Origin of the sequence: Tenggerimyces flavus, assembly GCF_016907715.1 — a bacterium.
Taxonomy (GTDB): Bacteria; Actinomycetota; Actinomycetes; order Propionibacteriales; family Actinopolymorphaceae; genus Tenggerimyces; species Tenggerimyces flavus.
This window is the reverse complement of record NZ_JAFBCM010000001.1, coordinates 1,358,781-1,414,674: the sequence shown is the minus strand read 5'-3', so window position 1 is coordinate 1,414,674 and position 55,894 is coordinate 1,358,781. Positions and strand designations below refer to the sequence as shown.

Here is a 55,894-nt window from a genome sequence, read left to right as displayed (position 1 = left end):
AGCTCCACACCCGCGGGCAGCCCAGCCGCATCCGGCCGCCGGACGAGGGCACGCACGGCAACCTGGCGCGACGAAAGCTCCGCGACCAACGGCCGCCCGACGTGCCCTGTCGCTCCGATCACCAACGTCGTAGACATAGCCCAAGACGCTAGGACCTCAACCGCCGTTGAGGTCAATCGAGCGGCGTGACGTACGCGCTCGAGATCCCGCCATCGACGAGGAACGTGCTCGCGGTGATGAACGACGAGTCGTCGCTCGCCAGGAACGCCACCGCCCCGGCGATCTCCGTGGCCTCGGCGAACCGCCCCATCGGGATGTGCACCAGCCGCCGCGCCGCCCGCTCCGGATCCTTCGCGAACAACTCCTGCAGCAAGGGCGTGTTGACAGGCCCCGGGCACAGCGCGTTCACGCGGATCCCCTCCCGCGCGAACTGCACGCCCAGCTCGCGCGACATCGCCAGCACCGCGCCCTTCGACGCCGTGTACGAGATCTGCGACGTCGCCGCCCCCAGCACCGCCACGAACGACGCCGTGTTGATGATCGACCCGCGCCCCTGCTTCTGCATGTACGGGATCACGGACTTGCAGCACAGATAGACCGAGGTGAGGTTGACCTCCTGCACCCGCCGCCACGCGTCGAGGTCGGTCGTCAGGATCGAGTCGTCGTCCGGCGGCGAGATGCCGGCGTTGTTGAACGCGATGTCGATCCGCCCGTACTCACGCGACGCCGTCTCGTACATCCCCTGAACGTCGTCGGCGCTCGTCACGTCCGCACGCACGAACAGCCCGCCGACCTCGTCGGCCGCGGCCTTGCCGGCGACCTCGTCGATGTCGACGCAGACGACCCGCGCGCCCTCCAACGCGAACCGGCGTACGGTCGCGAGCCCGATCCCGCTGCCCGCTCCCGTCACGATCGCGACCCGATCCCGCAGGCGTTCCACTGGCTCATTCCTCCGTTGCGATGAAGACGTTCTTGACCTCGGTGAACGCGTCCAGCGCGTCCGGACCGAGCTCGCGGCCGAGGCCGGAGCGCTTGAACCCGCCGAACGGTGTCCAGTACCGCACCGACGAGTGCGAGTTCACCGACAGGTTGCCGGACTCGATTCCCCTTGCCACCCGGAGCGCCCGGCCGACGTCGCGGGTCCAGATCGAGCCGGACAGCCCGAACTCGGTGTCGTTCGCCTTCGCGATCGCGTCGGCCTCGTCGGTGAACGGGAGGACGGAGACGACCGGGCCGAAGATCTCCTCGCGCCAACTCGGTTCCTGCCCGGTCTCGGCGAGCAGCACGGTCGGCGGATACCAGAACCCCTTACCTGTAGGGCAATTCCCGCGGAACGCGACGCGGTCCCCGTCGACGTAGCTCGCCACCCGGTCGCGCTGCTCGGCGGAGATCAACGGACCCATCTCGGCGCTCTCCAGCGCCGGGTCCTCGACCCGGACCGCCGCGACCGCATCCTGAAAGCTTTCGAGAAAGCTGTCCAGAATGCCTTCCTGTACGAGAATCCGCGACCGCGCGCAGCAGTCCTGACCGGCGTTGTCGAACACGCCGTACGGCGCCTGCGCGGCGGCGCGTTCCACGTCGGCGTCGGCGAAGATCACGTTCGCGCTCTTGCCGCCCAGCTCGAGCGTGATGCGTTTGACCTGGTCGGCCGCGCCCTTCATGATCCGCGTGCCCACCTCGGTCGAGCCGGTGAAGCAGATCTTGCGCACCTGCTCGTGGGCGACGAACCGTTCGCCGACCACACTGCCCTTGCCCGCAACCACCGTGAAGACACCCTCGGGTAGGCCGGCCTCGAGAGCGAGCTCGGCCAGCCGAAGAGCAGTCAGCGGCGTGAGCTCGGCCGGCTTGAGCACGACGGTGTTGCCGGCGGCGAGCGCCGGCGCGAATCCCCAACCAGCAATGGGCATTGGGAAGTTCCAGGGCACGATGACGGCGACGACGCCGAGCGGTTCCTTGAACGTGAGGTCCACGCCTCCGGCGACGGGAATCTGCTTGCCGTGCAACCGCTCCGGCGCCCCCGCGTAGAAGCGGAGGACGTCGCGCACGTTCCCGGCTTCCCAACGAGCGTTGGAGATCGTGTGCCCCGAGTTCGCGACCTCGAGCAGTGCGAGCTCCTCGAGGTGAGACTCGACCACGTTCGCGAACCGGTGCAGCAGCCGAGCCCGATCACCCGGCGCCACCGCGCGCCAGGAAGGGTACGCCGCAGCCGCACGAGAGATCGCCTCGTCGGCCTGCTCGGCCGTAGTCAGCTCGACGGTAGCAACGACTTCCTCGGTCGCGGGGTTGACGACGTCGTGCTTCATCGCGTCCGCGCCGCCTCGGCGACCAGGGCCTCGAACAACGTGCGGTCGTCCTGGTCCTGCTCGGGATGCCACTGCACACCGACGACGAACCGGCGATCGGTCAGCTCCGCGGCCTCCACAACGCCGTCGTCCGCCCACCCCACCGCACGCAGGCCAGGCCCGAGCTCGTCGATCGCCTGATGGTGGTGACAGGGCACGGTCACGCGGTCGCCCAGCAGTCGCTCGAGCCGGCAGCCCCTCTCCAGCTTCACCGTCATCGGCCCGAACGTGCCGGCCTGCCGCAGGTGGTCGGTGTGCCCGATCGCGTCCGGCAGGTGCTGGTGCAACGTGCCACCGGCCAACACGTTCAGCACCTGGATGCCGCGGCAGATCGCGAGAACGGGCAGGTCCCGTTCGATCGCGGCCGAAAGAACGGCGAACTCCCACGCGTCGCGGTCCGCCACGATCACCGTCTTCTCGTGCGGCTCCTGCCCGAACCGCGCCGGGTCGATGTCCGCGCCACCGGAAAGGATCAGCCCGTCGAGCCGTTCCACCACCTCGGCAGCGCCGAACTCGTTCGGCGGCAACAGCACCGGCACCCCGCCCGAGCGCGAGATCGCGTTGATGTAGGTCATCGTGAGCAGCGCGACCCTGCGGTCCCACACCCCCCACTTGACCTGGTCGACGAGCGTCGTCACCCCGATGATGGGCGCCATCATTCCCCTTTGTACGTTCACGAAAGTGTCTCAGAGCCGCTCGAACCCGCGGCGCCTCTCCCAGTCCGTCACCGCGGCGTCGTACGCCTCGACCTCGACCCGCGCGGCGTTGAGGTAGTGCGCCACGACCTCGTCGCCGAACGCCGCCTTCGCGACGCTGCTCTCCGCGAACAGCTCCGCGGCGGCACGCAACGTCGTCGGCACCGTGTCGCGGCCGGACGCGTAGGCGTTGCCGACGAACGCGTCCTCCAGCGGCAGCTCGTTCTCGATGCCGTACAGGCCGGCGGCGACCATCCCGGCCACTGCCAAGTACGGGTTGACATCGCCTCCAGGCACCCGGTTCTCCACCCGCAAAGACGATCCGTGCCCGACGACGCGCATCGCGCAGGTGCGGTTGTCCACGCCCCACGCGACGGCGGTCGGCGCGAACGAGCCTTTGACGAAGCGTTTGTAGGAGTTGATGTTCGGCGCGAAGAGAAGCGTCAGCTCGCGCAGGCAGGCGAGCTGGCCCGCGAGGTAGTGCTCCATCAACGGCGAGAAGCCGTGATTTCCCTTGCCCGCAAGGACGGGTTCACCGGACGGAGAGCGCAGGCTGAGGTGGATGTGGCAGGAGTTGCCCTCGCGTTCGTCGTACTTCGCCATGAACGTGAGGCTCGTGCCCTCCTGCGCGGCGATCTCCTTCGCACCGGTCTTGTAGATCGAGTGGTTGTCGCACGTCGTCAGCGCATGGTCGTACAGGAAGGCGATCTCGTGCTGGCCGAGGTTGCACTCGCCCTTGGCCGACTCGACGTACAGGCCCGCGCCGACCATCTCGTTGCGGATCCGCCGCAGCAGTGGCTCGATCCGCCCGGTGCCGACGAGGGAGTAGTCGACGTTGTACTGGTTCGCGGGCTCGAGGGTGGCATAGCCGTTCCGGAACGCCGCCTCATAGGAGTCGCGGAAGACCATGAACTCGAGCTCGGTGCCGGCGTACGCCTCGTACCCGTGCTCGGCGAGGCGGGCGAGCTGCTGGCGCAGGATCTGCCGCGGCGACGCGACGACCGGCTCGCCGCCCTCCCAGGACAGGTCGGCGAGAACGAGCGCGGTGCCCGGATGCCACGGCAGCCAGCGCAGCGTGCGCAGGTCCGGCGTGAGAACGAAGTCGCCGTACCCCGACTCCCAGGACGACATCGCGTACCCGTCGACGGTGTTCATGTCGACGTCGACCGCGAGCAGGTAGTTGCAGGCCTCGGCACCGTGCGCCAGGACCTGTTCGACGAAGTAGCGCCCCGAGCACCGCTTGCCCTGCAGGCGTCCCTGCATGTCGGTGAGCGCGATGACGACGGTGTCGACCTCGCCGCGCTCGACCGCGGCCCGCAGTTCGTCTTCTCCGATCACACCGATCCCAGCTCCCGTTCGATCGCCGCCAGCTCCTCGGCCGAGCCCTGCACCTTCGGGCCCTTGAACCAGTGCCGCGCGGACACCAGCCACCAGATGCCAGCAAAGCCGAGCACGACGAGGACCGCAACCGGTGTGTAGTTGAACGTCGCCGCGGAGATCGGGCTGACCTGCGGGAGCATGAACAGCACGGTGATGAACCCGACCCAGACGACCGCGATGATGCCGATCGGACGGCTCCAGCGGCCGAGGTGCCACGGGCCGCGGACGAACGCTTCGCCCTGCAGGAGCCTCAGCAGGGTGGGCAGCACGTACGCGATGTACAGGCCGATGACCGCGATCGAGGTGACGGCCGCGTACGCCGTCGCGTTCCACAGGTACGGCAGACCGAGCACGAACGCGCCACCCGCCGCCAGCCAGACGGCTCGCGTGGGGGTGCGGGTACGCGGGTTGATCCGGTGCCAGAAGGCCGACGCCGGGAGCGCGCCGTCGCGGGAGAAGGCGTAGATCATGCGCGAGTTCGCGGTGACGGAGGACATGCCGCAGAAGAACTGCGCGCCGATGACGATGAGCAGCAGCATCTTGCCGCCGGTCATGCCGACCGCGTCGATGAAGATCTGTGCTGGCGGGACGCCGGTCTCGCTCGTTCTCGCGCCTTCGTAGCTCTGGATCGCGAACGTGACGCCGATCAGCAGGATCCAGCCGGCGGCCAGCGAGACGACGATCGACATCACGATGCCGCGCGGTCCGGTGCGCGCGGCGTCGTTGGTCTCCTCAGTCATGTGGGCTGAGGCGTCGTACCCGGTGAACGTGTACTGCGCGAGCAGAAGTCCCAACAGGGCAACGTAGAACGCCGACGACCAGCCGGTGTTGTTGACGAACTCGCCGAACACGAAGCTGGCGGACTGGTGGTTGTCGGGGACGATCGCGAGCACTCCGACGATGATCAGCACGCCGGCGACGTGCCACCAGACGCTGACCCGGCAGAGCAGCGAGACCAGGTTGACGCCGTAGGTGTTGAGCAGGCCGTGAAGGATCAGCACGATGCCGAACAGCAGGATCGTGTTGCGCGGTGTGGTGTCGAAGCCGAACTGCAGGTTGAGGAACGCGTTCAGGAAGAATGCGAGCCCGAAGTCGATACCCGCGGTGACGGCGACCTGGCCGAGGAAGTTGAACCAGCCGGTGAACCACGACCACGCGGCTTGGTTGCGCTTGGCCAGCTTGGCGGACCAGTAGTAGAGCCCGCCGGCGGTCGGGAAGCTCGAGCAGACCTCGGCCATCGCGAGGCCGACGAACAGCGTCATGATGCCGACGATCGGCCAGCCCCAGATGATCATGACCGGCCCGCCGGTGTTCATGCCGAACAGGTAGAGCGTCAGGCAGCCCGACAGGATCGAGATGATCGTGAACGAGACGGCGAAGTTGGAGAAACCGGACATGACGCGGGCCAGCTCCTGGGCATAGCCCAGCTCGTGCAGCCTTCGCTCGTCATCGGTGAGATTGCGCTTCGTCGTGTCCCCGGCCACCGGCTCTTCGACAGTCACGGATGCCTCCGTCCGCGGGTCATGGGGCCCTCAGCCATTGGTACAGAACCAGGCCATTTGCAGCGTGGCGGCTGGCTGGGGGTCTGTCAAGGCACGCAACAGGACCGACATGCACCCCGCCGCCCGCGCCGCGGGGTGGCGATCGCGCGCAGCTCACCGCGCACTTGTTGGACAGATCTCGGCATCTAGGCCGAGATCTGTCCAACAACTCCCCCGGTTGGGGGCGTGGTGCTGGGTGGGCATGCCGCTCTTCCGTTGGTCATCTACCTGCGGGTAACGTGCCGGGCACGTCGACCGTGTCGCAGAGGAGTGACGCGCATGCGCGCTGTGATCGGCCTGCTTGCCATCGCCGCTGTCACCGCTACGGGGCTGGTCGGGCTTCAGCCGGCCGAGAAGGCCGCGGCGGCCGAGCCCGACGACTACTGCGTCGGCCAGTGCCACGACATCCTTCCGCCGGGCAACAACGGCAACGCGACGCTGACCGACATCCTCGCCCACCAGCTTCTCGGCACCCGCCCGCGGCACGCGGCCGATCAGCTGAAGCCGTACGACCAGCTCGCCACCGGCTACCAAGGCCTCACCAACGCCCAGCTCGGCACGTTCTTCAACAACGCCGACTTCGGCGTCCCCGCGAACCAGATCGAGAGCACCATCAAGCCCCGTGCGGACGTCACCATCGTGCGCGACAAGAAGATCGGCATGCCGCACATCACCGGCACCACCCGTTCGGGCACCGAGTTCGGCGCGGGGTACGCCGCGGCGCAGGATCGGCTCTGGTTGATGGACCTGTTCCGGCATCTCGGCCGCGGCCAGCTCAGCGGGTTCGCCGGCGGTGCGCCAGGCAACCGGCAGCTCGAGCAGGGCTTCTACACCCAGATCCCTTACACAGAAGAAGATCTGCAACGCCAGATCGACAACATCGCGCAGAGTGGACCGCGCGGCGTCCAAGCTCTCCAGGACGTACGCGACTACGTGGACGGCATCAACGCGTACCTCACCAGGTCGGTCAACACCCGCACGTTCCCCGGCGAGTACGTCCTCACCGGCCACGCCGACGCGATCACGAACTGGAACGACATCAAGCCGTTCCAGCCCACCGACATGGTCGCGATCGCCTCGGTCGTCGGCGGCCTGTTCGGCGCCGGTGGTGGCGGAGAAGTCCAATCAGCGTTGGTGAAACTCGCCGCCCAGAACCGCTACGGTCCCGCCGTCGGCGACCAGGTGTGGCAGTCGTTCCGCATGCAGAACGACCCCGAAGCCGTCACCACCGCGCACCAGCCGTTCCCTTACGGAGCCAGCCCCGCGCAGCCGCAGGGCGTCGCGATGCCCGACGAGGGCAGCGTGACGCCGGAGCGACTGGTGTACGACGAGGTGGGCGGCAAGGGCCTCGCGGCGACGCGGAACGTTCCCAAGAATCTCCAACCCCTCAAGGGAATCTTCGATGACGGCGTCCTGCCGAGGAACCTGCTGAGCAAGACGCACGGCATGTCCAACGCCCTCGCCGTCTCCGGCGAGCACACCGACACCGGCAACCCGGTCGCCGTCTGGGGACCGCAGACCGGCTACTTCGCCCCGCAGCTGTTGATGTTGCAGGAGCTCAACGGCCCCGGCCTGCGAGCACGCGGGGTCGCGTTCGCCGGCGTGAGCATGTACGTCCAGCTCGGCCGCGGCGTCGACTACTCGTGGAGCGCCACGTCCGCCGGGCAGGACATCACCGACACGTACGCCGTCGAGCTGTGCGAGCCCGGCGGGCAGCCCGCGACGAAGCAGTCGACCTCGTACCTGTTCCACGGCGAGTGCGTGCCGATGGAACGGCTCGAGCGCAAGAACGCCTGGAAGCCAACCGTCGCCGACGGCACCGCGACGGGCTCGTACACGCTGGTGATGTGGCGGACGAAGTACGGCCTCGTACAGAGTCGCGCGACGGTCGGCGGCAAGTTCGTCGCGTACACGGTGCTGCGGTCGACGTACCTGCACGAGGTGGACTCGATCCTCGGTTTCCAGGAGTTCAACGATCCTTCGGCGATCCGGTCCGGGGCGGACTTCCAGCGGGCGGCGGACAAGATCGGGTACGCGTTCAACTGGTTCTATGCCGACGCCGACGACATCGCGTACTTCAACTCTGGCGCCAACCCGCTCCGGCCGGCTGCCGTGGATCCGAACCTGCCGACGTGGGGCCGGGCAGCGTACGAATGGCAGGGCTGGAACGCGGACGGCAACACCGCGCCGTACCTGCCGTTCGCCCAACACCCGCAGGCGATCAACCAGGACTACCTGATCTCGTGGAACAACAAGCAGGCGCCCGGGTTCACGGCTGGCAGCTTCGGCTTCGGGGCGGTGCACCGCGGCGACCTGCTCGACGACCGCGTGCGGGCGCTCGTCCAGGCCGGCAACGTGTCGCGCGCCGCGCTCACCCGCGCGATGTCCGAGGCGGCGGTCGCCGATCTGCGCGCGTCACATGTCGTTCCGCAGCTGCTGCGGGTGATCGACACCGCGCCCGTCACCGAACCCGCGTTGGCCGCGACCGTGCAGGCCTTGCGGGCGTGGGTGCAGTCGGGGTCGCTGCGGAAGGAGACTTCGGCGGGGAGCAAGACGTACGCGCACGCCGCGGCGATCCGGATTCTCGATGCCTGGTGGCCGATTCTGGTGCGGGCTGAGTTCGAGGGCGCGCTCGGGACCGAGCTCTACACCGAGTTGACGCGGGCGATCCAGGTCGACGAGTCGCCGTCCGACCGGCATGGGGCCGCGCCGCACAAGGGGTCGTCGTTCCAGTACGGCTGGTGGAGCTACGTCGACAAGGACGTTCGCAAACTCCTCGGCGACCCCGTCCCCGGCGCCGCCCCCGTGTCCTTCTGCGGCGGAGGCGACCTCGCGCAGTGCCGTCAAGCCCTCCTTGACACCCTCCGGACCGCCGCGGCCACGCCGGCCACCCAGGTCTACCCCGGCGACGCCGATTGCGCCGCCGGCAACCAATGGTGCGCCGACACCATCGTCCACCGCGCGATGGGCGGCATCACGCAGGACAAGATGTCCTGGCAGAACCGCCCGACCTACCAACAGGTCGTCCAGTTCCCCACCCGCCGCCGCTAGAACCTGTTGCGTAGTCGGCGGTGCTGGCGGACGGGCACCGACGCCGCTTTACCTGGCGAGTGGGTGCTTCACGCGGGGCGCATCCCACGTAAAGCGGCAAATGATCATGTAAACATGAGCATTTGCCCCGCCGGATCGGTCCACGTCAACCTCCGAGGCGGCCGGCGGCGTGGAGGATGCGGAGGGCGTTGAGAGTGATCATCTCGCTGGGTTGCTTCGGCATGCCCCAGTCGACGACCTCGTGTTGGTGGGCGAACCGGCTCGTCGGCGGCTTCCACCACTGCTGGTCGGCGGCCCAGCGGCCGTCTGGCCGGCGCTTGCTCTCCAACAGGTCGAGGGCGGGGCGAGCTCGCGGGTCGGAGAGCTTGCCCATCCGGTACAGCAACCTGAGCGCCGCCAGGACGTCGTAGTGCCAGTACGACGGGTAGCCGAGCTTCGTCCAACGCTGGTTGATGATCTGACCGGCCGCGGGCTTCGTCGGCCGGTGCCGCGTCGGCTGCCCTGAACCCAGGCTGTAGAGCAGCCGGTGCGAGAGGAACAGCTCCGCGCACCGCGCAGCAGCCGCTGAGGCGGCCCGAGAGCCGGTCACCAGCGCGTACTCCCACAATCCCCACGCCGCCACCACGGATTCGTGGAAGTTCGACCTCCGACCGGTCGCGTTGCGATGGCAGTTCCAGCCACCATCAGGCCACTGCCACGCGAGCAACCCCTCGACCATCCGTTCCACCCGCGGATCGTCCGCCAGGTCCAGGTGCGTCGCGAACACCAGGACGGCGCCCTCGGCGGAGCTGCACATCCGAGGCAGCCCGTCGATCACGGGAGGGCCACGCCGGTAGTTCCGGTGGCTCAGGATGTGGTCGATCACGGCATTGGCAGCGAGCAGTGCGCGTGGCTCGGTGTCGGGGATGGCGAGGTCGGCCAGTGCGACCAACCGCCACTGCGCGGGGCCCAACCCCGTGTCGACGTACTTGACGCCGATGATCTCGTCCGGCGACCGGCTGTTGCCGCGATACCTGTGGATCGCGACCGTCTTGCCGAACCCACCGTCAGCGCGCTGGCCGGACAGCAGCGCCTCGACGTGAGGACTGTCGAGCAGGTCGTACGAGCCAGCAGAGACCGACTCACCCAGCACATCGCGACGCGTCATCATCCGCACCGCCGGCTCGCGAGAAGCCAGCAGCCACTCCACCGCGGCCTGGTCGCTCATGAGAGCACCCATTGTGCCATCCATCCAGCGGAATATTGATATTTCAACTACAGTTACCCCAGGACACGGCACCAACCGCCGCGTCGAGAGGTGACAAGCCATGCCAGCTGTGACCGCGCCGGACATTCTGGTCCTGCCCCGCGTCCCCAGGCCCGACCCGAGTGCCGCCGAGCGCAAGGTCCTGTCGGTGACCACCGCGCCCCAGGGGTACGAGGGCGAGGGCTTCCCGGTCAGGCGCGCCTTCCATGGCGTCGACCTCGCGCAGCTGGACCCGTTCATCCACATGGACCAGATGGGCGAGGTCGAGTACGCGCCGGGTGAGCCGAAGGGCACGCCGTGGCATCCGCACCGCGGGTTCGAGACCGTGACGTACATGCTCGACGGCGTCCTGCGGCACCAGGACTCCCAGGGTGGCGGCGGGCTGATCACCGACGGCGACACGCAGTGGATGACCGCGGGCGGCGGGATCCTGCACATCGAGGCGCCGCCGGAGGAGATCGTGATGAAGGGCGGGCTCTTCCACGGCTTCCAGCTCTGGGTCAACCTGCCCGCACGCCTGAAGATGACTCAACCGCGCTACCAGGACATCCGCCGCGGCGAGGTCTCCTTGCTGGCCTCCGACGACGGCGGTACGTTGCTCCGCCTCATCGCCGGCGCGGTCGCCGGACACGAAGGCCCCGGCTCGACGCACACCCCGATCGCCCTCCTGCACGCCACGCTCACCCCCGGCGCGCAGCTGAGACTGCCGTGGCGCAAGGACTTCAACGCGCTGGTGTACGCGCTCGCCGGCGCCGGCTCGGTCGGTGCCAGCAAACGGCCGCTCAAGATGGGCCAGCTCGCCGTCTTCGGCGAAGGCGACGTGATCACGGTCGCCGCCGACGCAACCCAGGAGTCGAGAGCGCCAGAGCTCGACGTGCTCATCCTCGGCGGCCAACCGATCCGCGAGCCCGTCGCGGCGTACGGGCCGTTCGTGATGAACACGCGCGAGGAGCTGATGCAGGCGTTCGAGGACTTCCAGGCCGGCCGCCTCGGCCAGATCCCCGACGAGTCGCACCCCGGTCACGACGTGTTCTAGAAAAGCGTTCGACGTCGCGGCACCGCGGATGAAAGCATGCCCCCGACCGAGGCATGCGATGTAAAGGTGACCTAGATGCGCGGAATCTTCGAAACGACTCAGTTCACTCACCGAACCAGAGCATTCGAGGATCTACCTGCCTATGGCCACCATGAACATCGGGATTCTCGCCCACATCGACGCCGGTAAGACCAGCCTGACCGAACGCCTGCTGTTCGACACAGGCGCGATCAACCAGCTCGGCAGCGTCGACGCGGGTACGTCCCAGACCGACACCAACGAGATCGAACGTCGCCGCGGCATCACGATCCGTACTGCCGTCGCGCCGTTCAATCTCGGCGCGCTGCAGGTCAACATCATCGACACACCCGGCCACCCGGACTTCATCGCGGAGGTCGAACGAGCGCTCAGCGTCCTCGACGGCGCGGTACTCGTCGTCTCCGCCGTCGAAGGTGTGCAGGCCCAGACGCGCGTGCTCGCGCGAACGTTGCGGCGACTGCGGCTGCCGACGCTGCTGTTCGTCAACAAGATCGACCGCATGGGCGCGCGGTCGGACGAGCTGCTCGACGACCTCGAGCGCAAGCTCGGCCTCCCGGTGGCCGCGATGAGCTCCGTACCCGGCCTCGGCACACCGGCCGCGAAGGTCGAGCGCCTCGACACCGAGGTGACGAAACCCGACGTCGCCACGGGCGCGATCGTGCCCGCGTTCTTCGGCTCGGCAATGACCGGCGCCGGGATCCCGGACCTGCTGTCGGCGATCGAGCACCTCCTCCCCACGGCGAGCGCCATGACAGGCGAGCTCCGCGGCACCGTGTTCTCGGTCGAGCGGGCGCCTACGGGCGGGAAGATCGCGTACGTACGCCTGCACGCTGGCGAGATCCGCCAACGTCAACGCGTCTCGCATCAACGCCACGACGCCGAGGGCGGAATCTCCCACCACAGTGGAAGAATCACCGCGCTACGCGTCATCGGCGACCCCGCCGCGAGAGCGTTGCGCAGCGGCTCGATCGGCACCGTACGAGGACTCACCTCAGTCCGCGTCGGCGATCAGCTCGGGACCGGGCCGATGCCGGATCGTCAAGCGGGGTTCGACGAACCGCGGCTGCAGACCATCGTCCACGCGGTCGATCCGGCGCAGGAGGTGCGCATGCACCAGGCGCTGACGGCGTTGGCGGACGCGGACCCGTTGATCCAGGCCCGCCCCGCCGACGGCGGCGGCACGTCCGTGCTGCTGTACGGCGAGGTGCAGAAGGAGGTCGTCGCGGCGACGCTCGCGGACGAGTTCGGCGTCGAGGTGACGTTCTCCGAGAGCGAGCCGCTGTACGTCGAGCGCGTCGTCGGCGCGGGCGAGGCGTTCGAGGAGATGGGCGGAGGTCCCGATCGGTTCGTGGCGACCATTGGGCTTCGGGTCGCGCCCGGCGAGAAGGGCACGGGGATCCGGTACGGGCTCGAGGTCGAGCTCGGGTCGCTGCCGGCGGCGTTCCATCGCGCGGTCGAGGAGACCGTACGGCAGACGTTGCGGCAGGGCTTGTACGGCTGGGCTGTCCCGGACTGCGTGGTGATGATGACGCGGTCGGGATACAGCTCCGCGGGGAGTACGGCGGGCGACTTCCGTTCGCTCACGCCGCTGGTCCTGATGGCCGCGTTGGAGCAGGCGGGCACGCGCGTGTGCGAGCCGTTGGACGCGTTCGAGTGCGAGGTCCCGGAGGACGTTCTCGGCGTGGTCCTGTCGACGTTCGCCGGGTACGGCGCCGTCGTGCGGGACACGGTCGGCGACCGGGCGACGTGGACGCTCACGGGCAGCGTGCCCGCGCGGAACGTCCACGAGCTTCGGCAGCGCCTCCCCGGCCTCACCCACGGCGAGGGCGTCTGGATCTCCGAGCCGTCAGGCGACCGGCCGGTGTCCGGGCTCCCACCCTCGCGGGTGCGAACCGACGGCAACCCGCTGAACCGGCAGGAGTACCTGCGTCACCTGGCGGCTATGTAGCCCTGCCGCCGAGGAACCCGCGCAGCAGCGCGGCCGTACCCTCCGCGTGCTCGCGGGCGGCCGCCCGCGCCACTTCGGGGTCGCGGGCGAGGATCGCCCCGACCAGCGCGCGGTGCTGCTGCGCGGAGTGGTCGAGGTTGGGGTCGAGCAGCGGGATCGCGTCGAGCAGTCGGTTGAGCCGCGTACGGACGTCGGCCACGCCCGACGCGAGCGAGGTCGAGCCGGACAGCTCGGCGATCGCGAGGTGCAGCCGCGAGTCGGCCAGGCGGAAGTCGGCCAGGCTCGCGGCCTCGGCGTCGGCGAGTCTCGAGCGCAGCAACTCGCGCTCGTCCGGCGCCAACGTACGGCGGGCGACCACCTCGGCCGCACCCACCTCGAGGACCTCGCGCATCGCGAGGACGTCGGCGAGCTCCTGCTCGTCCACGTCGATCCGCTTCCCCGGGGCCGAGCGGGTCGGACGGTAGGTCACGAACGTGCCGCCCGACCGACCGCGCCGCGACTCGACGTACCCCGCCTCAACGAGCGCGCGGATCGCCTCGCGGAGCGTCTCGCGGGACACGTTCAGCCGCCCGGCCAGGTCGCGCTCGGCCGGCAGCCGGTCGCCGAACTGAACGACGCCGAGCCGGATCGCCTGCAGGATGCGCTCGACGGCCTCCTCGAACGCGTTCCCCGCGCGCACCGGCCGGAAGACCGCGTCCTGCGCGATCGAGCTCGGCTGCGGTACGGCATGCACTCCTGCACGATAAGCCGGTGCGGCGCCGACGATCGGTAGCACCGACGTACTACCAGTGGTAGCATCGACGGTGTGAAGATCAGTGTGAGCATGCCGGACGAGGACATCGTGTTCCTGGACGAGTACGCCCAGGAGCACGGGATCGACTCACGTTCGGCCGTGCTCCAGATCGCCATCGAACGACTGAGGAGCATCAGTTTGGAGACCGCCTATAGCCAGGCCTTCGCCGAATGGGCGGAGAGCGAGGACGCCGAGCTCTGGGACCGGGTCAGTGCCGACGGGATCGCCGATGCGTCGGGGTGACATCTACTGGGTCGACCTCGAGCCCGTTCGCGGGTCGGAAGCGAACAAGGTCCGACCCGCGGTGCTCGTCAGCAACGACGCCGCCAACCGGAACGCGCGCCCGCCGCGCGGCCTCGTCACCGTCGTTCCGATCACCTCGAACGTGGCCCGCGTGTTCCCGTTCCAGGTCCTGCTCAGCGCAGGCGAGAGCGGCCTCGACCGAGACTCCAAGGCACAGGCGGAGCAGGTCCGGACGATCGCGGTCGGCCGACTGACCCGCCAGGTCGGACGTCTCACCGCCGCCCAGTCGCGTCAGCTGGACAACGCGCTCCGCCTGCACCTCGGACTCGAGAAGTACGCGATCCCGGTCAGCCCTTGATGCCGGTCTGGGCCACGCCCTGGATCAGGTAGCGCTGTAGGAACGCGAAGATCAGGATCAGCGGAAGCATCGCGATCGCCGCGGCCATGAAGAGCTCGTGGATGTTGATGGTCTGGGCCGTGATGAACGTCGACAGCGCGATCTGGACGGTCCAGCCCGACTGCTCCGAGCCGTTGATCACCAGCGGCCACAGGAACGCGTTCCAGTTGCCGATGAACGTGATCGCCGCCAGGGCCGCGATGAACGGGGCCGAGTTCGGGATCACGATGCGCCAGAACGTTCCGAAGTAGCCCAGCCCGTCGATCCGCGCCGCTTCCTCCAGCTCCTTCGGGAAGTTCAGGAAGTACTGCCGGAACAAGAACGCCGCGAACGCACTGAACAACCCAGGAATGATCAAGCCACGCAGAGTTCCGACCCAACCCAGCGACGACACCACGATGAACGAGGGCACGAAGCTCACGCCCGCCGGGATGATCATCAGCGCCATGATCGTGTAGAGCACCTTGTTCGAATGCTTGTACGGGATCCGAGCGAGCCCGTACCCCGTCATCGCCGCGAACAGCAGCTGCCCCGCCGTCCCCAGGACGCCGACGACCGCCGAGTTGTACATGCTGCGTAGGAACGGCACCTCGGTGTCGTTGAACAACTCCATGATGTTCTCGAAGTGCAGCGCCGACGGGAACAACGTCCACGTCTCCGCGGTGATCTCGGCCTCGGTGGAGAACGCGTTCCGCAGGATCAGATAGAACGGGACGATGAACAGGATCGTCGTTATCCACAAGGCGATCCAGCGCGCCACCCGCCCGACAGCGCCAAGCGGCGTGCGCTTGTAGCCGATCGGCTGCGGCGTTCCGGTGGTCCGTTCGTCAGACATCGTCTCGACCTCCCTCTCAGTCCGACGACCGGCCGAAGCCGAAGATCTTGGCCTGGGTCAGCGTGAGCACCATGATGATCACGCCGACGATGACCGAGCCCGCGCTACCGATGCCGAGGTCCTGTCCGGCGCCTAATGCCACGCCGTACAAGTAAAGTAACGGCGGTCTCGCGTCGTTGACCGAGCCGACCAGGTTGTAGAACTCGTCGAACGCCTGGTACGCCGCGATCAGGTTGAGGATCAGCACCGCGATCGAGATCGTGCGCAGCTGCGGCAGCGTGATGTAGCGGAACACCTGCCAGCCGGGCTTCGCGCCGTCGACGTACGCCGCCTCGTACAGCTCGGTCGGGATGCGTTGCAGGCCGGCGATGAACAGGATCATGTAGAAGCCGAGCTGCAGCCAGAGCCGCACGGTGACGAGCGGGATCCAGTACCAGGGCGGGTCGAGCGTCGACAGCCAGGCGATCGGCTCGATGTCCAGCGCGCTGAGGATCGTGTTCGCGAGCCCGAAGCGGACGCCGTTGAAGATCGACAGCTTCCAGATCAGCGACGCCAGAACGTACGAGCACGCCGTCGGCAGGAAGAACACCGAACGGAAGAACGCGCGCGCGATCTTGACCTGATTCACCAACAGGGCAAGGGCAAGCGAGGCCGCGAACGTCAACGGCACGATGAACACCGCGAAGATCGTGAACGTGCCGAGGCTGGAGATGAACGCCGCGTCCTTGAGGATCGTGACGTAGTTGTCGATGCCGACGAAGACCTCGGGCGTCACCGTTCCGGTCGCGTCGAAGAAGCTGAGCAGGATGCTCCAGATGATCGGCACGTACCCGAAGATCATCAGGCCGAGCAGGAACGGTCCCACGAACAACCAGAACGCCCAGGTGGTGCCGCGGATCGCGCGCGGCCGCTTGTTGCCGTTCGCCGCGGAGGGCGAGGACCCCTTGGTCCCCGCCCCCTTCGCGACCTGGTTGGAGGCCGTCGAACTCATCAGCCCTGCCGCTTCAGCTCTTCTTCGACCTTCTTCTTCGCCGTCTCCACTTCCTTGGCGGCGTCGTTGCCCTTCTTCACGATGTTGACCATCATGTCGCCGAACGCGGCACCCATCTTCGGCGTCCAGAACGGGTTGTCGACCATACCGTTCTCCTGCCAGTACTTCACGGCATCGGCGGCCGGACCCGACTGCAGCTTCTCCGCCTTCGCGGCGACGCTCTTGCGCGGCGGGATGTGGAAGCCGTAGCTGAGCGACCAGTCGGTCTGGTACTCCTCCTGATCGATCCAGAGCCACTTCACGTACGCCTTGGCGGCGTCGATGTTCTTGCTCTTGGCGTTGACGAACTGCGTCCAGCCGCCGTTGTAGACCACCTGGCGACCGTTCTCGTCCGCCTTGGGGAACGGGATCACGCCGAAGTCGTCCTGCCACTTCGCCTGGATCGCGGGCATCGCCCACAGGCCGATCCACTGCATGGCGGCGAGCTCCTGGTTGAACGCGCCCGGGTCCCACCAGTCGGTCGGCGCGCCGAGCAGCAGGCTCTTGCTGTTGTAGAGCTCACGCAGCTTCGAGAACGCCGCGGTGGTCTGCTCGGTGGCGAACGCGGGGGCCTTGTTGTCCTCGGTGAGGAAGTTGCCGCCGGCGGAGTACATGCCGACGCCGCCGAACGCCATGCCGCCGTCGTTCCCGGCGAACAGGCCCTTGGTCTTCTTCGTGGTGAGCGCCTTGGAGACCTCGATGAGCTCGTCGATCGTCGTCGGCGGTTGCATGCCGGCCTTGTCGAGCAGGCTCTTGCGGTAGTAGATCATCTGCGGGTCGTCGATCATGCGGACGCCGTAGACCTTGCCGTCGATGGTGTTGGTCTTCAGGTCGTTCTCGGTGTAGTCGTCCTTGACATCGGCCAGGATGTCGTCGAGCGGCTCGACCTGCTTGGCCTTGACCATGGCGATGTTGAGCTGGCTCTCGAACACGTCCGGGCCCTTGCCGGAGAGCAGGCCGGTCGACAGGCGGCCGCCGTAGTCACCGGGGAACCAGCCGACGTTGACCTTGGCCTCTTTGTAGGCCGCGGCGTACTTGAGCGCCGCTTCCTTGGTGCCCTTCTCCCCGTACTGGTGGTACCACTGCTCGAGCGTGACATTGCTGCCGCTCCCGCCTCCGCCCCCGCCGGAGGGCGTACGTCCCGTGTTGCCTCCGCAGGCGGCGGCGAACGCCGCGAGCGCGGCGAACCCTCCGGTCTTGCGGAGGAGTTCACGCCGGTTGAAGCCGGCGGATGGCTGCGACGAAGCCATGAGAAGTCTCACCTCCGAGTGCGTTGGTGCACACCCGGCGAATCGGGCGCCACCACATGTACGTCTGCCCTGTGGTCGGCTGGGTTCCCAGGCCCAATTTCCCACGTTGCAGACGGTTACAGGTAACAGGAATCAAGTCAAGGCGGCTTCACGTGAAGGCACCCCAACCGTGATGTGCGGGCATGCCTCTCCTCCGCGCCCTGGGGGCTCGTGGCCACGGGTCGCGAACGAGATTTGTAGCACGACCATAGGTGCCGACGGGGAAATCCGCTACCCCGGAAAGAAATTAGTTCGAGGCCACGGATGCGCTTGCCGCAGGTCAGACGCGGAACAGCGCAGACCACTCGCGGAGGTCGGCGGCGAACGCGGGCAGGCCGTCGAGCCGATCGCGGACACGCTGCTCGGCGTCGGCGAGGTCCATCGAGCCGGCGTGCGCCAGGCCGGTGAGGACGTCGACGCGCTCGGCCATTCGGGCGATCATCAGGCCGAGCCGCCGGGCCAGGACGTGGTCGCCTTCGAACGTTCGCCCGTACGCCTCGCGGGCCGCGGCGACGTACGCCGGGTCGGGGTCGCCGCCGTCATTGCGGGCGAAGTCGAGGATCGCGTGCGCCGCCTCGAGCCGCGCGCTGTCCGGTCCCGCGGTGTCCCAGTCGATGAGCTGCGTGCCGTCGCGGGTGTGCAGGACGTTCCACGGCTCGACGTCGCGATGGGTGAAGACGTAGTCGCCGGCTTGATCGAACGCGTCGGCGATCCGAGCGGTCTCGGCGATGATGAACGGGAGGCGCTCGCTCAGGAGGTCGGCCCTGAACGCCTTGCGTGCTTGGGCGAGCTCCAGCCGTTCCTCCCATCGCGCGGCTGGCTCGATGCCGTACCACTGCGGCTCCGGCGGAACGCTGGCGTCGAGCGGCTGGACCTCGTGCAGCGTCGCGAGCGTCCGGCCGAGCCAGCGCGGATCCGTCGTCGGTGGATGCTCGACCTCGTCGTGCCAGGTAGAGACGCGGACCAGCCGCCCACCCACGTCGACGAGCCCGCCGACGGGCCGCGGCATCGGGAGACCCGCCGCGGCGGCACGGTGTTCGAACGCGTTCGCGGCTTCCAGCTGGCGCCGCCAGTCGGCCGGCACCTCCTTGACGAGGTACGTCGCGCCGTCGGCGGTCTCGAACCGCCAGGTCTGCGAGCTGCGGTACGTGTGCTCCTCCGCCCGCACGACGTCCGCGAGACCGAACGCTTCGGCGACCTCGTCGGCCCAGGTCATTCGGCTTGGCAATCGACGAGGACCTTGACCACGCCACCGCCGGACTGCAGGAGGTCGAACGCCTCGCCGGCGTTCGTGATCGGGACGATGCGCGAGATCAGCTCGCCCGCCGGCACCGTGCCGGCAGCGACCAGGTCGACGGCGTGCTCGAAGTCCTGGCGTTCGTAAACGCGGGCACCGAACAGGCGCAGCTCCCGCAGAAAGATCCGGTTGAGGTCGACCGGCTTCGGCTCGGTATGGATCGCCACGACCACGCAGCGGCCGCGGACGGCGAGTACGTCGGTCGCCGTCCGCATGCCCGCCTCAGCGCCGGAGACCTCGAACGACACCGGCGCGCCTCCCCCGCCGGTCCAGTCCTCGACGTACGCGGCGACGTCGACCTCGGCCGGGTCGATCGTCGGCAGGCCGATCCGTTCGGCGACGGCCCGGCGGTGCGCGTCGAGCTCGACGACGACGGGCTCGCCACCCTCGGCGCGGACGACGCACCCGATGAGCAGCCCGATCGGGCCGCCGCCGACGATGACGGCCTTCTCGCCCGGCTGCACGGCGGCCGTCCGTACGTCATGCACGGCGACCGCGGTGGGCTCGACGAGCGCGGCGTGGTCGAGCGGGAGCTCGCGCGGCAGCGCGACAAGCGTGTCGGCGGGTACGTTCCACCGACCCTGCATCGCGCCGGGCAGATCGACCCCGATCACCTTGAGCCGCTGGCAGACGTGCGTGTGGCCAGCGAGGCACGCGGCGCACTCACCGCACCACCGCAGCGGCAGGACCGCGACCAGATCGCCCTCCCGCCATCCCTCGACGCCTTCGCCGAGAGCGGCGATCCGCCCGGACGACTCGTGCCCGAGAACGGCCGGCAGCCGCACCCGATCCGCCATGGCGCCATGCAGGATGTGCAGATCGGTCCCACAGATTCCCGCGTACGCGACCTCGACCTGCACCTCCCCTGCCGCCGGCGGCACGGCCTCGCGTTCCTCGACGACTAGCGACTGCTGACCAGTGAACAGAGCGGCTCGCACGCCCCGCAGGCTACCGGCCAACCCGCCGCCCAGCCCGCTCGGCAAAGTCGTCGAGCGCCTGCAGTACCCAAGGCACCTGCCAGAGCCGGTTCCGCTTCTTGTCGGTGAACTCGGTGATCACCCCGGCCGCTTCGAGCTGCCGGATCGCCCGGTGCGCGTTCGCCGACGTCGCGCCGAGCTCGCGTTGCACGAGCGCCGCGTCGATGACGGGTTGGCGCAGGAGCACGTCGGCGAGTTGCCATACGACCGCGTCGCGTCGAGCGTGGATCCGCTCGTTCCAGCTCGTGCGGATCTCGCGCAGTTCCTGAACGAGCTGGCGGCCGTTGGAGATCGCGCGGAACGAAGCCTCGGCGACCTGGCGCACGATCACTTCCGGATCGCCCGAACGGTAGGCGGTCAGGGCGTCGAAGTACGCATCGGTATCGGTGAGCAGTCCAGCCGACACCGGAACCGTCACCGCGCGGGTCAGCCGCTTTCCGTACAGGATCGCGTGCACCAACGCGCGTCCGGTGCGCCCGTTCCCATCGGTGAACGGATGGATGGTCTCGAACTGCGCGTGCGCGATGGCAGCCTGCACGAGCACGGGCAGATCATCGCGGTGGACGAAACGAACCAGGTCTGCCATCGCCACCGGGACGTGCTGATGGTGCGGCGGAACGAACGCCGCTTCGTGCGGCCCATAGCCGTAGCCGCCGATCCAGACTTGCTGCGTTCGCCACCGACCGGCCTCCTGGGGATCGTGTGCGGCGAGCAGCGCGCGATGCATGGCCAGGATCGCGCCCTCGTCGAGCCGGTGGGCGAGGTCGAGCGCAGCCTGCATGGCGTGGACGTTGCCCACGATCTCCGCCGCGTTCGCCCGCAGATCGCTCCCCAACTCGGCCAGCGCGATGGACCGTGCGCTCGACGTGAGGTGCTCGATGCGGGATGACGCCGTCGACTCCGAGCGCAGGAGGATCGAGCTGAACGGGGCGATGTCGACGCCCACCTCAGCGTCGAACCGCGCGATCTCGACGGCCGCCTCCTCGGCCAGCACCAGCGCAGCCTCGGGCAAGGTGACGGGCAGCGCGGCGATGACGGGTGGCACGGCTGCGTGGTACGGCCCGGCATGGCGAGTACGCATCCGCCGCGAGACGAGATCGTCCGGAGAGGAGGAGACCCACTCGTGGGTCTCCCAGGAGAGGGCGGGCCAGGCAAGATCGGATCCCACTCCCACAGGATAGCATCCGATACCGATGATCGGATGCTATAAGGCATCGATAGCATCCGATCTGGCCGATCGAATGCCCGCTAGAACACTCAGCATCCGCTCGCCTCGGCCCGTGGTGCGGTCACCGTGCTCGTCTCGCACCGGTTCTCGACGGTCCGTTCGGCCGACCTCGTCCTCGTGATCGACGACGGCCGCGTGACCGAGCGCGGGAACCACGCCGAGCTGGTCGCGAGCGGCGGCCTCTACGCCGAGCTCTACACCTTGCAGGCGCGCTCGTACCGCTAGGCGTTGTCGAGGAACTCGAGGTGCTCCGGGGTGAGCTCGAGGTCGAGGGCGGGGATCGCCGCTTCGTAGTGGGACAACAGTCGCGGACCGATCAGGGGGATCAGGCACGGGGCGGTCTGAGCCAGCAGCCACGCGAGCACGACCTGGCCGGGTGTCGCGCCGAGCTCGGCGGCGAGCTTGTCCACGGCGGCCAGGCGCGCGTCGTTCTCCGGGCCGCCGTACGATCCGCGCCCGTACTCGGCTGCCCGCTTCGCCGGAACGTCGTACAGCCCCTTCAGCATTGGCGAGTACGCCACCAGCGACAGGTCGTCGTGCCGCCGCACGTAGTCCAGCTGCTCGGCGCTCACGATCGAGAAGTCCCTGTCCGAGTACGGATCCGCACGCAGGTACGAGTGCTGCTGCTGCACCGCGACCGGCACGGGCCAGCCGTTCGCCAACGCCAGTTGGCGAATCCGCTCCAGCCGCCAGGTCCGTACGTTCGACCACCCGATGTAGCGCGCCTTGCCCGCCGCCACGATCGACGCCAGAGCCGACAGCGTTTCCTCCAGTGGGGTGGAGAGATCGTCGACGTGCACGTAGTAGAGGTCGACGTGGTCGGTCCCCAGCCGACGCAGGCTGTCGTCGAGAGCGCGCCGCAGCGTGTCGCCGCCCGCGCCCTCGAAGGACGACCACAGGTCGGCCTTCCCGGCACGTACCTCCTCGGCGTTGCCGACCCAGCCGGATCCCTTGGTGGCAAGGAAGATCTCGTCCCGCTTGCCCGTACGAGCGAACCACCGGCCGAGCAACGACTCGCTCTCGCCACCGGTGTCCCCCGGCCGCGGCCACCACGCGTAGCAGTTCGCCGTGTCCACGAAGTTGCCACCGGCCGTTGTGTACCGGTCCAGGATCTCGAACGACTCCGCCTCGCCCGTCGACGTCCCCATCAACATCGCACCGAGCGCCAGGTGGCTGACCTGTTCGCCGGTACGGCCCAGCTCCACTGTCCGCATGCCAAGGACGTTAGCCAGGCAACGGAACATTCGTCCAATGCTTGTTTCGCAGGAAGTCCATGCACAATGTGCATCATGGAACTCCGCCAGCTGAGATCGTTCGCCGTCGTCGCCGAGGAGCTGAACGTCGGGCGCGCGGCGACCAGGCTGCACCTCACCCAGCCGTCGCTCTCCCGGCAGATCGCCGCACTCGAGCGCAGCGTCGGCGTCCCGCTGTTCACCCGCGTACGCCGACGCTTCGCACTCACCCCTGCCGGCGCGGTGCTGCTCGCCGCGGCGCACGAGATCCTCCGGCGGGCGGACGAGGCCGTCAACGATGCCCAACGCGCACACAGCGGTGAGCTCGGCCGGCTCCGCATCGGGTTCGTGCAGTCCGCGACGTTCGAGGCACTCCCGCGCGTGCTCCGGACCGTTCAGGCGGACCTGCCCGGCGTCTGCGTCCACGTCGACGCGATGCCGACCGACAGCCAGCTCGAAGCGCTGACGAACGGCGACCTCGACGTCGGGCTGCTTCGCCTTCCGATCGCGGAGCCGACCATCGAGACGCGCGTCGTCTCGCGCGACCCGCTCGTCGCCGCGCTCCCCGCCGCACACCGCCTCGCCGGACGCAAACAGCTGCCGCTGTCCGCGCTCGCAAACGAGCCGTTCGTCATGTACACAAGGGCATACGGCCCCTCTGTACCCGACGCGATCATCGGCTACTGCCTCGCCGCGGGCTTCAGCCCACGCATCGTCCAGCAGGCTGCCGACGTACAGACGATCGTGTCGCTGGTCGCGGCGAACCTCGGCGTCTCGCTGCTCGTCACCCCGACCCCGCCGACCGACGAGCACACCGTCGTCTACCGGCCGCTCACCGACAAGCTCCCTCCCTGGGAGCTCGCCCTCGCCTGGTCGAAACGCAACGAGTCGGCCGCGCTCAAACGCTTCCTCGCGCTCGCCACCGCGAGCTAACTGACGGTCTCTAGTAACTTACTGACTCTCACCCAAAGAGCTAAGGGGTCGCACGTTGGGCGCCGCGCCGCCAGTGCTGTCGGTGGTGGTACCGATCTTCAACGAGGAGTCGGTGCTGCCCCTGTTCGTCGCGCGCCTGCGCACCGTCCTCGACAGCCTGGGCGAGACGTACGAGGTCGTCGCGGTCGACGACGGCAGCGTGGACGCCACCCCGGCCGCGCTCAGCGGCGCGCGCAGGCAGTGGCCCCAGCTCCGCGTCGTACGGCTGCGACGCAACAGCGGCCACCAGGCAGCGCTCATCGCCGGCCTGATGCGCGCGCACGGCACGTACGTCGCGAGCATCGACGCCGACCTGCAGGACCCGCCGGAGACGATCCTCGAGATGCTCCGGCTCGCGCGCGACGAGCACCTCGACATCGTGTACGGCGTCCGCAACGACCGGCACTCGGACACGCTGTTCAAGCGCTGGACCGCCGGCCTCTACTACAAGATCATGCGCAGGCTCGTCGGCAAGCAGGTGCCCGCGCACGCCGGCGACTTCCGCCTCCTCTCCCGCGCCGCCGTCGAGGCGCTGCGCGAACTTCCCGAACGTTCCCCTGTGCTCCGGCTCGTCGTCCCCTGGCTCGGCTTCCCCAGCGGCGAGGTCCTCTACCAACGTGCCGGCCGAGCCGCGGGCCGGACCAAGTACCCGCTGTCGAAGATGTTCGCACTGGCCACCGACAGCATCACGAGCTTCTCGTCGGCACCGCTGCGCGTCGCCACCTGGCTCGGGCTGATCGGCGTGATCGTGAGCGGCGTGCTCGCGGTGATCGCCGTGGTCGCGTTCTTCCTCGACGAGACCGTGCGCGGCTGGCCCTCGCTGTTCATCGCGATCGTGTTCCTCGGGGCGGTGCAGCTGTTGTTCCTCGGGTTGCTCGGTGAGTACGTCGCGCGCATCTACACCTCGGTCCAGGCGCGCCCGGCGTACTACATCGCGTCCGACTCCGAGAACGCGCCGGCAGAGAACGTGGAAGAGCGCCAGCCCGACGCGGAAACCGCCGGATGACCGTGGTCACGACGAGATCCGCCGGCTCCCGCAGAGCACCCACGGCGACCTCGCCAGACCTGCTGCGCTGGGCGCCGCTCGCGTCGGCGATCGTCGTCTGCTTCGGCATCCTGCTCGCCGCCGACACCTCGCCGCTCGACCTGCTCAGGTACGTCGGGTACGCGGTCCTCGCGGTCATCCTCCCCGGCACACTTCTCTACCGCGCGCTGCGCCGCACGCCGCACGCCCTCGTCGAGGACCTCGCGCTGGGTACGGCCACCGGCCTCGTCCTGGAGCTCGCGGCCTGGGCGGTCATGGCCCCGCTGCACCTGCAGAGCTGGCTGTGGGTGTGGCCGTTGGCCGTCATCGTCCCGTTCGCCGCCATACCGCGCCTGAGAAGGCACTGGTGGGTGCGCGACTACGCGGCTCGCCCGCCGATCGGCTGGTCCTGGGCGATCGCGGGCGTCGTCGCGTTCTTCACGTACTACCTCGGCCAGGTCTTCCTCAACCGCAACCCGATCCTGCCGACGTCCGATGGCACCAACCAGTACCTCGACCTCGCCTACCAGCTCTCCCTGGCCGGCGAGGCCAAGCACCAGTTCCCGATCCACCTGCCGCAGGTCGCAGACGAGCCGCTGCACTACCACTGGTTCGGGTACGTCCACATGGCCGCGACCAGCCTCGTCGGCCACATCGACCTGCCCGTCGTCGCGCTGCGCCTGGCGATCCCCGCGCTGTGCGCGGCCGCGATCGTGCTCACCGGCGTCGTCGGCTGGCGGCTGAGCGGCCGCCCGTACGTCGGTGCCGGCGCCGCGGTGCTGTTCTTCGTGATCGGCGAGGTCAACTTCACCCACTTCGTCACCCAGCCGTTCGGTACGCAGGCCGCGTTCGTCATCTGGCACGGCATGTCGATGACGTACAGCTGGGTGTTACTGATCGCGCTGATCGCGCCGCTCGCCTCGTTGGCCGGCGCGAAACGTACGCCGCCGATGGGCACCGCTGGCGCGTTCGTCCTTGCCACATTGCTGTTGTTCGCCTCCAGCGGGGCGAAGGCGAGCTCGGTGCCGGTCGTCGCGGTGGCGCTCGCGATCACCGCGGCCGCGTTGCTCGTGACGCAACGGAAGATCCCCTGGAAGGTCGTCGGGATCGGGCTCTTGGCCGGCGCGGCGCAGTTCTTCGCGCTCGCCGTGCTGTTCGACTTCAACAGCTACGGCGTGCGCTTCGGACCACTCGGCGGCCTCGAGGTGTACGTGCCCGAGGGCTCCGGCTGGGCGCTGCTGCTGCTCGTCGCCATCGTGTTCCTGGTCAACATGCAGTCCCGCGTCGCGGGTGTGATTCCCCTTGTCTGGTTGAAGAAAGGCCGACTCGATCCGGCGCAGTGGCTGCTGCTCGGCGGAGCGCTCGCGGGCCCGGGCCTGTACCTGCTGTTCGACCAGCCGTCCGGCGGCAACCAGTACTTCACCCGCGCCGGCTTCACGTTCGGCGTGCTGCTGTCGGCGTGGGGCTTCGCGCTCGTGCTGGAACGCGCGAAGCTCACCGATCACGGCAAGGGCGCGCTCGCCGCGTTCGCGGCGGCGTTCGCCGGCCTGCTGATCGCGGTCCAGCTGCGGTACGCCACGTCACCGCCGTCGGGCAACGCGTTCGCCGAGCTGCGTCCGATCCTGATCTGGATCATCGGCCTCACCGCGTTCGGCATCCTGCTGATGATCGGCTGGTTCCTCGTCCGGCTCGCCGTGCCGGCACTGCGCGGTCGCGGCGCGGTCGTGCTGCTCACCGGCGTCCTCGTCGCGGGCGCGCCGGGGCTGATCATGGACATCCACAAGGGCATCGAGGTGCCGAACGGCGGCGCGTACGCCCTGGTCAACATGCCCAAGTCGCGGATCGACGCGGCTCGCTACGTACGCGACCACAGCTCACCGCGCGACGTGATCGCGACCAACGTGCACTGCAAGATCGTGTACGAGGGCGACGTCTGCGACTCGCGGACGTTCTGGCTGTCGGCGTACTCCGAGCGCCGCGTGCTGGTCGAGGGCTGGGGGTTCGCGCCGCGGATGGCGAACCTGAGCTACCCGGCGTTCTGGGACCAGCCGCTGCTGGCGAAGAACGACGCGGCGATCACGGCGCCGACGCGGGCCGGCTTGGACGACCTGCGCGCGACCAACCACGTACGGTTCCTCGTCGTCGACCGCCAGGTCGGTGAGGAGTCACCTGCCCTTGCCACGTTGGCGAAACGGGTCTTCGACAACGGGCGGATGGCGGTCTACGAGCTCAACTGAGGTGCCTGCATGCGCATCATCCAGTGACTGGACGGGATGCGCGTCGCGTCGTTGACGACCTCGCCCTCGACCTTGCCGAAGAACTCCTCAGCCAGGTTGGTGAAACGAGACGGCTCGCCGACGTACTCGCCGCGGTCGTTCTCCGACATCCAGCGCGAGATCCGGCCCTGCGTGGGCTCGAAGCAGGTGTCGACGGAGATCACCGTGCCGCCGGGCGCGAGCACCCTGCCGGCGAGCTCGAGCAGCTGGCGGCACTGCTCGTCGGACAGGTGGTGCAGCAGGCCGAGCATCATGACGGCGTCGATCGGTGGCAGCGTCTTGGCCTGCTCGTCGTCGAACAGCTCGCAGCGGAAGCTCGCCTTGTCGCCCCACTTGGCGTTCGCGTACGCGATGTAGCGCTGCTCGGTGTCGTACCCGAAGTAGGTGACCTTCGGCAGCCGCTCGAAGTAGTACGCCGGCCCGCAGCCGAGGTCGAGGACGGCGTCGCCGTCATGCAGGTCGAGCGCCTCGATGCACCGATAGCGCAGCCGGTCCGCGCCGATGCCCTTCTGCAGCGCGACGTAGAGCGGTACGTGATGCAGCAGCCTCTTGAGACCTGCGAGCACGGGACGTTCCTCCACCGAAGCCAAGCTGGGAAGTGCCTGGGAATTTCGGCGGACTTTACCACCCGCGCCTGGCTACGGCCGGGCTCGGTTGCGGTCAGACCGGGACATTCAGGGTGGCCGTGTAGCCGCTGGTCACGTCACCGTTCACGGCCGCCAGCTGCAACGAGTAGCCGTCGCTGAAGACCATGTCGCTGTCCAGGGAGGTCTGCTCCAGATTCCGCACGCTCTGCTCGTATCCCTCGGTCGCGTACACCTGCGCGCTCACGTCCTCGGGCAGCGCGAGCTGGGAGGTGCGCAGCTTGCTGCTCGCGGTGGTCGCGGCCTGCAGGCTCTCGTAAACCTCGAAGTGGATGTGCGGCCAGCGGCCGGAGTACGCGGCGGGGTAGATGCTGGTGAACGTGACATTGCCGTCGGCGTCGCTCTCCTGGACGCCGCGCAGGTAGTTCTCCTCGGTGACGCCGTCGGAGTACAGCGAGTACCTGCCCTCGCGGTCGCAGTGCCAGAGGTAGACCGCGGCGCCGGCGAGGGCGGCGGAGGTGCCGTTGTTCACGTTCAGCACCTTGAGCTTGATCGTCAGCGGCACGCCTTCCGCGACGCCGGAGGCCGAGCCGAAGCTCTTGGTCAGGTCGCTGCGCACGATGCCGGACTCGGTGAGCACGTTGACCCCATTGGAGCCGTCGCCGGGGTACGGGCCGGCCGTCTCCTCCGGGATCTCGTCGGTGCTCGTGCTCGCGTTGTTACCGGAGCCGCTGTCGGTGCTGCCCGTGGTCGGCGCGTCGCTCGGGTCGCTCGTGGTGTCCGCCGTGTTGGTGGCGTCCGGGGCGCAGGCGGCGAGCGCGGCGACCAGTCCGGCGCCGCCGAACACCGACAGCGCGCGGCGGCGGCTCAGCAGCGTGGGCAGGTCGTGGGAGAGTCCTCGGTCGTGCTCGTGACTGTGATCGGCGGTCATCGTCGTGCCCTTCTGCGGTCGGCTTGCTGCCAGGATCGCCAGCGCGCCTATGCCGGTGCTGAGAGCAGCATGTCAAGAAGCTGAGCGTTCACTGGGTGGTTCCTGGACACCCGATTGACCGGTCCGGAGTGGTCACTTACCGTGGCCACATGTGTGATCTGAGTCGTGATGAGCAGGGTGAACTGGCCGCACTGCTGGGCGAGCTCCAGGTCGCCCAGGCCAAGCTCGCCGGGACGTATCCCGAGGTGTTCACGCGGGCGTGGGCCGATCACGAGGCGATGCTGTCTGGCCTCGACGACCTGACCCAGACGGCGGAGAAGGTCCGCGCCTGGGTCGAGGCGAAACACCACTCCATGGCGCACTGAGCGCCGGTTATCCACAGCTACGCTCGCGACGCTGTCGCGGATCGCGAGCGTCGCGCTACGCTGCGGCGTAATGAGCGGGGTGGCCGGATCGTCGATGCCGAACGGCCTGGTCCGCGTGGTCGAGCTGCCGCGACCACTGGACGACGCCGCTCAGGTGACCGATCCCGACGGCGTACGACGACTCGCCTCCGTCATCGCCGCGTACCACTCCGCCGCGGCCGGGCCCGCGACGGTGCTGTTCGGCTGGCTCCGCACGCGTACGGGCGGGCCGGTCGAGATCCTCACGGCCGGGCCGTCGCTGCTGCCGCCGGCGAGCCGGGCCGTGCCTGCCAGCGACAAGCAGTTCGCGGAGCTGCCGGCCTGGTCTCGGCTCGTCCCTCGGCACGACGGGCTGCTCGTCGGCGAGTCCGAGCCCGCCGATCCGAACAGGCGCGCGCCGTCGCTCGAGGGTTCGCTGCTGAGCGTGTGGAACGAGCCGTTCGCCCTTGTCACGTTGGCCGAACAGGTCCGGCCAGCCGACGTTCACCGTCTCTTGGAGGAGGTCGGTGACGGGGCCCGGCAGGCGATGACGCGGGCCGAGCAGTCGCCGGTGCGCGCCGTCGAGCACGACCGGCTGAACGCGCGACTCCGGGAGCTGCGCGAGGCCGAGTCGCTCGGGCTGTGGCGCGTCCGGGTGCTGCTCGCGGGCGCCTCCGACGGGGCCGTCCGAGCGCTCGCCGGCCTGGTCGCCGCCTCGATCGACCTCACTGGTCTGCCGTACTCGCTCGCGCCCGACCGGCTGGCGGGCACGTTCGACGAGGTCGCGGCGGCGGACGAGGGCACGTTGGCCGGCTCTCGGCTGGTGGCCGCGCTGACCCGTACGCCGACGGCCGAGGTGCCGGGGATCCGGCTGGCGCTGTCGTCCGACTTCGACATCACCCCGGAGTCGTCGGAGGGTCCCGGGCTGGTCCTCGGCGAGGTGCTCGACCGCGAGCGGCGGCCGGCGGGTGAGCTCGTCCTCCCGTTCGCCAGCCTGAACCGGCACACGTTCGTCTGTGGCGCGACCGGCGCGGGCAAGTCGCAAACCGTGCGTGCGCTGCTGACGGAGGCGACGCGGGCCGGAATCCCTTGGCTGGTTGTCGAACCGGCGAAGGCGGAATACCGCAAGATGGCCGCGCGGCTGCGTGCGGCCTCGCTCGACGAGCCCGTCGTGGTGATCCGGCCGGGCGACCCGTCGGGCGTGCCAGCGGGGATCGATCCGCTGCGTCCACAGCCTGGCTTCGCGTTGCAGACGCACCTGGACCTGGTGCGGGCTCTGTTCCTCGCGGCGTTCGACGCGGACGAGCCGTTCCCGCAGGTGCTGTCGGCGGCGCTGACACGGTCCTACGAGGAGCAGGGCTGGGACGTCGCGCTCGGCGAGCCCGTTCATCCCGACCATGTCCCGCGCTACCCGACGCTCGCCGACCTCGAACGCGCCGCTATGCAGGTGGTCGAGGAGATCGGCTACAGCCGGGAGATCACCGACAACGTGCGGGGGTTCGTCCGCGTACGGCTCGGGTCGCTGCGGATGGGCACGACGGGGCGGTTCCTCGAGGGCGGGCACCAGGTCGACCTGGGCAAGCTGCTGTCGCGGAACGTCGTCCTGGAGATCGAGGACGTCGGCGACGACCGGGACAAGGCGTTCCTGATCGGCGTGGTGTTGATCGCGTTGACCGAGCATCATCGGGCTGCGCAAGGTCGCCTTGACAGTGCGGTCTCGTTGCGCCACCTGACGGTGGTGGAGGAGGCGCACCGGCTGCTGCGTCGTACGGATCGGCCTGGTCCCGCGGCGCAGGCGGTGGAGATGTTCGCGGCGCTGCTGGCGGAGATCCGTGCGTACGGCGAGGGCCTGGTCGTCGCGGAGCAGATCCCGTCGAAGCTGATCCCGGACGTGATCAAGAACACGGCGGTGAAGATCGTGCATCGCCTTCCAGCGTTGGACGATCGCGAGTCGGTCGGCGCGACGATGAACCTGTCGGACAACCAGTCGCGGTACGTCGTGACGTTGGATCCCGGGGTCGCGGCGGCGTTCACCGACGGGATGGACAACCCGCTGCTGGTGCGCGTGCCGGACGGGTCGTCGTCCGAGCTCGGTGCTGTTTCGGTGGGATCGGCTGCCGAGGTCGCCGTTCCACAGTCGGGGCGCTGTGGCGCGGACTACCGGCTGCTCGGGCTGAGCGCGAGCGACCTCGCGTTGGCGCAGCGCTACCTGGACGGGGATCCGCTGCTGCGGCTGTGGGTCGAGCTGAACGTCGTTTCGCATCTCGTCGGGAGGCCTGGGATCCCGGGGTCGCTGCGGTTGCTGAAGGAGCTCGTGGCCTCGTCGGTGTCGTTGGAGGCGGTGGTGGCGGCCGCGGTGGACGACGCGGTGGCGCGGCGGAGCGCGTTCATCCACGACGCGGTGACGCCCGAGCTGCTGGCGGGGCACGTTGCCGAGGTGCTGGTCTCGATGGCGCGAGGTGGTCCGCCGTGCGCGGGCGGGGAGCGTTGGCTGATGGCTCCGGGACGGCCGGACGTCGAGGCGTTCGTCGAGTCGTTGTGGGGCGTCGACCGTTCGATGCCCGGTTGGGACGAGCGGTTGCACGACGCTCTTGCCGAGCTGGCCGCTCCGGCGTGGGTGCTCGACTACTTCGCGGGTGCGGGGCCGTCCGAGCCGACGGGATAGGCTTCTAGATCGTGGATGGACCTATCGCCTTCCAGGGCGAGCCGGGCGCGAACTCGGCGATGGCGTGCTCGGAGATGTATCCGGATCGCGAGCAACTGCCCTGTCGTACGTTCGAGGACGCGCTCGACGCGGTCACGTCCGGCCGTGCGGCACTGGCGATGATCCCGGTGGACAACTCCGTCGCCGGGCGCGTGGCGGACATCCACCACCTGCTGCCGGAGTCCGGGCTGCACATCATCGGCGAGATCTTCCTGCCGATCCACTTCCAGCTCATGGCGGTGGCCGGGGCGTCGCTGGAGTCGATCCGAACCGTACGCAGCCACGTGCACGCGCTCGGGCAGTGCCGCAAGCTCATCCGCGAGCACGGCTGGGTGACGGTGGTGACGGACGACACCGCGGGTGCGGCTCGGGAGGTGTCCGAGCTCGGCGATCCCTCGGTCGCTTCGTTGTCGCCGATCGCGGCCGCTTCGCGTTACGGGCTGGAGATTCTGGCGCGGGACGTGGAGGACGAGCACCACAACACGACGCGGTTCCTCGTCCTGGCGCGGGAGCCCGTCGTGCCGCCGGTAGGGGACGGGAACGCGATCACGTCGTTTGTCTTCCGCGTACGCAACGTGTCGGCAGCCTTGTACAAGGCGCTGGGCGGATTCGCGACGAACAGCGTGAACATGACGAAGCTGGAGAGCTACCAGCTGGGCGGAACGTTCTTCGCGACCCAGTTCTACGCGGACATCGAGGGCCACCCCGAAGAGCCGAAAACCGCGCTGGCGTTGGAAGAACTCGCCTTCTTCTCGGCCGAGTTCCGCATCCTCGGCGTGTACCCGATGCACCCGTTCCGCGCCCAGATCGCCGAGCCCGCCGCCAACCGCGCGAACCCTCCGCACCCCAAGTCCTGACCGTTTACCCGACCTTCGCGCGCCGCTGGTCGAGGTAAGCCCGTTCGGCGGCGTTGTCGCAGGCGGCGATGGCTGTGTCGTACGCCTCGCGCGCCTCGTCGCCTCGGCCTTGTCTTGCCAGCAGCTCCGCGCGGACCGCGGGGAGTCGGTGGCCGGGCATCGCCAGTCCTTCGAGTAGGCGCAGTCCTTCCGCCGGTCCTTCGGCTTCGGCGACAGCTACGGCGCGGTTGAGTCGTACGACCGGCGACTGCGTGAGGGCCTCGAGCTCCTCGTAGTACTCGGCGATGCGTGCCCAGTCGGTGTCGGCGGCCTTCTCGGTGATCGAGTGCTCGGCGGCGATCAGCGCCTGCAGGAGGTACGGCTTCGACGGCGCGCGGCTGGCCAAGGGGGTCAGCAGCGCGAGGGCCTCGGCGATCTCGTTCGGGTGCCAGCGGCCGCGGTCCTGATCGGGCAGGAGGACCAGCTCGCCGTTCTCGACACGGGCGTCGCGGCGGGCGTGCTGCAGGAGCATCAACGCCAGCAGGGCATCGAGGTCCGGCTCCGCTGGCCCGACCTCGCGCAGGACGCGTACGAGCCGGATCACCTCGCCGGCCTCGGCGCCGCGCACGATGTCGGCGCCCGAGCCGGGTGCGTACGCCGCGGTGAACGCGAGGTAGGCGATGTCGGCGACGGCCGCGACCCGTTGCCGGAGTGCCGCGCCGGTGGGGACCTCGAACGCTGCACTGGCGAGGCCCTTTCTCGCCCGGGTGAGGCGGGCGGCCATGGTCGCGGTGGGGACGAGGAACAGCCGCGCGATGTCACTGGTCGGCACGCCAAGCACGAGCCGCAGCGCGAGCGCGGCCGCCGACTCGTGGGCCAGCGAGGGGTGCGCGCACAGGAGGATCAGGCGGAGTCGTTCGTCCCCAGCGCCGACTTCGCCGGGCGCCGAGGCGTCGGCCAGCACGCGCTGGGCCTGCTCGGTGATGCCGGCGTCGACGGCCAGCATGGGCAGGTTCTTCGCGGCGACCACCTCAGCCCTCAGCCGGTCGAGGACGCGGCGGCGGGCGGCGGTGAGCAACCAGGCTTGCGGGTTCTCCGGCGTGCCGTCTTTCGGCCATGTACGGGCGGCGGCCTCGAACGCGTCAGCCAGGCAGTCCTCGGCCAGGTCGAGCCGCCGGAACCGCGCGACGAGCAGCGCGAGCAGGCGGCCCCACTCGTCGCGCAGGACGGTCTCGAGTGGGGTCACTCGTCCGGAACCCCGACGTCGAGGCACTCGCGGACCTCGAGGTCGTACTCGCGGGGCAACAGCGCGGCGACCTCCAGCGCGGTGGCGAGGTCGGGGAGCTCGACGAGGTACATGCCGCCGAGCTGCTCGACGGTCTCCGCGTACGGACCCTCGGTGATCTGCCGGCCCGCACCTTGGTCGGCCCGCAGCGTCCTCGCCTCCTTGGGGTGCGCCAGCGCCTCCCCACCCCGGAACCGACCCCGCTCCCGTACGGCCTTGGTGAACGCGCGGAAGTCCGCGAACACCCGCTCCCGCAACGCCTCGTCCGCCGCATCCCACCTGGCGAAGTGCTCTTCTTCCACCATCAAGATCAAGAACCGGGGCATCGTCCCACCACTTCTTCCGAGGTCGAGCTCAACTCTGTCAGCTCGATGACTCGGACGGACCACCGAAATCGACAGGCGGCCGGAGCTATTTCGGCGGCCGGATGCAAGGCCTACCGAGATCGAACGGCGCACAGACGGCCAACCCATTGTTGGCCGATCGGTTGCGCCCGGAGGAGGATGCAGAGCTCCGCCTCAGGAGGCCGCGACTTCCCGATGTTGATCGCCGCATCGGGCCGAACGCCATCAAGGAGGCGTCGCCCGATGGCGGTCATCGTCGCGCCGTCACCCATCGAGATCGATCTACGGCGTGGCAGGAAGTTGTCTCCACGATCCACCCGCAGGTGACGACAGGCCGAGGCACGACCGACCGCCCGGGCAGTCCGAGGCGTCCCCCGTTCGACAGCCCTCCTCAACCAGGACGGCCTCTGTGTCTGTAGGTCTTGACGACGGGCTCGTTCGCGCTCATACTCCTAACGACGTTAGGGAGACCGATGAGAGATAGGCGAGCCGAACGGCGAGAGGCGACGCGGGCGGAGATCGTCGCGGCGGCCTGGGAGGTCGTGGGCGAGAACGGCATCGGCGCGCTGTCACTGCGCGACGTCGCCGAACGCGTCGGCATGCGCCCGCCCTCGCTGTACGAGTACTTCGACTCCAAGAACGCCATCTACGACGCCCTCTTCGCCGACGGGCAACGGATGCTGTACGACGCTCTCACCGAGGACAAGGACCTCGACCCGCTCGAACAAATGCGCGCAAGAACGCACGACTTCATCGACTTCTGCGTCCAGAACCCGGCCAGGACCCAGCTGCTCTTCGTACGCACGATCCCGGGCTTCGAGCCGTCGCCGGAGTCCTACGCGCTGGCCGTCCGAACCCTCACCGCCGTGAACGAGGCCTTCGCCGACCTCGGCGTCGACGACCCCTCGGCCGTCGACCTCTACACCGCGATGATCAGCGGCCTCGTCAACCAGCAGCTCGCCAACGAGCCCGGGGGAAAGCGCTGGGTCGTGCTCGCCGACGAGATGCTCGACATGTTGCTCGACCACCTACGCAAGACCGGAAGGCTGACCGAGGGGGAACCATGACCACCACCACCCAGGCAAGCGCCATTCCCAAGCTCACCAAGAACGAGGCGATGGCGCTCGCCTCGACTGAGTACGACCTGTTCACCACCCTGCTGCACAGCCTCAGCGGCGCCGACTGGCAGAGCCCGACGGTGTGCACCAAGTGGAACGTGCGCCAGGTCGCGTTGCACGTACTCGGCGCGGCCGAGGGCAACGCGTCGGTCCGCGAGATGGTCCACCAGCAACTCGCCGGCACCAAGCTGTTCAAGCAGCGCGGGTACGACCACCTCGTCCACGGCGTGAACGACATCCAGGTGACCGAACGGCAGGACCTGACGGCAGCCGAGCTGATCACACGCTGGGACCGCATCGTCCCGAAAGCCTTGGCAGGAAGGCGAAACTTCCCACCATTCCTGCGCGGCCTCAAGGTCGACTTCGTCCCGCCTCTCGGAAAGCGTTCGATGGCGTACGTGATGGACCTGGTCTACACGCGCGACGTCTGGATGCACCGCATCGACGTCAGCCGCGCGCTCGGACGCGAGCCCGTTCTCACCGCCGAGCACGACGGCCGGCTGATCGCGGACATGGTGTTGGACTGGGCGACGACGCACGGACACGCGTTCGACCTCGAGCTGACCGGTCCCGCGGGCGGGCATTTCGCGCAAGGCGACAACGGACAAACGTTGCGCATCGACGCGATCGAGTGGATCTGGATCAACTCCGGCCGCGGTCAGGGCAGTGGACTGCTGACGTACGCGCTTCCGTTGTAATCGGCACCAAGTGTCCACCCCAGGTCGGTTGACGCGGGTATGCGCCCGCACAAGGCTCGAAGGCGACTTGTCCGCTTGAGGATGGAGGTCCTCAATGCTCGGTCGCACCCTTCGAATCCTGTCCGCCGCCGCGCTGATCCTCGCGACATCACTGGCCGCGGTCGTCACCGTCGCGGGACCAGCCGCGGCGGACGGTTGCTACACGTGGAACCGCAACCTCAGCCAGGGCGCCAACGGCGACGACGTACGCCAGCTCCAGATCCGCATCTCCGGCTACCCCGGGAACGGCGCCGTTCTCGGACTGGACGGCGACTTCGGGCCGGCGACCAAGGCCGCGTTGGTCCGTTTCCAGCAGGCGTACGGGCTCGGCGCCGACGGCGTGGCCGGCCCCGCTACGTACACCAAGCTCTACCAACTCCAGGACGACGACTGCACGCCAGTCAACTTCAGCTATGCCGAACTCAACCGCTGCAACTCCACCTGGGCGGGCGGCAACGTGTCCGCCGCGCAGGCCAAGGCGAACGCCCTGGTCAGCATGTGGAAACTGCAAGCGATGCGGCACGCGCTCGGCGACCAGCCGATCCGCGTGACGAGCGGTTTCCGCAGCGTGGCCTGCAACAACGCGGCGGGCGGATCGGCGACCAGCCGGCACCTGTACGGCGACGCGGTGGACCTCGGCGCCGGACCGCACACGCTCTGCCGGATGGCGCAGCAGGCGCGCAACCACGGCTTCCGCGAGATCCTCGGTCCGGGGTACCCGGGCCACTCCGACCACACCCACGTCGCGCACAAGTCCAGCCGGTTCTGGTCCGCCAGCCAGTGCGGGATCTGAACGTACCCTCATCACCTCCCTAAGGGAGTGCTAAGAAACCCCGCTGCCCATTGAACGTCTCCTCGGTGTCCCGAAAGCTCATAACAGCAAGGGAAAACCGATCAAGGAGGCGAACCACATGGCTCTCTTCACCGACCTGACCGCCGCGATCAGCGGCGGGAAGGGCTCGTCCACCCGGACGCGTACCCGCACCGGCAAGAGCGGGAAGTCCGGCGGGTCGAAGTCGCAGACCCGCACCCGGACGGGAAAGAGCTCCTGACCGATGTCGGACCAGCTTCGGAGCCGGCGGGCACTGTCCCGCCGGCTCCGGCGGTTTCTCACCGTCTCCGAGACCACCGACGGGGTGGTGGCCGCCGCGCCGGTCGTGCCGATCCGAGCGATGTTCCGGCGGTTCTGGCCGTACGTGCGACCCGATCTGCCCGTCCTCCTGCTCAGCCTCGTCTTCGTCGTTCTGACGCCGCTCGCCGCCGCGGCTTCGATCTGGATCTTCAAGCACATCATCGACTCGGCCATCGTTCCGGGGCGGCCGTCGGCTCTGTGGCCGCTGGCTGCCGCGCTCGTCGCGATCACTCTGGCCGGTGGCGTCGTGTCGTACGCGTCGAGCTCGATCTCGGCCTGGATGGCCGAACGGTTCCTGCTCCGCTTGCGTGGCGGCGTTTTCGACCACCTCCTCGGGCTGTCGCCGTCGTTCTTCGAGCGTCATCGCGCCGGTGACGTGGTCTCGCGGCTGACCGGGGACATCGGGGCGATCGAGTCGCTCGTGCTCAGCGGGGTGACGCGGACGATCTCGTACGCGGCGCGCATCGCCATCTTCGCCACGCTCGCGTTCATGCTGCGGTGGGAGCTCGCGTTGTTGGCGTTCGTCGTCGCTCCCCTGTTCTGGCTGGTGGCGCGGCACTTCTCGCGGCAGATCAAGAAGGCGTCGCGGGAGAAGCGCCGCCGTTCGGGAGGGGTGAGCGCCGTCGCGGAGGAGACGCTCGCTCACATGCCGTTGGTCCAGGCGTACGGGCAGGAACGTGCGGAGTCCTCGCGGCTGCACGCCGAGGGGTTGGCGCGGCTGTCTGCGGGGCTGGCCTCGAACCGGATGTCCTCTCTCTACACGCCTGCTGTCGAGCTGGTCGAGATGGTGGGTGGGTTGCTCGTGCTGGGGCTCGGGGTGTGGGAGCTTTCCCAAGGCCGGTTGACGGTCGGCGGGTTGCTCGCTTTCGTCGCGTACCTCACTCAGCTGTATGGGCCTATCCGTGGAGCCTCGCGGCTCGCGACGACGGTGTACAGCGCTTCGGCTTCCGCGGAGCGGTTGCTCGAGGTGCTCGACAGCCGTCCCGCGGTGGTGTCTTCGCCTGGTGCGCTCGCTGCGCCGCGGTCGCGTGGGGCGGTGGGTTTCGACTCCGTGTCGTTCTCCTACGAGGGTTCTTCGCGGCCGGCGCTCGATCGGCTGTCGTTGCAGATCGCGCCGGGCGAGGTGGTGGCGGTGATGGGACAGAACGGTGCGGGCAAGTCCACGTTGACGAAGCTGCTGATGCGGTGGAACGACCCGTCTGCTGGGGCCGTTCGCCTTGATGGCGTGGACATTCGGTCGTATGAGCTGGCATCGCTGCGGTCGCAGTTCGCGGTGGTGTTGCAGGAGACGATGCTGTTCGATCGTTCTGTCGCGGACAACATCTTGTACGGCGTGCCTGGCGCGTCGCGCGGTGCCGTGCTCGCTGCCGCGCAGGCGGCGGCGGTGACGGACTTCGCGTTCGACCTGCCCTCGGGATTCGACTCCAGTGTCGGGCAGCGCGGGCGGCGGTTGTCCGGTGGGCAGCGGCAGCGAGTCGCGATCGCGCGGGCGTTGATCCGGCAGGCGCCGGTGCTGATCCTCGACGAGCCGACGGCGAGCCTCGACGCTTCGACGACGCGGAAGGTCGTGGAACCCCTGCGGCGGTTGATGAATGGTCGTACGACGCTGCTCATCACGCACGATCGCGAGCTGATGGGGTACGCGGATCGGGTGGTGACGTTGGACGGTGGGCGGGTCGTGTCCGACTCGCGGGTGCGGGGGTTGGCGTCATGAGCGGTCGGGTGCTGCCGCGTGGGTACGAGGCCGTGCGGCTGCTGAGCCGGAACTACGACTACGACGTGCGGCTGGTGCGTTCGGTCGCACGGGACTGCTTGTGTGTCGCGAAGTCGGTCCGCGCGTTTCGCCTTGTGGATAACGCCGTTGTCGGTCGCCTTGTGTCTGAGGGCGCGCTACTGTCGGGTCTATCGCACCCGCATCTGGTGCGTGCGTACGAGACGGTCTCGAGCCCGCGGCCCACGGTGATCCTGGAGGTGCTGCCGGGCGAGGTGCTGAGCCGGCTCGTGCAGCGGCGTTCGCATGGGTTGTCGGTGGTCGATCTGGCCCGGCTGGGCAGCCAGCTGTGCTCTGCCCTGACGTACCTGCATGGACGCAACGTGCTCCACCTCGACCTCAAGCCGTCCAACCTGATCGTGTCGGGCGGTCTGCTCAAGGTGCTCGACCTCGGCCTCGCCCAGCCGCCCGGCCCGTACGCGGCCGGCGCGGGAACGCCCGAGTACCTGGCACCCGAGCAGGCCCTGGGGTCGCCGGTCAGCGCAGCAACCGACGTCTGGTCCCTGGGCGGTGTCCTCTACCGAGCAGCGACCCGCCGTCGTCCATTCCCGGAAGCGAAGGAGGATGACTTTCCCCAACTACGCAGAAGAGTCGCGCCCCTCGGCCGGCGCTTGCCAGCTCCGCTACGAGACCTGATCCTGGCCTGCCTGACGCCGCTTACGTCGTCCCGGCCGACGGTGTCCGAGGCGGCTAACGTCCTCCGGTCGTACCTGCCCTAGCCTCGTGGTCGCCTTACCCGGCCAGCTGCCCCCTTACCTGGCGTCCACCCCACGTAAAGCGGCCAATGATCATGTAAACATGATCCTTGGCCCCAGGGCCGGGGCCGGACCGGACGAACCTACCGCCGGACGAAAGATCGAGGCTAGCCAGAGCGTCCAGCTCGACAGCGATCCTGGCGCGTCCCCGACTAGGCCTCGGGCCGGAGCGGAGCGCCCAGCTCGACGGTGATCCTGGCGCCGCCGCTCTGGTCGCCGTTGCCGATCACCAGGCCGCCGCCGGAGGACTCCGCGGTCCGGCGGGCGATGTCGAGGCCGAGCCCGGTCGAACCGACGTCGCTCGCGCCCCGGCTGAGCGCCGCGGCCTCGTCGCGGAAGCCCGGGCCCTCGTCGCTCACCAGGAGCAGCGCGCCGCCGGACGGGCGGGGCCGGAGCTCGACGGCGAGCGCGGTTCCCTCGGGCGTGTGGGCGAACACGTTGCCCAGCAGCGCATCGAGGCAGGCCGCGAGGTCGTCGGCGCCGACGGCAACCGGCGTGGGCGTGTCGGGGAGCTGACTGGTGACCGTACGGCGTTCCTCGTCGGCGAGCGCCCGCCAGAACTCGACGCGCTCGCGGACCACCTCGGTGGCGTCGCTCGCGTCGCCGCCCTTGGTACCGCGGCGCGCGTCGATGATCACCTGGTCGACGGCGCGTTCGAGGGCGATCACGTCGCGGGTGAGACGTTCGGCCTCGGCGTGGTCGTTGAGCGCTTCGGCGTCGATGCGAAGGACAGTGAGCGGCGTACGGACGCGGTGGGACAGGTCGGCGACGGACTCGCGTTCGCGCGCGAGCAGGTCGCGGATGCGGCCGGCGAGCGCGTTGAGGGTCGTGCCGACCTCGTTCAGCTCCCGGATGGGCGCGGGCTTGGCCTGTGCGTCGAGGTCACCCTCACCGAGCCGGCGGGCGACGTCGTCGAGGTGTTGGATCGACCGTACGGCCGACGCGCCGAGCCGGTCGGCGACGACCAGGCTCAGCGCGAGCAGGCACGCGCCGAGGCCGCCGAGGATCAGCCACGCGCGAGCGACGCCGGCGCGGAGGTCCTGGTCGGAGACGAACGTACGGATGACCGCCGTACCGCCGGGCAGGCCGACCGCGGCGATCAGCACCTCGCGTCCGCCCGGCGCCTCGACCGTGATGCTGCTGCCGCGGCTGGCGAGCTCGACGGCGTCGTTGCGTTCGGCGGGTACGCCGAGGACGGTGCCGTCGGCGAGGAAGACCGTCAACGGCACCTTGCGGTTGTCGTCCTCGCGCATGAGGTCGAGTGTGCTGGTGAGCGTGGCGCGGTCGAGGGTCGCGACCAGCGGGACGACGGTCTCGGCCTCGCGGGTCGCGGCGCCGATGGCCCGGTCGGCGGCGACGTTGCCGAGCAGCAGGCCGAGCGGGATGAGGAACGCGAGGAGGACGAGCGTGGTCGTCGCGGCGACCAGGAGCGCGAGCCGGGACCTCACGACGCGTCCGGCGCGGTGAGTTTGACGCCGAATCCCCTTACCGTGTGGAGGAAACGCGGCTCGTTCGCGGTCTCGCCGAGCTTGCGGCGGAGCCAGGAGAGGTGGACGTCGACGGTCTTGTCGGCGCCGCCGTACGGCTGGCGCCAGACCTCGATGAGCAGGTCCTGCTTGGAGACGACGGTTCCGGCGTTCTCGGCGAGGTAGAGGAGGAGCTCGAACTCCTTCGGGGTGAGGTCGAGTTTCTTGTCGTTGAGCTTGGCCTCGCGGCCGCGGGGGTCGACCTGGAGGTCGCCGATGACGATCGGGCCAGCGGGCGCGTCCTCGGCCGTACGCCTCAGGACGGCGCGGATCCGGGCATCGAGCTGGCCGGCGCCGAACGGCTTGACGAGGTAGTCGTCCGCGCCGGCGTCGAGGAGGCGGACGATCTCCCGTTCGTCGTCCCTTGCGGTGGCGATGATCACGGGGATGTCGGTGACGCCGCGGAGCATGTCGAGCACCTTCGCGCCGTCGATGTCGGGCAGGCCGAGGTCGAGAACGACGAGATCGGGCTGGTCCCGTACGACGCTGCTGAGCGCGGCGGCCCCGTGCGGAACGGAGGCGACGACGTGGCCCTTGGCGGTGAGGGCGCGGGTCAGGGAGATCCGGATGGCCGGATCGTCCTCGACGAGGAGCACAGTGACCACGACGTTCACGCTACCGAGCCGCGCCCTAAGGGGACGTTAAGCCGGCGGGTCGGCGGTTTAGCGCGGCGTTAACCGGTGGGTTGGCATGCTGGTGAACGTGTGGAAGCGCGGAATCCTGCTGGGCGTGCTGGGCTGGCTCGCGGTCGCCGCCGGAGCGGTGACGGTGGGCGTGCTGGCCGTGACGTTGGTGGGCTCGGGCCTGACGTCCGGCTCCAGCCAACCGCTGTCGAGCGACGGAGTGTCCCGGGCCCTGGGCGCCACGTCGCCCTCCCCGTCCCCGACCGCCACGTTCTCGCCGACTCCCACACCTACGCCCGCCAAGACCCCGTCATCCCCCACGAAGCCCTTCACCTCACCCGGCGGCACAGCCTACGCCCAGTGCACGTCGGGCCAGGCGTACCTGACGTCCTGGTCGCCCCATCCCGGCTTTGAGACCGACGAGGTGGAGAGAGGCCCCGACTCCCGCGTGTCCGTCCGCTTCGAAGCCGACGACACCAAGATCCGCCTCATCATTCGCTGCTCCGGCAACACCCCACAGGCGTCCACCGAGACCGACATAGACGACTAACCGTTTGCCCGCATCTGGAACACTGAGCCGTGCAAGGAGGGCTCGCATAGTGGCCTAGTGCGGTGGTCTTGAAAACCACTACCGAGGGACCTCTCTCGGTCAAGGGTTCGAATCCCTTGCCCTCCGCTAGCAGAGGCTCCCACTCAACTGGGGCTTGCGACGAGTTCGCTCTGCCGTGAGCAGACAGGTATCGACTGCCGTAAGCGTGGTGCGTGAGGCTCACTAGATGCCTATTGGCCGCCGTGATCGCAGTGACGGGCTGGGTCGCGATTTCCGGATGCTCTGGGCGGCCAACGCCGCGAGTCTCGCGGGAACTGCCGTGACCGGTATCGCGCTGCCGATGATCGCGATCTATGACCTGCACGCTTCGCCGTTGGAGATCGGGTTGCTGACGACGATGACGTGGCTTCCGCAACTGGCGCTGGGCCTGCCGGCCGGTGTGCTGGTCGACCGGATACGACGCCGGCCCTTGCTGGTGGCCGCGGACGTGGGTCGGGCACTGATCTTGGCGGCCGTTCCGCTCGTTGCGGCTCTCGGCGTTCTGCACTTGTGGACGCTGTACGTCGTGGCGGCGGCGACTGGCGTTCTGACGATGCTGTTCGGTCTCGGCTGGACTGCCTACCTGCCGTTCCTGATCGACCGGGACCGGCTGGTCGACGGCAACAGCAAACTCGAGGCCACCAACACCGTGATCGGCATCGCAGGACCAGGGCTAGGCGGGCTCCTCGTTCAGCTGATGAGCGCAGCGCTCGCGTTAGTGGCAGATGCCGCCAGCTACCTTCTCTCCGCGGCGTGCCTCGCAGCGATCCGAGCCAAGGAGCCCAACCCACCGCGCCAGCGAAGGATCCATCTGTTCCGGGAACTCGGCGAGGGGGCCAGGTTCCTCACCCAGCACCCCCTCGCCGCCGCATTCGTCGCCTTCTTCGCCTTCGGCGCACTGGTCATGGCCGCACACCAGACCCTGCTCGTGCTCTTCCTCGTCCGCACAGTGGGCCTCCCACCCGGAGCTGTCGGTGGACTCCTCGCCGTCGGAGGTGCGGGCGGGTTCCTCGGTGCGCTGCTCGCACCACGGCTCAGCCAGCGCCTGGGCCCCGCCCGCACGCTGCGTCTGGCGGTGACGATCAGCTTCCCCCTTGGGCTGCTCATCCCGTTGACCCAGCCGGGCTGGGGCCTGACCGCTTACATCGTCGGAGCGGCCGTGCTCGGGGCCGGCCTCACCGTGACCAACATCATCCCGTTCAGTTTTCTCCTTTCGATCTGCCCGGCCGAACTCCTTGGACGCGTCGCATCGGTCGCGCGGACATTGCAGTACGCCGGCAGTGTTCTCGGCGGGATTCTCGGCGGGACGCTCGCCAGCTGGCTCGGAGTCAGATCCACCATGTGGATCACCATGGTCGCCCTCCTACCCCTCGCGATCCTCATCGCGGCCTCGCCGCTGCACCACCTCCGCGACCTACCGAGCAGCCGTCGGACCGCTGCATGACCTCGCGCACGATCTTGGGCGCCGCTGACGTGCTTGCAAGACTTCGAGCAACCGATGGTTGCGCATTCTCGAAAGTCGCCCTACAGTTATCCGCAACCAAAGGTTGCGAGAGCGGTCGGGAGCGAACGATGGAGTACGGCAGCGTCGAACGGGAGCTTCACGTCGAGGCCAGTCCCGAGGTGGTGTACGAGGTCATCAGCACGCCTGAGCATCTGCGGGAGTGGTGGCCGGACGAGGCGGACCTCGAGCCCGTTCCCGGCGCCACGGGGACGGTCTCGTTCGGCGACACGAAGGTCGTGGCGGTCACCGTGATCGAGGCCGATCCGCCGCGGCGGTTCGCGTTCCGCTGGACGCACGACGAGAACGAGGTCGCGACGGCGCACAACTCGCTGTTGGTGACGTTCGACCTCGTCCCCTCCGGCACGGGCACGACGCTGCGCTTCAGCGAGACCGGGTACCGCGAGAAGGGCTGGCAGGGGGCCGAGCTCAAGGAGAGGTACACCGACCACGCAAGCGCCTGGGACCGCTTCCTCCCCCGCCTCGGGGCGTACCTCACCCAGCTGGCCGCCACGCCATGAGCGACGCCATCGACGACGACCTCTGGTCCGCGGTCGGCGATCCGACCCGGCGCCGGATGCTCGACCTGCTGCTCGCCGATGGCGGCGGTACGGCGACCACGCTGAGCGACAAGCTGCCCGTCACGAGACAGGCGGTCGCCAAGCACCTCGGCGTACTCGACCGGGTCGGGCTCGTGCACGGCACGCCGTCCGGACGCGAACGCCGCTACGACGTCGACGAAACGCAGCTCGCCCGCGCTGTCGCGCAGCTGTCGGCGGTCGGCTCCACCTGGAACAACCGCCTGCACCGCATCAAGCGGATGGCCGAAGCGATCCAGCGCCACCGGCAGTCCTAGACCCCACAAGACAACCGAACGCCGCCACTTTCGTTGCGGCGTTGACGAAACGCGTCCGAAAGGAAGATCGACATGTCCGCAACGATGAGCGCCGAGAAGATCGCCGAGATCATGGCGAGGCCGTACGCCCAGCAACTGCTGGAGTCCCAGATCCCCGCGCGGATCGCGTACACCGGACTCGACGGGGCGCCGCGGGTCGTACCGGTCGGGTACGAGTGGGACGGCACCCACCTCACATTCGCCTCCGTCATGGGCTCGGCCAAGAACGAGGCGCTGCGCGCGAACCCGCAGGTCGCGATCACCATCGACACCGAGGACTACCCGCCGAAGACGCTGCTGCTCCGCGGCACCGCCGAGGTGGAGATCGTCGACGGGGTGCCCGACGTCTACGTCCGGGCCTCGACCCGGCGACTGCCCGAGGATCAGCACCAGCCCTGGGAGGAGAACGTGCGCGCGCTGTTCGACCAGATGGCGGTGGTCACGATCACGCTGACCTGGGCTCGGCTGATCGACTTCGAGACCACCCTCCCCAAGGCCGTCGAGGACCTCGCCCGCGCCCGCCGTGAAGGGGTCAGCGGTTGATCCACCGTTGCATGTGCTCGGGGTAGCGGTCGCCCTGGTAGTCGACCTGGTCGGAGGCTTGGGTGAGCTCGGCGAGCTCCCCAGCGGCGAGGCGGACCTCAGCGGCCGCGAGGTTCTCCTCGAGTCGGGGGAGCTTCGTGGTGCCGGGGATGGGCACGATCGACGGGTGCTGGGCGAGCAGCCAGGCGAGGGCGAGCTGGGCGTTGGTCGCGTTCGTCCGGGCGGCGATGGCTGACAGTCGATCGACGATGGCCTGGTTGTCGGTGCGGGCCTGCTCGGTGAAGCGCGGCAGGTTGTTGCGTACGTCGTTGTCGCTGAACGTCGTGGTGCTGCTGATCGCGCCGGTGAGGAATCCCTTGCCCAGTGGGCTGAACGGCACGAAGCCGATGCCCAGCTCGATCAGCGTGGGCAGGATCTGGGCTTCGGGCTCACGCCACCACAGGGAGTACTCGCTCTGCAGTGCGGCGACCGGCTGGACGGCGTGGGCGCGGCGGATGACGTCGACGCCGGCCTCGGACAGCCCGAAGTGTCCGACCTTCCCGTCGGCGATCAGTTCCTTCACCGCACCAGCGACCTCTTCGATCGGCACGTCGGGGTCGACGCGGTGTTGGTAGAGCAGGTCGATGCGCTCCACGCCGAGCCTGCGAAGGGAGTCCTCGACGGTGGCCCTGAGGTGCTCCGGCTTGCTGTTCAAGCCAGTGGAGCGGGCACCGTCGTACCCGAAGCCGAACTTGGTCGCGATGACGACCTGGTCGCGGACCGGCGCCAGCGCTCGTCCGACGAGCTGCTCGTTGGTGAACGGCCCGTAGACCTGCGCGGTGTCGAAGAACGTGACGCCGCGGTCGACGGCAGCGCGAATGAGCGCGACACCGTCCCGGTCATCCACCGCGGCGCCGTACCCGTGGCTGAGTCCCATGCAGCCGAAGCCGAGCGCGGAAACGTTCAGTCCGCCGAGAGTGCGAGTGTCCACTGCGTTTCTCCTTGCGAGGTTGAGTCAGTCCACGCGACGGCCGCCGAGCCAGGTGACCATGGCGGGGTCGCGGTGGTCGAAGAACAGGCTCGAGCCGGTGTCGAGGGCGGCGATCCGGGCAAGCTCGTCGGCGGTGAGGTCGAAGTCGAAGACGTCGAGGTTCTCGGCCATCCGGTCGGGTCGGACGGACTTCGGGATGACCGCGACGTCGCGCTGGATCAGCCAGCGCAGGACGACCTGGGCGACGGACTTGCCGTGGGCCTTCCCGATCTCCGTCAGCGTGGGGTTGGTGAACAGGTCGTTCCGACCCTCGGCGAACGGTCCCCACGATTCGATCTGCACGCCGTGCTCGCGCATGAGCTGCTGGTCAGCGGCACGCTGGAAGAACGGGTGCGTCTCGACCTGGTTGACCGCCGGCACGACGTCGTTGTGCGTGATGAGGTCGACGAGCCGGTCGGGATGGAAGTTGGACACTCCGATCGCCCTGATCAAGCCCTCGCCGTACAGCTCCTGCATCGCGTGCCAGGAGCTGTAATAGTCGCCGAGCGGCTGGTGGATGAGGTACAGATCGAGGTAGTCCAAGCCGAGGTTCCGCAGTGACTTGTCGAACTCGCGCTTGGCGGTGTCCACGCCGGTGTGCTGGATCCACAGCTTGGTGGTGACGAACAGCTCGTCGCGCGGGATGCCGCTGCTGGCGATCGCGCGGCCGACGGCTTCCTCGTTGCCGTACGAGGCGGCGGTGTCGATCGACCGGTAGCCGGCGGCGAGCGCGTCGGTGACGACCTGCTCGGTCTGCTCGTCGGGCACCTGGAAGACGCCGAAGCCGAGGATCGGCATCCGCACACCGTTGTTGAGCGTCAGGTTCATGCGACCAGTGCACCGCGGATCCGGCCGCCCGGGGAGTCACGCTCGTTCCAGGTACTGCCAGGGCCCCTCACGTCCGCGCCCGTCCGCCTACCGTGGGGGCATGGCCACCATCGACCTGCGCGCGGAGATTCGCGAGTTCCTCAGCTCGCGGCGTGCCCGCATCACCCCTGATCAGGCGGGCCTCCCCGCGTACGGCGGGAACCGCCGCGTCCAGGGGCTGCGGCGCGAGGAGGTCGCCCTGCTCGCCGGGGTGTCGGTCGACTACTACGTACGGATGGAACGCGGCAGCCTCGCCGGCGCCTCCGACAGCGTGCTCGATGCGCTGGCGTCCGCGCTGCAGCTGGACGAGGCCGAGCGCGACCACCTGTTCGCCCTGGCGCGACAGTCCGGCGGCCCAAGCCGGCGCCGTACGGCCACGGCGACTGTCCGCCCGGCGCTCCAGCAGGTGGTCGACGCGATCGGCGACGCACCCGCCTGGATCCGCAACGGCCGGCACGACATCCTCGCGATGAACCCGCTCGCCCGGGCGCTCTACGCACCTGTCCTCGCCGACCCGCGGCGCCCTGCCAACACCACGCGCTTCATCTACCTCGATCCGGCCGCGCCGGAGTTCTTCGTGGACTACGACAAGGTCGCGAAGGACGCCGCCGCGATGCTGCGTCTCGAGGCCGGGCGCAACCCGCACGACAAGGCGCTCATCGAGCTGGTCGGCGAGCTGTCGACACAGAGCACCTTGTTCCGCGAACGGTGGGCATCGCAGGACGTACGTTTCCACCGCAGCGGGCACAAGCGGCTGCGCCATCCGGTGGTCGGGGAGCTGTCCCTCGACTTCGAGGCGATGGAGCTCCCGTCGGCGCCCGGCCTCCAGCTGAACGTCTACACAGCGCCGGCCGGCAGCCCCGCCGCCGACGCCCTGAAGCTGCTCGCCTCCTGGGCTGCGTCCCAGGACCAGCTCGCTACCGAGGACGTCTCGTCATGACTCCGGAACAGACCCCTGCGCAGCGGCTGGTCGGCGACTTCGCCCCGAAGCTGGCCGAGCTGACCGACGACGTGCTGTTCGGTGACGTCTGGGCCCGCTCCGAGCTCAGCCCCCGCGACCGCAGCCTCGTCACATGCGCGGCCCTCGTCACCAACGGGAGTACCGAACAGCTGCGCAGCCACCTCGTCCTCGGCAAGCGGAACGGACTCACCGAGACCGAGCTCAAAGAGGCGATCATCCACCTCGCCTTCTACGCCGGCTGGCCCCGCGCCATGTCCGCGATGCTCGTCGCCAAGGAAGTCTTCGCCGCCGATTCCCGCTGACTGTCGGTCGGTCGCGGTGCCCTCCGCCTAGCTGAAACGGGGGGAACGATGACAGCTGCGAGTACCGGTCTTGTCAGGGTGGCCGCCGCGTGTGTGGCCTTGGCCCTCGCTGCGATCGGCTGCGGCGGCCCTTCGGTGGAACTCGTCGTACCCAACCCCGACAACAGGGCCGACTCCGCCATCCCCAGCACCAAGGGCCTGCCGTACTCGTTCGGCGACTACATGCAGTGCATCTCGGCCGACGGGTCGATCGAGATCACCGAAGTTCTCGCCGAAGGCTCCGTCGGGCGGCTCGAGATCTCCGAGTTCGCCACCCGGCCCAACCACGCCCTCAAGGGCGGGGGAGCGGCTGACCGAGTTCGCCTTCCAGGTCGAACGGCAATCCGACGAGACCGCGTCCTTCCAGAGCCTGATCCTGCGCTACACCTCCGGCGATGACCGGGGCGAGGTGAAGCTCGACTACGGCCTGACCCTGTGCGCCGCCGACGACACAGAGACGCAGGCCTGCGCCGGCTTGTGAGGCCGACTAACGTCTGCGGCGTGCGGCGCTAGGCGTTGGCTACGCTTCCAGGCGTGGTCGGCGACTTGGGGTTTCCTCTGCTCCTGCTGCGGCGAGCGGCACGATGGCCTGCCGTTCAGCTATGGCGCGCCGGCGCCGGACTACTGGGAGGAGCGCCTCGAAGGCAGTACGGACAGCGTTCTCGGGGCGGAGCAGTGTGTGATCGGTGGCGAGCACTTCTTCGTTCGCGGTCGCCTCGTTCTGAACGTTCGCGACGCCGACCAGCCGTTCGACTGGGGTGTCTGGGTTTCGCTCAGCCAGGCCAACTTCCACCGGGCAGCGGACCTGTGGCATGACCCCGAGCGCGTGAACGAGCCGCCCTACTTCGGCTGGCTGTCCACGACCCTCCCGTTCTACGAGCCCACCACGCTCAACCTGGCGACGAACGTGCACACCCAGCCGGTCGGAAGCCGCCCCACGGTTGAGCTCCAACCCACTGACCACCCCCTGTCCGTCGAGCAGCGCGAGGGGATCACGGTCGCGCGGGTCCAGGAATTCGCCGAGCGGCTGCTGCACCCGGACGGCTAGCCGAACCAGACGAGCGACTGGCCGTGCGAGCGGCCCCAGGCGAGTGGGGTGCCGTCGAGGGCGAGCAGGTTGTGGAGCGCCTCGTTCGGCGGGTCGGGGAGGTTGTCGTACGGGAGGACGTCGGCGGCCTCGTTCGCGATCCAGTGGCAGTCGAGGTCGCGTACGACGTCGGCGAACGCGCGGCGGCGGTCCGGCGGGACCTGATACAGCACCGAGGTGTGGAACACCACCAGCGTCGCGTCGGACGGGGCCTCGGCGGCGAGGGCGGGCAGGTCGTCGACCAGGTCGCCGCGGACCAGCCTGGGCGGATCGGCTGCCGCGACCTTGGCGGCGGCAACGAAGCGGGCGCGGCGGTGGGTGTGCTCGGGCCAGATGAGCGCCTCGAGCCAGGCGACGTCGTCGGCCGAGGTCACGTCGAGCGGGTTGAGGTCGAGGCCGCCGCGCCAGACGACCTTGGGCAGTGTGGTCGGCGGAACGAGCCCCGAGGCGTCGCACTCGAGGACCGGCGTCCCCGTGCCGACGACGTGGTCGCCGTAGCGGTAGCCGTACTGGTCCGGGTACAGGCAGAGGCCGGCACTCGCGCCGACCTCGAGCAGCGCGAGCGGCTGCGGCAATTTGGCGAGGACCGGCAGCAGCGCGGTGCAGCGGCCGGCCTCGTTCGTCTGCGTCGCCCGTACGCGCATCTCGCCGGAGACCGTCGGCCAGTGCGTGACCGCGTAGTCGACGAAGGCATCTGGTTCGTCGACCGGGCCACGGAGGAACCGGACGACGCCGTACAGCAGATTCGGCTGCCGCTTGCCCTCGGGGAGCGTCTCGAGCAGGGCGAGCAGCTCGTCGGATTGAGCGACGGCGAGAGACAGCCGTTCGTACGTGGGCGAGACGCCGCGCGCCTCCTGAGCGGCGAACGTGGCGTACAGCTCCGCAGTCGTCACCCCGCCGACCTTAGCCCGGCCATCAGAGGTGGACCGCGATGCCGGGGGAGCCGGGGCGGTCGTGGAGCTCGAGGTCGGTGAGGTCGACTCCCTGGGGGACGTCGAAGACGAGGATGCCGTCGATCTTGGTGCCGGGGTTGAGGTCGGTAAGGTACGCGCCGTCGCCGGCCCGGGCGATGGCGGCTTCGGTGTCGGGCGTGTACGCGGTTCCCGACGCGTCGTAGCCGCGCTGGTTGGTGTCGGCGAACTGGACCGCCTCGCTGCCTCCGTTCGTCACCACGAGGCGCACGAGCACGTAGCGTCCCTTCGCCTTTCGCTTGCCGAACGTGGTGCCGCCCTCCTCCACGCCGGTCACGGTGAATGTCAGCGCGCCGTCGCGCGCTGGTTCCTCCGTCCGTACGGTGCGGGCCGGTACGGGGCGCGGGCTCGGCGGCGGCTCGGCGGCGGGCGTGGTCCTGTTGGGGGTCGGCGTCGGTTCAGCAGGCGAAGGCGCAGCCGAGGTCGGCGGCGGGGTGGGCGCCGGCGAGAGCGACAGCGAGGGCGAGGGCGAAGGGCCCGCGGTCGGCGGCGCGTCACGGCTGTTCAGCACAGCGACCACGACAGCAACGATCAGGCCGACGGCGATGACGGCGAGCACGATCACTCGGCCCCTCTGGGAGGTCATGGGCGCCCATCCTGCCGGAGCGCCTTTCTTCACGGTGTGAAGCAAAGCCAGTATCGGCCATCACGAAAACCTTGACGAAGGAAAGAAAATCAGGTCTGGTGGAGGCTCCGTCGCCCCGCTAGGAGACTCAGCATGCGGAATCTGAGGCATCTCGGAACGTTGTCCGCCGTCGCGGCACTCGTTGTCGGCGGCTTAGGCGTCGCGCAGGGATCGGACGGTCCCCACGGGCCGGCCCCGAAGCAGACGCAGCAGGAGACCAACAGCGAAGCGAACGTCGTCACCGCACAACCAGCGACCGAAGAGCCGCCGCCGTACCGAGGCTGGAGCAGCTGGAGCATGCAGTCCAGCAACTATCCCGGCCTCAACCCCCGCGGCAGCGCGAGCTGGCTGCACGAGGCGAACCTGCTCGCCCAGGCCCGCGTCATGTCCAAGCACCTCAAGAAGTTCGGCTACGAGTACATCAACATCGACTCCGGCTGGTCCGCCACCTGGGACTGGCACGGCCAGTTCGACGCCAACGGCCGCGCCACCCCGGACAAGGAGCGCTTCCCACGCGGCATGAAGTACGTCGCCGACGAGCTCCACAAGCTCGGCCTCAAGGCCGGCATCTACCTCCCCGTCGGCCTCGACAAGGGTGCGTACGAGAAGGGCGACCTCCCCATCGCCAACGCCCCGGACTGCTCCCTCTACGACATCGTCTACGACGACAAGCGCAGCACCAACGGCTGGGACAGCGCCTACAAGATCGACTTCAGTAAGCCCTGCGCCCAGGCCTACATCGACTCCCAGGCACAGATCATCGCCGACTGGGGCTACGACTTCCTCAAGCTCGACGGCGTCGGCCCCGGCTCGTTCAAACAAGGCCCCAACTACGACAACCGCGCCGATGTCGAGGCCTGGCACAAGGCCATCGCCAAGACCGGACGCACGATGCACTTCCAGGTCTCCTGGTCGCTCGAACGTTCCGCCATCGACACCTGGCAACAGTTCTCCGACAGCTGGCGCCTGGACACCGACGTCGAGTGCTACTGCGACACGCTCGTCACCTGGCACGGCAGCGTCAGCAACCGCTTCTACGACGTACCCTCCTGGGTCCAGCACTCCGGCAGGGGCGGCTGGAACAACCTCGACACGATCAACGTCGCCGTCGGCGCGATGGACGGCCTCACCACGGACGAGCGCCGCGCGTACATGACGCTCTGGTCGATCAGCGCCGCACCGCTGTACGCCGGCGACGACCTCACCAGGATCGACAAGCTGGGCTGGGAACTCCTGACCAACAAGGAAGTTCTCGCGATCAACGAAGCCGGCAGAGCCGCGAGCCCGGTCACGCCGAAGGTCCCGCAGCAGGTCTGGCGGGTCCAGAACGCCGACGGCAGCTACACGGTCGCACTGTTCAACCTCGACAAGCACCCCGCGATCGTCGAGGCGAACTGGTCCACGCTCGGCTTCACCGGCAGCGCGCAGGTCCGCGACATCTGGTCGGGCAAGAACCTCGGCACGCACGACGACAGCTGGTTCGCCAAGCTCCCCGCGCACGGCACTCGCCTGCTGAACGTCAAGCCGACGCGCGCCGCGACGTCGTACGAAGCCGAGGCGGCAGGCAACACGCTGACTGGCTCCGCCAAGGTCAACGGCTGCGAAGGCTGCGCCGGCGGGCTGAAGGTCGGTGACCTCGGCGAGGGCGCATCCGTTGTCCTGCAGGGAATCCACGTCGCCAAGGCCGGAACGTACGACGTGACCGTCTCCTACACCGACGGCTCCGACGGCCGCCAGATCGGCATCGGTGTCAACGGCGGAGCCGTCCAGAAGGTGACGCTCGGCGGTGGCGGCGACGACCTCTGGGATCGGGTCCACGCCACGACGTACCGGCTCGCTCTGAAGAAGGGCGCGAACACGATCACGTTCGCGAACCTGGGCGGCTACGGCCCGGACATCGACCGGGTCACGGTCCAGGCCAGGTAGGGCACGGAGGCCTGCAGTCCGGGGGGCCGCAGGCCTCGCTCACACGTCAAGCAGGTAACGCTCTTCGGGGCTCAGCCGGTCCCAGACGAGCTTGCGGATGTGCTCCAACTGGTTGGTCTGCTGCGGCTCGTCGCGCCGGACGTAGGAGAGCGTCAGGCCACGGCGCGGCTGGTCGGTGGTGTTCAGCGTGCCGCCATGCCAGAGGTGACTGTTGAAGATCACCACCGTTCCCGCGGGCGCCTCCACCAGGACCTGGTCCGGGTGCGGCGCCAACAGGTCGTCCAGGTCGTCGCTCGGCATGCGTTCCCAGCGATGCGACCCCGGAACGACCCGCGTCGCCCCGTTCGCCGCGGTGAAGTCGTCGAGCATCCACATCGAGTTGCAGATGTGGAAGTCGCCGTCCTTCACGGCGCTGGCCCAGTCCGGGTGGAGCGCCTGATTTCCCTGTCCAGGAAGGGCGGACCGCATGTTCAACGAGTTCACCCGCAGCTCGCCGACGACGTGGGCCGCGGCGGCCAGCACCTGCGGTTGGGTGAACAGCGGCAGGAACATCGCGCCCTTGTTGAACAGGTCCGCCACCATCGTCGCGCCCACCTGCTGCCCGGCCTCGATGCCGGCGGCCCCACCCTCCAGGTGCTGGAGCTCGTCGGTCCGCGTACGAAGGACGGCCAGCGCCTCGTCGTCGAGCAGGCGGCCCAGGGACAGATAGCCGTCGGCGTCGAGCTTCGCCAGCTGCTCGGGCGTGAGGGCCTTCGCTGGGGTGGCGCCCAGCGCTTCCAGAACGGTCAAGGTCTGTGTCGACATCACGTTGTCATTGCACCGGGACCCGCGCCCGGACGACAAGCGAGCGGCCGCCGGGACCGTTGCACGGATCGCCGAGAGAGGCGGCCAAGCTAGGACTCGCGGACCGCGCCAGGCGTACGACCCAGCGCCTGCTTGAGGTGCCGGGTCAGGTGGCTCGCCGAGTGGTAGCCACAGCGCGTGGCGACGGCCGCGAGCGTCAGGTTGGAGGTCTGCAGCAGCTCGACCGCGTGATGGAGCCGGATCTCGCGCAGCCGTGCCTGCGGCGACCGGCCGAGCTCGGTGCCGTACATCGCCCGCAGCGTCGAGGTCGAGACGCCGACCTCCCGAGCCAGGTCAGCCACCAGGCAGCGCGAGCCGTACCGCTCCTCGAGCAGCTGCTCGACCGCGTTCACGATCGTCCGGGCACGCGACGGCGTACGACCGGCGGCGAGGCGACGGAGCGTGACGTCGACGACGTTCACGAGCGAGTCGACCATGGTTGGGGAGTGCTCGTCGAGGGTCGAGCTCTCGTTCACCAGCGCCGCGAGCGCGCTGCCGAGCCGCTCGTTGCCGGAGTCGGCGGCGATCCGCGGCCAGGGCAGGTCCGGCTGGGCGTCGAGCAGCAGGTAGTAGTTGGAGTAGGCGGTGTGCGCGACCTCGGCGTGGTCGAGGTGCGGCGGGATGGTGAGGATCGTGCCCGGCCCGACCTGGTACGGCGCCCCGTCGATCAGCGCGTCGATGTGACCCGACCGGTAGAGCGTGACCTTCCACGCCGCGTACCGGTGCGGCGCGGCGTGCCGTCCCCGCGGCGCGCTGTAGGCGCCGACCGCGACGAACGTCGGAGTAGTCATGACCGCTGCCTTTCCGGGCAATCGACATTAAAGGATTGGCAAAGGCGACAAGTCGAACTCCCCACGCCCACGGGCAATCCTCCCTGAGGACGAGGTCGACTCATGCGATATGTCATGGGCATCGACCTGTCGAACTCGACATACTGACCCCGTGTTGTTCCGATTGTTGCGCGACTCCCTGCGCCCGTACGGCCGCGCCCTCACGATCATCGTGGTGCTGCAGCTGATCCAGACCCTGGCCACGCTCTACCTGCCCACCCTCAACGCCGACATCATCGACAGGGGCGTCGTCACCGGCGACGTCCCGTACATCATGCGGATCGGCGGCGTCATGCTCGCCATCTCGCTGGTGCAGATCGTCTGCCTCGTCGGCGCGGTCTACTTCGGTGCCCGGACCGCGATGGGTGTGGGCCGCGACCTCCGCGGCGCGGTGTTCGCCCGCGTACAGGAGTTCTCCACCCGCGAGGTCGGCCGCTTCGGCGCGCCGTCGTTGATCACGCGGACCACGAACGACGTGCAGCAGGTCCAGATGCTCACGCTGATGGCGTTCACGCTGATGGTGTCGGCGCCGATCATGGGCGTGGGCGGCATCATCCTGGCACTGCAGCAGGACGTTCCCCTCTCCTCGATCCTGCTCGTCGTCGTGCCCGTCCTGGGCATCGCGGTCGGGCTGCTGATCACGCGCATGCGCCCGCTGTTCCGGAGCATGCAGGACCGCATCGACCAGATCAACCGCGTGCTGCGCGAGCAGATCACCGGCGTTCGCGTGATCCGCGCGTTCGTCCGGGACGAGCGGGAGCAGGAGCGGTTCGGCGAGGTCAGCACCGACCTCCTCGACGTCTCGCTGAAGGTCGGCCGGCTGATGTCGGCGATGTTCCCGATCGTGATGCTGGTGATGAACGTGTCCAGCGTCGCGGTGATGTGGTTCGGTGCCCAGCGGATCGACAGCGGCGCGATGCAGATCGGCGCGCTGACGGCGTTCCTCTCCTACCTGATGCAGATCCTGATGGCCGTGATGATGGCGACGTTCATGTTCGTCATGGTCCCGCGTGCCGAGGTCAGCGCCGAACGCATCGCCGAGGTGCTCGACACCGACTCGAGCGTCGTGCCGCCGACCACGCCGGTCAGCGCGGGCGGCGTGCACGGGCACCTCGAGCTACGGGAAGTCGACTTCGGTTATCCCGGCGCGGAGGAGCCGGTGCTCTGCGGCATCAACCTGGTCGCGAGACCGGGCGAGATCACCGCGGTGATCGGGAGTACGGGCAGCGGCAAGACCACGTTGATCAACCTGATCCCACGGCTGTTCGACGCGACCGGCGGCACCGTTCTCGTCGACGGCGTCGAC

The 55,894-nt window shown here is 68.9% G+C and carries 54 protein-coding genes, 1 tRNA gene and 1 pseudogene (2 of these 56 only partly in view); 29 read left to right on the top strand and 27 right to left on the bottom strand.

Annotated elements, in window-relative coordinates:
- The 6 genes in view from JOD67_RS06625 to JOD67_RS06600 are tightly spaced (at most 35 nt apart) and all read right to left on the bottom strand, a layout consistent with a single transcriptional unit that may run on beyond the window.
- On the bottom strand, positions 1-137 hold the start of the coding sequence (locus JOD67_RS06625) for an NAD(P)H-binding protein (protein WP_205116259.1). 691 nt of this gene lie to the left of the window's left edge; the window shows 137 of its 828 coding nt (coding positions 1-137); it begins with the start codon at positions 135-137; its stop codon lies beyond the left edge, outside the window.
- Positions 138-172: 35 nt separating this feature from the next.
- Positions 173-940, bottom strand: coding sequence for a 3-oxoacyl-ACP reductase (locus tag JOD67_RS06620; RefSeq protein WP_205116257.1), 768 nt, complete (start codon positions 938-940; stop codon positions 173-175).
- Between the two features lie 4 nt (positions 941-944).
- The gene (locus JOD67_RS06615) at positions 945-2,303 is read right to left on the bottom strand and encodes an aldehyde dehydrogenase family protein (RefSeq protein WP_205116256.1); all 1,359 of its coding nucleotides are present in this window, start codon (positions 2,301-2,303) and stop codon (positions 945-947) included.
- Positions 2,300-2,998 (bottom strand): gamma-glutamyl-gamma-aminobutyrate hydrolase family protein, encoded by a 699-nt coding sequence (locus tag JOD67_RS06610; protein WP_239553747.1) that lies wholly within the window; start codon positions 2,996-2,998, stop codon positions 2,300-2,302. The genes JOD67_RS06615 and JOD67_RS06610 overlap by 4 nt, the downstream gene beginning before the upstream one ends.
- A 30-nt stretch (positions 2,999-3,028) precedes the next feature.
- The gene (locus tag JOD67_RS06605) at positions 3,029-4,375 is read right to left on the bottom strand and encodes a glutamine synthetase family protein (protein WP_307782298.1); all 1,347 of its coding nucleotides are present in this window, start codon (positions 4,373-4,375) and stop codon (positions 3,029-3,031) included.
- On the bottom strand, positions 4,372-5,919 hold the full coding sequence (locus JOD67_RS06600) for an amino acid permease (RefSeq protein WP_307782297.1): 1,548 nt from the start codon (positions 5,917-5,919) through the stop codon (positions 4,372-4,374). The genes JOD67_RS06605 and JOD67_RS06600 overlap by 4 nt, the downstream gene beginning before the upstream one ends.
- A gap of 318 nt (positions 5,920-6,237) precedes the next feature.
- On the opposite strand from JOD67_RS06600, the gene JOD67_RS06595 reads away from it, so the two are divergent.
- The gene (locus JOD67_RS06595; protein ID WP_205116253.1) at positions 6,238-9,009 is read left to right on the top strand and encodes a penicillin acylase family protein; all 2,772 of its coding nucleotides are present in this window, start codon (positions 6,238-6,240) and stop codon (positions 9,007-9,009) included.
- Positions 9,010-9,154: 145 nt separating this feature from the next.
- On the opposite strand, the gene JOD67_RS06590 is transcribed toward JOD67_RS06595, so the two are convergent.
- Positions 9,155-10,216 carry a prenyltransferase/squalene oxidase repeat-containing protein gene (locus JOD67_RS06590; protein WP_205116251.1) on the bottom strand — a complete coding sequence of 354 codons (1,062 nt, stop codon included), beginning with the start codon at positions 10,214-10,216 and terminating at the stop codon, positions 9,155-9,157.
- A gap of 100 nt (positions 10,217-10,316) precedes the next feature.
- Here JOD67_RS06590 and JOD67_RS06585 point away from each other — a divergent pair, with 100 nt between their 5' ends.
- Both JOD67_RS06585 and JOD67_RS06580 read left to right on the top strand, forming a co-directional pair.
- Positions 10,317-11,291, top strand: a complete 975-nt coding sequence (locus JOD67_RS06585) for a pirin family protein (RefSeq protein ID WP_205116249.1) — start codon at positions 10,317-10,319, stop codon at positions 11,289-11,291.
- A gap of 142 nt (positions 11,292-11,433) precedes the next feature.
- Positions 11,434-13,278 (top strand): elongation factor G, encoded by a 1,845-nt coding sequence (locus JOD67_RS06580; RefSeq protein ID WP_205116247.1) that lies wholly within the window; start codon positions 11,434-11,436, stop codon positions 13,276-13,278.
- Here the strand turns inward: JOD67_RS06580 and JOD67_RS06575 are convergent.
- The gene (locus tag JOD67_RS06575; protein WP_205116245.1) at positions 13,271-14,011 is read right to left on the bottom strand and encodes a FadR/GntR family transcriptional regulator; all 741 of its coding nucleotides are present in this window, start codon (positions 14,009-14,011) and stop codon (positions 13,271-13,273) included. The genes JOD67_RS06580 and JOD67_RS06575 overlap by 8 nt on opposite strands.
- A 72-nt stretch (positions 14,012-14,083) precedes the next feature.
- On the opposite strand from JOD67_RS06575, the gene JOD67_RS06570 reads away from it, so the two are divergent.
- Complete coding sequence (locus JOD67_RS06570; protein WP_205116242.1) at positions 14,084-14,314, top strand: ribbon-helix-helix domain-containing protein; 231 nt, start codon at positions 14,084-14,086, stop codon at positions 14,312-14,314.
- Positions 14,301-14,672: a type II toxin-antitoxin system PemK/MazF family toxin gene (locus JOD67_RS06565; RefSeq protein WP_205116240.1), complete on the top strand. Its 372-nt coding sequence runs from the start codon at positions 14,301-14,303 to the stop codon at positions 14,670-14,672. The genes JOD67_RS06570 and JOD67_RS06565 overlap by 14 nt, the downstream gene beginning before the upstream one ends.
- On the opposite strand, the gene JOD67_RS06560 is transcribed toward JOD67_RS06565, so the two are convergent.
- From JOD67_RS06560 to JOD67_RS39895, 6 genes are all read right to left on the bottom strand, one after another.
- The gene (locus JOD67_RS06560; RefSeq protein WP_205116238.1) at positions 14,662-15,546 is read right to left on the bottom strand and encodes a carbohydrate ABC transporter permease; all 885 of its coding nucleotides are present in this window, start codon (positions 15,544-15,546) and stop codon (positions 14,662-14,664) included. The genes JOD67_RS06565 and JOD67_RS06560 overlap by 11 nt on opposite strands.
- A 16-nt stretch (positions 15,547-15,562) precedes the next feature.
- On the bottom strand, positions 15,563-16,537 hold the full coding sequence (locus tag JOD67_RS06555) for a carbohydrate ABC transporter permease (RefSeq protein ID WP_205116236.1): 975 nt from the start codon (positions 16,535-16,537) through the stop codon (positions 15,563-15,565).
- Positions 16,537-17,826, bottom strand: a complete 1,290-nt coding sequence (locus JOD67_RS06550; protein ID WP_205116235.1) for an ABC transporter substrate-binding protein — start codon at positions 17,824-17,826, stop codon at positions 16,537-16,539. The genes JOD67_RS06555 and JOD67_RS06550 overlap by 1 nt, the downstream gene beginning before the upstream one ends.
- 319 nt (positions 17,827-18,145) lie before the next feature.
- Positions 18,146-19,081, bottom strand: coding sequence for a phosphotransferase enzyme family protein (locus tag JOD67_RS06545; RefSeq protein WP_205116233.1), 936 nt, complete (start codon positions 19,079-19,081; stop codon positions 18,146-18,148).
- Entirely contained in the window at positions 19,078-20,100 is a 1,023-nt protein-coding gene (locus tag JOD67_RS06540) for a zinc-dependent alcohol dehydrogenase (protein WP_205116232.1), read from the bottom strand. Before JOD67_RS06540 ends, JOD67_RS06545 begins: the two co-directional genes overlap by 4 nt.
- A 10-nt stretch (positions 20,101-20,110) precedes the next feature.
- A complete protein-coding gene (locus tag JOD67_RS39895) occupies positions 20,111-21,307 on the bottom strand; it encodes a Fic family protein (protein WP_205116231.1) in 1,197 nt (398 codons plus the stop codon).
- A gap of 126 nt (positions 21,308-21,433) precedes the next feature.
- Here JOD67_RS39895 and JOD67_RS06530 point away from each other — a divergent pair, with 126 nt between their 5' ends.
- A complete protein-coding gene (locus JOD67_RS06530) occupies positions 21,434-21,592 on the top strand; it encodes a hypothetical protein (protein WP_205116230.1) in 159 nt (52 codons plus the stop codon).
- Here the strand turns inward: JOD67_RS06530 and JOD67_RS06525 are convergent.
- Positions 21,589-22,581: an aldo/keto reductase gene (locus tag JOD67_RS06525; protein ID WP_205116228.1), complete on the bottom strand. Its 993-nt coding sequence runs from the start codon at positions 22,579-22,581 to the stop codon at positions 21,589-21,591. The genes JOD67_RS06530 and JOD67_RS06525 overlap by 4 nt on opposite strands.
- Positions 22,582-22,656: 75 nt before the next feature.
- Between JOD67_RS06525 and JOD67_RS06520 the strand changes: the two genes are divergently transcribed.
- From JOD67_RS06520 to JOD67_RS06510, 3 genes are read left to right on the top strand one after another with little or no spacing between them, the layout of a single operon-like run.
- On the top strand, positions 22,657-23,532 hold the full coding sequence (locus JOD67_RS06520; RefSeq protein ID WP_205116225.1) for a LysR family transcriptional regulator: 876 nt from the start codon (positions 22,657-22,659) through the stop codon (positions 23,530-23,532).
- Positions 23,533-23,587: 55 nt separating this feature from the next.
- On the top strand, positions 23,588-24,577 hold the full coding sequence (locus JOD67_RS06515; protein WP_205116223.1) for a glycosyltransferase family 2 protein: 990 nt from the start codon (positions 23,588-23,590) through the stop codon (positions 24,575-24,577).
- Positions 24,574-26,832, top strand: coding sequence for a hypothetical protein (locus tag JOD67_RS06510; RefSeq protein WP_205116221.1), 2,259 nt, complete (start codon positions 24,574-24,576; stop codon positions 26,830-26,832). The genes JOD67_RS06515 and JOD67_RS06510 overlap by 4 nt, the downstream gene beginning before the upstream one ends.
- Here the strand turns inward: JOD67_RS06510 and JOD67_RS06505 are convergent.
- Together JOD67_RS06505 and JOD67_RS06500 are read right to left on the bottom strand one after the other, a co-directional pair.
- Positions 26,817-27,437, bottom strand: coding sequence for a class I SAM-dependent methyltransferase (locus JOD67_RS06505; protein WP_205116219.1), 621 nt, complete (start codon positions 27,435-27,437; stop codon positions 26,817-26,819). The two genes, JOD67_RS06510 and JOD67_RS06505, sit on opposite strands and share 16 nt — an antisense overlap.
- Before the next feature lie 94 nt (positions 27,438-27,531).
- Entirely contained in the window at positions 27,532-28,386 is an 855-nt protein-coding gene (locus JOD67_RS06500; protein ID WP_205116217.1) for an intradiol ring-cleavage dioxygenase, read from the bottom strand.
- A 149-nt stretch (positions 28,387-28,535) separates the two neighbouring features.
- Between JOD67_RS06500 and JOD67_RS06495 the strand changes: the two genes are divergently transcribed.
- The 3 genes from JOD67_RS06495 (at position 28,536) to JOD67_RS06485 (ending at position 32,330) form a co-directional block, all read left to right on the top strand.
- Positions 28,536-28,751 (top strand): hypothetical protein, encoded by a 216-nt coding sequence (locus JOD67_RS06495; RefSeq protein ID WP_205116215.1) that lies wholly within the window; start codon positions 28,536-28,538, stop codon positions 28,749-28,751.
- Positions 28,752-28,821: 70 nt separating this feature from the next.
- Positions 28,822-31,434 carry an ATP-binding protein gene (locus JOD67_RS06490; protein ID WP_205116213.1) on the top strand — a complete coding sequence of 871 codons (2,613 nt, stop codon included), beginning with the start codon at positions 28,822-28,824 and terminating at the stop codon, positions 31,432-31,434.
- A gap of 11 nt (positions 31,435-31,445) precedes the next feature.
- The gene (locus JOD67_RS06485; RefSeq protein WP_205116212.1) at positions 31,446-32,330 is read left to right on the top strand and encodes a prephenate dehydratase; all 885 of its coding nucleotides are present in this window, start codon (positions 31,446-31,448) and stop codon (positions 32,328-32,330) included.
- Positions 32,331-32,334: 4 nt separating this feature from the next.
- On the opposite strand, the gene JOD67_RS06480 is transcribed toward JOD67_RS06485, so the two are convergent.
- Together JOD67_RS06480 and JOD67_RS06475 are read right to left on the bottom strand one after the other, a co-directional pair.
- On the bottom strand, positions 32,335-33,555 hold the full coding sequence (locus JOD67_RS06480; protein ID WP_205116211.1) for an RNA polymerase sigma factor: 1,221 nt from the start codon (positions 33,553-33,555) through the stop codon (positions 32,335-32,337).
- Positions 33,552-33,920: a YciI family protein gene (locus JOD67_RS06475; RefSeq protein WP_205116210.1), complete on the bottom strand. Its 369-nt coding sequence runs from the start codon at positions 33,918-33,920 to the stop codon at positions 33,552-33,554. Before JOD67_RS06475 ends, JOD67_RS06480 begins: the two co-directional genes overlap by 4 nt.
- Before the next feature lie 491 nt (positions 33,921-34,411).
- On the opposite strand from JOD67_RS06475, the gene JOD67_RS06470 reads away from it, so the two are divergent.
- The 6 genes from JOD67_RS06470 to JOD67_RS06445 all read left to right on the top strand — a co-directional run bounded on the left by JOD67_RS06470 (position 34,412) and on the right by JOD67_RS06445 (position 39,415).
- Entirely contained in the window at positions 34,412-35,005 is a 594-nt protein-coding gene (locus JOD67_RS06470) for a TetR/AcrR family transcriptional regulator (protein ID WP_205116209.1), read from the top strand.
- Complete coding sequence (locus tag JOD67_RS06465) at positions 35,002-35,754, top strand: maleylpyruvate isomerase family mycothiol-dependent enzyme (protein WP_205116208.1); 753 nt, start codon at positions 35,002-35,004, stop codon at positions 35,752-35,754. Before JOD67_RS06470 ends, JOD67_RS06465 begins: the two co-directional genes overlap by 4 nt.
- A 94-nt stretch (positions 35,755-35,848) precedes the next feature.
- Positions 35,849-36,586, top strand: a complete 738-nt coding sequence (locus JOD67_RS06460) for a D-Ala-D-Ala carboxypeptidase family metallohydrolase (RefSeq protein WP_205116207.1) — start codon at positions 35,849-35,851, stop codon at positions 36,584-36,586.
- Between the two features lie 118 nt (positions 36,587-36,704).
- The gene (locus JOD67_RS06455; RefSeq protein WP_205116205.1) at positions 36,705-36,845 is read left to right on the top strand and encodes a hypothetical protein; all 141 of its coding nucleotides are present in this window, start codon (positions 36,705-36,707) and stop codon (positions 36,843-36,845) included.
- Between the two features lie 3 nt (positions 36,846-36,848).
- Positions 36,849-38,639 carry an ABC transporter ATP-binding protein gene (locus JOD67_RS06450; RefSeq protein WP_205116204.1) on the top strand — a complete coding sequence of 597 codons (1,791 nt, stop codon included), beginning with the start codon at positions 36,849-36,851 and terminating at the stop codon, positions 38,637-38,639.
- Positions 38,636-39,415 carry a serine/threonine-protein kinase gene (locus JOD67_RS06445; RefSeq protein WP_205116203.1) on the top strand — a complete coding sequence of 260 codons (780 nt, stop codon included), beginning with the start codon at positions 38,636-38,638 and terminating at the stop codon, positions 39,413-39,415. Before JOD67_RS06450 ends, JOD67_RS06445 begins: the two co-directional genes overlap by 4 nt.
- Before the next feature lie 188 nt (positions 39,416-39,603).
- Here JOD67_RS06445 and JOD67_RS06440 read toward each other — a convergent pair whose 3' ends face one another.
- A complete protein-coding gene (locus JOD67_RS06440) occupies positions 39,604-40,899 on the bottom strand; it encodes a HAMP domain-containing sensor histidine kinase (protein WP_205116202.1) in 1,296 nt (431 codons plus the stop codon).
- Positions 40,896-41,582, bottom strand: coding sequence for a response regulator transcription factor (locus JOD67_RS41740; RefSeq protein ID WP_205116201.1), 687 nt, complete (start codon positions 41,580-41,582; stop codon positions 40,896-40,898). Before JOD67_RS41740 ends, JOD67_RS06440 begins: the two co-directional genes overlap by 4 nt.
- Before the next feature lie 97 nt (positions 41,583-41,679).
- Here JOD67_RS41740 and JOD67_RS06430 point away from each other — a divergent pair, with 97 nt between their 5' ends.
- The 6 genes from JOD67_RS06430 (at position 41,680) to JOD67_RS06405 (ending at position 45,128) form a co-directional block, all read left to right on the top strand.
- On the top strand, positions 41,680-42,150 hold the full coding sequence (locus JOD67_RS06430; protein ID WP_205116200.1) for a hypothetical protein: 471 nt from the start codon (positions 41,680-41,682) through the stop codon (positions 42,148-42,150).
- A gap of 35 nt (positions 42,151-42,185) precedes the next feature.
- Positions 42,186-42,276: transfer RNA gene (locus JOD67_RS06425), tRNA-Ser, on the top strand.
- Positions 42,277-42,427: 151 nt separating this feature from the next.
- Complete coding sequence (locus JOD67_RS06420) at positions 42,428-43,633, top strand: MFS transporter (protein WP_205116198.1); 1,206 nt, start codon at positions 42,428-42,430, stop codon at positions 43,631-43,633.
- 128 nt (positions 43,634-43,761) lie between these two features.
- Positions 43,762-44,211, top strand: a complete 450-nt coding sequence (locus tag JOD67_RS06415; RefSeq protein ID WP_205116196.1) for an SRPBCC domain-containing protein — start codon at positions 43,762-43,764, stop codon at positions 44,209-44,211.
- Entirely contained in the window at positions 44,208-44,546 is a 339-nt protein-coding gene (locus JOD67_RS06410; RefSeq protein ID WP_205116194.1) for an ArsR/SmtB family transcription factor, read from the top strand. The genes JOD67_RS06415 and JOD67_RS06410 overlap by 4 nt, the downstream gene beginning before the upstream one ends.
- A gap of 72 nt (positions 44,547-44,618) precedes the next feature.
- Entirely contained in the window at positions 44,619-45,128 is a 510-nt protein-coding gene (locus JOD67_RS06405) for a pyridoxamine 5'-phosphate oxidase family protein (protein ID WP_239553745.1), read from the top strand.
- Here the strand turns inward: JOD67_RS06405 and JOD67_RS06400 are convergent.
- Entirely contained in the window at positions 45,118-46,098 is a 981-nt protein-coding gene (locus tag JOD67_RS06400; protein ID WP_205116192.1) for an aldo/keto reductase, read from the bottom strand. The two genes, JOD67_RS06405 and JOD67_RS06400, sit on opposite strands and share 11 nt — an antisense overlap.
- 24 nt (positions 46,099-46,122) lie before the next feature.
- Positions 46,123-46,965 carry an aldo/keto reductase gene (locus JOD67_RS06395; protein ID WP_205116191.1) on the bottom strand — a complete coding sequence of 281 codons (843 nt, stop codon included), beginning with the start codon at positions 46,963-46,965 and terminating at the stop codon, positions 46,123-46,125.
- Positions 46,966-47,065: 100 nt separating this feature from the next.
- Here JOD67_RS06395 and JOD67_RS06390 point away from each other — a divergent pair, with 100 nt between their 5' ends.
- The 3 genes and pseudogenes from JOD67_RS06390 to JOD67_RS06380 all read left to right on the top strand — a co-directional run.
- Entirely contained in the window at positions 47,066-47,944 is an 879-nt protein-coding gene (locus JOD67_RS06390) for a helix-turn-helix transcriptional regulator (RefSeq protein WP_239553744.1), read from the top strand.
- Positions 47,941-48,267, top strand: a complete 327-nt coding sequence (locus JOD67_RS06385; RefSeq protein WP_205116189.1) for a carboxymuconolactone decarboxylase family protein — start codon at positions 47,941-47,943, stop codon at positions 48,265-48,267. The genes JOD67_RS06390 and JOD67_RS06385 overlap by 4 nt, the downstream gene beginning before the upstream one ends.
- A gap of 610 nt (positions 48,268-48,877) precedes the next feature.
- Positions 48,878-49,354, top strand: a pseudogene (locus tag JOD67_RS06380) (DUF2199 domain-containing protein); the annotation flags it as partial.
- Here the strand turns inward: JOD67_RS06380 and JOD67_RS06375 are convergent.
- Positions 49,351-50,286 carry a DUF2332 domain-containing protein gene (locus JOD67_RS06375; RefSeq protein ID WP_205116187.1) on the bottom strand — a complete coding sequence of 312 codons (936 nt, stop codon included), beginning with the start codon at positions 50,284-50,286 and terminating at the stop codon, positions 49,351-49,353. The pseudogene JOD67_RS06380 and the gene JOD67_RS06375 overlap by 4 nt on opposite strands.
- A gap of 22 nt (positions 50,287-50,308) precedes the next feature.
- Positions 50,309-50,950: a DUF4352 domain-containing protein gene (locus JOD67_RS06370; protein ID WP_205116186.1), complete on the bottom strand. Its 642-nt coding sequence runs from the start codon at positions 50,948-50,950 to the stop codon at positions 50,309-50,311.
- 132 nt (positions 50,951-51,082) lie between these two features.
- On the opposite strand from JOD67_RS06370, the gene JOD67_RS06365 reads away from it, so the two are divergent.
- The gene (locus JOD67_RS06365) at positions 51,083-52,915 is read left to right on the top strand and encodes an alpha-galactosidase D (protein WP_205116185.1); all 1,833 of its coding nucleotides are present in this window, start codon (positions 51,083-51,085) and stop codon (positions 52,913-52,915) included.
- 39 nt (positions 52,916-52,954) lie between these two features.
- On the opposite strand, the gene JOD67_RS06360 is transcribed toward JOD67_RS06365, so the two are convergent.
- Together JOD67_RS06360 and JOD67_RS06355 are read right to left on the bottom strand one after the other, a co-directional pair.
- A complete protein-coding gene (locus tag JOD67_RS06360; protein WP_205116184.1) occupies positions 52,955-53,719 on the bottom strand; it encodes a phytanoyl-CoA dioxygenase family protein in 765 nt (254 codons plus the stop codon).
- Positions 53,720-53,808: 89 nt separating this feature from the next.
- Positions 53,809-54,549 (bottom strand): helix-turn-helix transcriptional regulator, encoded by a 741-nt coding sequence (locus JOD67_RS06355; RefSeq protein WP_205116183.1) that lies wholly within the window; start codon positions 54,547-54,549, stop codon positions 53,809-53,811.
- Positions 54,550-54,700: 151 nt separating this feature from the next.
- Between JOD67_RS06355 and JOD67_RS06350 the strand changes: the two genes are divergently transcribed.
- Positions 54,701-55,894, top strand: partial view of an ABC transporter ATP-binding protein gene (locus JOD67_RS06350; RefSeq protein ID WP_205116182.1) — the 5' portion only. It continues 540 nt past the right edge of the window; 1,194 of the gene's 1,734 nt are visible here — the first part of the coding sequence; the start codon lies at positions 54,701-54,703; its stop codon lies off the right edge, out of view.

What these genes read in the sequence shown, in the direction of transcription:
- JOD67_RS06615 (WP_205116256.1), bottom strand. Translation starts at nt 2,303, where the DNA reads ATGAAGCACGACGTCGTCAACCCCGCGACCGAGGAAGTCGTTGCTACC.
- JOD67_RS06610 (WP_239553747.1), bottom strand. Translation starts at nt 2,998, where the DNA reads ATGGCGCCCATCATCGGGGTGACGACGCTCGTCGACCAGGTCAAGTGG.
- JOD67_RS06595 (WP_205116253.1), top strand. Translation starts at nt 6,238, where the DNA reads ATGCGCGCTGTGATCGGCCTGCTTGCCATCGCCGCTGTCACCGCTACG.
- JOD67_RS06590 (WP_205116251.1), bottom strand. Translation starts at nt 10,216, where the DNA reads ATGAGCGACCAGGCCGCGGTGGAGTGGCTGCTGGCTTCTCGCGAGCCG.
- JOD67_RS06585 (WP_205116249.1), top strand. Translation starts at nt 10,317, where the DNA reads ATGCCAGCTGTGACCGCGCCGGACATTCTGGTCCTGCCCCGCGTCCCC.
- JOD67_RS06580 (WP_205116247.1), top strand. Translation starts at nt 11,434, where the DNA reads ATGGCCACCATGAACATCGGGATTCTCGCCCACATCGACGCCGGTAAG.
- JOD67_RS06565 (WP_205116240.1), top strand. Translation starts at nt 14,301, where the DNA reads ATGCGTCGGGGTGACATCTACTGGGTCGACCTCGAGCCCGTTCGCGGG.
- JOD67_RS06560 (WP_205116238.1), bottom strand. Translation starts at nt 15,546, where the DNA reads ATGTCTGACGAACGGACCACCGGAACGCCGCAGCCGATCGGCTACAAG.
- JOD67_RS06555 (WP_205116236.1), bottom strand. Translation starts at nt 16,537, where the DNA reads ATGAGTTCGACGGCCTCCAACCAGGTCGCGAAGGGGGCGGGGACCAAG.
- JOD67_RS06550 (WP_205116235.1), bottom strand. Translation starts at nt 17,826, where the DNA reads ATGGCTTCGTCGCAGCCATCCGCCGGCTTCAACCGGCGTGAACTCCTC.
- JOD67_RS06545 (WP_205116233.1), bottom strand. Translation starts at nt 19,081, where the DNA reads ATGACCTGGGCCGACGAGGTCGCCGAAGCGTTCGGTCTCGCGGACGTC.
- JOD67_RS06525 (WP_205116228.1), bottom strand. Translation starts at nt 22,581, where the DNA reads ATGCGGACAGTGGAGCTGGGCCGTACCGGCGAACAGGTCAGCCACCTG.
- JOD67_RS06520 (WP_205116225.1), top strand. Translation starts at nt 22,657, where the DNA reads ATGGAACTCCGCCAGCTGAGATCGTTCGCCGTCGTCGCCGAGGAGCTG.
- JOD67_RS06510 (WP_205116221.1), top strand. Translation starts at nt 24,574, where the DNA reads ATGACCGTGGTCACGACGAGATCCGCCGGCTCCCGCAGAGCACCCACG.
- JOD67_RS06500 (WP_205116217.1), bottom strand. Translation starts at nt 28,386, where the DNA reads ATGACCGCCGATCACAGTCACGAGCACGACCGAGGACTCTCCCACGAC.
- JOD67_RS06495 (WP_205116215.1), top strand. Translation starts at nt 28,536, where the DNA reads ATGTGTGATCTGAGTCGTGATGAGCAGGGTGAACTGGCCGCACTGCTG.
- JOD67_RS06490 (WP_205116213.1), top strand. Translation starts at nt 28,822, where the DNA reads ATGAGCGGGGTGGCCGGATCGTCGATGCCGAACGGCCTGGTCCGCGTG.
- JOD67_RS06475 (WP_205116210.1), bottom strand. Translation starts at nt 33,920, where the DNA reads ATGCCCCGGTTCTTGATCTTGATGGTGGAAGAAGAGCACTTCGCCAGG.
- JOD67_RS06470 (WP_205116209.1), top strand. Translation starts at nt 34,412, where the DNA reads ATGAGAGATAGGCGAGCCGAACGGCGAGAGGCGACGCGGGCGGAGATC.
- JOD67_RS06465 (WP_205116208.1), top strand. Translation starts at nt 35,002, where the DNA reads ATGACCACCACCACCCAGGCAAGCGCCATTCCCAAGCTCACCAAGAAC.
- JOD67_RS06460 (WP_205116207.1), top strand. Translation starts at nt 35,849, where the DNA reads ATGCTCGGTCGCACCCTTCGAATCCTGTCCGCCGCCGCGCTGATCCTC.
- JOD67_RS06455 (WP_205116205.1), top strand. Translation starts at nt 36,705, where the DNA reads ATGGCTCTCTTCACCGACCTGACCGCCGCGATCAGCGGCGGGAAGGGC.
- JOD67_RS06450 (WP_205116204.1), top strand. Translation starts at nt 36,849, where the DNA reads ATGTCGGACCAGCTTCGGAGCCGGCGGGCACTGTCCCGCCGGCTCCGG.
- JOD67_RS06445 (WP_205116203.1), top strand. Translation starts at nt 38,636, where the DNA reads ATGAGCGGTCGGGTGCTGCCGCGTGGGTACGAGGCCGTGCGGCTGCTG.
- JOD67_RS06420 (WP_205116198.1), top strand. Translation starts at nt 42,428, where the DNA reads ATGCTCTGGGCGGCCAACGCCGCGAGTCTCGCGGGAACTGCCGTGACC.
- JOD67_RS06415 (WP_205116196.1), top strand. Translation starts at nt 43,762, where the DNA reads ATGGAGTACGGCAGCGTCGAACGGGAGCTTCACGTCGAGGCCAGTCCC.
- JOD67_RS06410 (WP_205116194.1), top strand. Translation starts at nt 44,208, where the DNA reads ATGAGCGACGCCATCGACGACGACCTCTGGTCCGCGGTCGGCGATCCG.
- JOD67_RS06405 (WP_239553745.1), top strand. Translation starts at nt 44,619, where the DNA reads ATGTCCGCAACGATGAGCGCCGAGAAGATCGCCGAGATCATGGCGAGG.
- JOD67_RS06395 (WP_205116191.1), bottom strand. Translation starts at nt 46,965, where the DNA reads ATGAACCTGACGCTCAACAACGGTGTGCGGATGCCGATCCTCGGCTTC.
- JOD67_RS06390 (WP_239553744.1), top strand. Translation starts at nt 47,066, where the DNA reads ATGGCCACCATCGACCTGCGCGCGGAGATTCGCGAGTTCCTCAGCTCG.
- JOD67_RS06385 (WP_205116189.1), top strand. Translation starts at nt 47,941, where the DNA reads ATGACTCCGGAACAGACCCCTGCGCAGCGGCTGGTCGGCGACTTCGCC.
- JOD67_RS06370 (WP_205116186.1), bottom strand. Translation starts at nt 50,950, where the DNA reads ATGACCTCCCAGAGGGGCCGAGTGATCGTGCTCGCCGTCATCGCCGTC.
- JOD67_RS06365 (WP_205116185.1), top strand. Translation starts at nt 51,083, where the DNA reads ATGCGGAATCTGAGGCATCTCGGAACGTTGTCCGCCGTCGCGGCACTC.
- JOD67_RS06360 (WP_205116184.1), bottom strand. Translation starts at nt 53,719, where the DNA reads ATGTCGACACAGACCTTGACCGTTCTGGAAGCGCTGGGCGCCACCCCA.
- JOD67_RS06355 (WP_205116183.1), bottom strand. Translation starts at nt 54,549, where the DNA reads ATGACTACTCCGACGTTCGTCGCGGTCGGCGCCTACAGCGCGCCGCGG.